This is a genomic window from Gillisia lutea, from assembly GCF_021568705.1.
In the GTDB taxonomy this organism is placed as follows: Bacteria; Bacteroidota; Bacteroidia; order Flavobacteriales; family Flavobacteriaceae; genus Gillisia; species Gillisia lutea.
In genome coordinates this window covers 173,014-230,684 of sequence record NZ_JAKGTH010000011.1, presented here as the reverse complement: position 1 = coordinate 230,684, position 57,671 = coordinate 173,014, and the positions used below count along the sequence as shown (strand labels likewise).

General features: G+C 31.6%; 49 protein-coding genes (2 of these 49 only partly in view). 3 read left to right on the top strand and 46 right to left on the bottom strand.

The window, feature by feature from the left end; all coding sequences use genetic code 11:
* Window positions 1-857, bottom strand: the 5' portion of a protein-coding gene (locus L1I30_RS13535) for a MoxR family ATPase (RefSeq protein ID WP_236134836.1). Its footprint begins 607 nt before the window's first position; only the first 857 of its 1,464 coding nucleotides appear in the window; its start codon is at window positions 855-857; its stop codon lies beyond the left edge, outside the window.
* Window positions 858-895: 38 nt separating this feature from the next.
* Window positions 896-2,026 carry a vWA domain-containing protein gene (locus L1I30_RS13530; RefSeq protein WP_236134835.1) on the bottom strand — a complete coding sequence of 377 codons (1,131 nt, stop codon included), beginning with the start codon at window positions 2,024-2,026 and terminating at the stop codon, window positions 896-898.
* Between the two features lie 206 nt (window positions 2,027-2,232).
* Here L1I30_RS13530 and L1I30_RS13525 point away from each other — a divergent pair, with 206 nt between their 5' ends.
* Window positions 2,233-3,063, top strand: a complete 831-nt coding sequence (locus L1I30_RS13525) for a phosphatase PAP2 family protein (protein ID WP_236134834.1) — start codon at window positions 2,233-2,235, stop codon at window positions 3,061-3,063.
* A gap of 39 nt (window positions 3,064-3,102) precedes the next feature.
* The gene (locus tag L1I30_RS13520; protein ID WP_236134833.1) at window positions 3,103-4,182 is read left to right on the top strand and encodes an endonuclease/exonuclease/phosphatase family protein; all 1,080 of its coding nucleotides are present in this window, start codon (window positions 3,103-3,105) and stop codon (window positions 4,180-4,182) included.
* Window positions 4,183-4,193: 11 nt separating this feature from the next.
* Here the strand turns inward: L1I30_RS13520 and L1I30_RS13515 are convergent, their stop codons facing one another.
* Genes L1I30_RS13515 through L1I30_RS13495 form a run of 5 tightly spaced genes read right to left on the bottom strand, consistent with a single transcriptional unit; the run spans window position 4,194 to window position 12,773 of the window.
* A complete protein-coding gene (locus tag L1I30_RS13515; RefSeq protein WP_236134832.1) occupies window positions 4,194-4,586 on the bottom strand; it encodes a response regulator in 393 nt (130 codons plus the stop codon).
* Entirely contained in the window at window positions 4,579-6,351 is a 1,773-nt protein-coding gene (locus L1I30_RS13510) for a PAS domain S-box protein (RefSeq protein WP_236134831.1), read from the bottom strand. Before L1I30_RS13510 ends, L1I30_RS13515 begins: the two co-directional genes overlap by 8 nt.
* Window positions 6,352-6,357: 6 nt before the next feature.
* Window positions 6,358-6,789: a response regulator gene (locus tag L1I30_RS13505; RefSeq protein WP_236134830.1), complete on the bottom strand. Its 432-nt coding sequence runs from the start codon at window positions 6,787-6,789 to the stop codon at window positions 6,358-6,360.
* A 30-nt stretch (window positions 6,790-6,819) separates the two neighbouring features.
* Window positions 6,820-11,394, bottom strand: a complete 4,575-nt coding sequence (locus tag L1I30_RS13500) for a PAS domain S-box protein (RefSeq protein ID WP_236134829.1) — start codon at window positions 11,392-11,394, stop codon at window positions 6,820-6,822.
* 44 nt (window positions 11,395-11,438) lie between these two features.
* Window positions 11,439-12,773: a capsule assembly Wzi family protein gene (locus tag L1I30_RS13495; protein ID WP_236134828.1), complete on the bottom strand. Its 1,335-nt coding sequence runs from the start codon at window positions 12,771-12,773 to the stop codon at window positions 11,439-11,441.
* A gap of 86 nt (window positions 12,774-12,859) precedes the next feature.
* On the opposite strand from L1I30_RS13495, the gene L1I30_RS13490 reads away from it, so the two are divergent.
* Window positions 12,860-13,603: a tyrosine-protein phosphatase gene (locus L1I30_RS13490; RefSeq protein WP_236134827.1), complete on the top strand. Its 744-nt coding sequence runs from the start codon at window positions 12,860-12,862 to the stop codon at window positions 13,601-13,603.
* 4 nt (window positions 13,604-13,607) lie between these two features.
* Here the strand turns inward: L1I30_RS13490 and L1I30_RS13485 are convergent, their stop codons facing one another.
* The 39 genes from L1I30_RS13485 to L1I30_RS13295 all read right to left on the bottom strand — a co-directional run.
* A complete protein-coding gene (locus tag L1I30_RS13485) occupies window positions 13,608-16,007 on the bottom strand; it encodes a GumC family protein (protein ID WP_236134826.1) in 2,400 nt (799 codons plus the stop codon).
* Between the two features lie 5 nt (window positions 16,008-16,012).
* Window positions 16,013-16,669 carry a polysaccharide biosynthesis/export family protein gene (locus L1I30_RS13480; protein WP_236134825.1) on the bottom strand — a complete coding sequence of 219 codons (657 nt, stop codon included), beginning with the start codon at window positions 16,667-16,669 and terminating at the stop codon, window positions 16,013-16,015.
* 187 nt (window positions 16,670-16,856) lie between these two features.
* Window positions 16,857-18,833 carry a polysaccharide biosynthesis protein gene (locus L1I30_RS13475; protein WP_236134824.1) on the bottom strand — a complete coding sequence of 659 codons (1,977 nt, stop codon included), beginning with the start codon at window positions 18,831-18,833 and terminating at the stop codon, window positions 16,857-16,859.
* 17 nt (window positions 18,834-18,850) lie between these two features.
* On the bottom strand, window positions 18,851-20,029 hold the full coding sequence (locus L1I30_RS13470) for a DegT/DnrJ/EryC1/StrS family aminotransferase (RefSeq protein ID WP_236134823.1): 1,179 nt from the start codon (window positions 20,027-20,029) through the stop codon (window positions 18,851-18,853).
* Window positions 20,030-20,032: 3 nt separating this feature from the next.
* Entirely contained in the window at window positions 20,033-20,632 is a 600-nt protein-coding gene (locus L1I30_RS13465; protein WP_236134822.1) for an acetyltransferase, read from the bottom strand.
* 2 nt (window positions 20,633-20,634) lie between these two features.
* A complete protein-coding gene (locus tag L1I30_RS13460; protein ID WP_262911066.1) occupies window positions 20,635-21,246 on the bottom strand; it encodes a sugar transferase in 612 nt (203 codons plus the stop codon).
* Between the two features lie 123 nt (window positions 21,247-21,369).
* Window positions 21,370-22,560, bottom strand: a complete 1,191-nt coding sequence (locus L1I30_RS13455; RefSeq protein WP_373314953.1) for a glycosyltransferase family 4 protein — start codon at window positions 22,558-22,560, stop codon at window positions 21,370-21,372.
* Window positions 22,561-22,629: 69 nt separating this feature from the next.
* Window positions 22,630-23,787: a glycosyltransferase family 4 protein gene (locus tag L1I30_RS13450; protein ID WP_236134820.1), complete on the bottom strand. Its 1,158-nt coding sequence runs from the start codon at window positions 23,785-23,787 to the stop codon at window positions 22,630-22,632.
* Window positions 23,784-24,521, bottom strand: coding sequence for a glycosyltransferase family 29 protein (locus L1I30_RS13445; RefSeq protein ID WP_236134819.1), 738 nt, complete (start codon window positions 24,519-24,521; stop codon window positions 23,784-23,786). Before L1I30_RS13445 ends, L1I30_RS13450 begins: the two co-directional genes overlap by 4 nt.
* Window positions 24,508-25,140, bottom strand: a complete 633-nt coding sequence (locus L1I30_RS13440; protein WP_236134818.1) for an HAD family hydrolase — start codon at window positions 25,138-25,140, stop codon at window positions 24,508-24,510. The genes L1I30_RS13445 and L1I30_RS13440 overlap by 14 nt, the downstream gene beginning before the upstream one ends.
* Window positions 25,127-25,807: an acylneuraminate cytidylyltransferase family protein gene (locus L1I30_RS13435; RefSeq protein WP_236134817.1), complete on the bottom strand. Its 681-nt coding sequence runs from the start codon at window positions 25,805-25,807 to the stop codon at window positions 25,127-25,129. The genes L1I30_RS13440 and L1I30_RS13435 overlap by 14 nt, the downstream gene beginning before the upstream one ends.
* A 1-nt stretch (window position 25,808) precedes the next feature.
* A complete protein-coding gene (locus tag L1I30_RS13430; protein WP_236134816.1) occupies window positions 25,809-27,338 on the bottom strand; it encodes an aldolase catalytic domain-containing protein in 1,530 nt (509 codons plus the stop codon).
* Entirely contained in the window at window positions 27,339-28,262 is a 924-nt protein-coding gene (locus L1I30_RS13425) for a glycosyltransferase (RefSeq protein ID WP_236134815.1), read from the bottom strand.
* Window positions 28,263-28,265: 3 nt separating this feature from the next.
* Window positions 28,266-29,729: a capsular polysaccharide export protein, LipB/KpsS family gene (locus tag L1I30_RS13420; RefSeq protein WP_236134814.1), complete on the bottom strand. Its 1,464-nt coding sequence runs from the start codon at window positions 29,727-29,729 to the stop codon at window positions 28,266-28,268.
* Between the two features lie 18 nt (window positions 29,730-29,747).
* A complete protein-coding gene (locus L1I30_RS13415) occupies window positions 29,748-31,544 on the bottom strand; it encodes an ABC transporter ATP-binding protein (protein WP_236134813.1) in 1,797 nt (598 codons plus the stop codon).
* A 72-nt stretch (window positions 31,545-31,616) separates the two neighbouring features.
* Complete coding sequence (locus L1I30_RS13410) at window positions 31,617-32,333, bottom strand: cytidylyltransferase domain-containing protein (protein WP_236134812.1); 717 nt, start codon at window positions 32,331-32,333, stop codon at window positions 31,617-31,619.
* On the bottom strand, window positions 32,326-32,835 hold the full coding sequence (locus tag L1I30_RS13405; RefSeq protein ID WP_236134811.1) for a KdsC family phosphatase: 510 nt from the start codon (window positions 32,833-32,835) through the stop codon (window positions 32,326-32,328). Before L1I30_RS13405 ends, L1I30_RS13410 begins: the two co-directional genes overlap by 8 nt.
* A gap of 31 nt (window positions 32,836-32,866) precedes the next feature.
* Window positions 32,867-33,910, bottom strand: coding sequence for an N-acetylneuraminate synthase family protein (locus L1I30_RS13400; RefSeq protein ID WP_236134810.1), 1,044 nt, complete (start codon window positions 33,908-33,910; stop codon window positions 32,867-32,869).
* A gap of 22 nt (window positions 33,911-33,932) precedes the next feature.
* Window positions 33,933-35,021 carry a hypothetical protein gene (locus L1I30_RS13395; protein WP_236134809.1) on the bottom strand — a complete coding sequence of 363 codons (1,089 nt, stop codon included), beginning with the start codon at window positions 35,019-35,021 and terminating at the stop codon, window positions 33,933-33,935.
* A gap of 355 nt (window positions 35,022-35,376) precedes the next feature.
* A complete protein-coding gene (locus tag L1I30_RS13390; protein WP_236134808.1) occupies window positions 35,377-36,345 on the bottom strand; it encodes a polysaccharide deacetylase family protein in 969 nt (322 codons plus the stop codon).
* 11 nt (window positions 36,346-36,356) lie between these two features.
* A complete protein-coding gene (locus L1I30_RS13385; protein ID WP_236134807.1) occupies window positions 36,357-37,307 on the bottom strand; it encodes a hypothetical protein in 951 nt (316 codons plus the stop codon).
* A gap of 301 nt (window positions 37,308-37,608) precedes the next feature.
* The gene (locus L1I30_RS13380) at window positions 37,609-38,544 is read right to left on the bottom strand and encodes a GNAT family N-acetyltransferase (protein ID WP_236134806.1); all 936 of its coding nucleotides are present in this window, start codon (window positions 38,542-38,544) and stop codon (window positions 37,609-37,611) included.
* A 44-nt stretch (window positions 38,545-38,588) separates the two neighbouring features.
* Window positions 38,589-39,710, bottom strand: coding sequence for a glycosyltransferase (locus L1I30_RS13375; protein WP_236134805.1), 1,122 nt, complete (start codon window positions 39,708-39,710; stop codon window positions 38,589-38,591).
* 95 nt (window positions 39,711-39,805) lie between these two features.
* Window positions 39,806-40,867 (bottom strand): glycosyltransferase, encoded by a 1,062-nt coding sequence (locus L1I30_RS13370; protein WP_236134804.1) that lies wholly within the window; start codon window positions 40,865-40,867, stop codon window positions 39,806-39,808.
* 28 nt (window positions 40,868-40,895) lie between these two features.
* Window positions 40,896-41,999, bottom strand: coding sequence for a glycosyltransferase family 4 protein (locus L1I30_RS13365; protein WP_236134803.1), 1,104 nt, complete (start codon window positions 41,997-41,999; stop codon window positions 40,896-40,898).
* 1 nt (window position 42,000) lies between these two features.
* Window positions 42,001-43,131 (bottom strand): glycosyltransferase family 4 protein, encoded by a 1,131-nt coding sequence (locus tag L1I30_RS13360; RefSeq protein WP_236134802.1) that lies wholly within the window; start codon window positions 43,129-43,131, stop codon window positions 42,001-42,003.
* A gap of 17 nt (window positions 43,132-43,148) precedes the next feature.
* Complete coding sequence (locus L1I30_RS13355) at window positions 43,149-44,024, bottom strand: GNAT family N-acetyltransferase (protein WP_236134801.1); 876 nt, start codon at window positions 44,022-44,024, stop codon at window positions 43,149-43,151.
* Window positions 44,021-44,893, bottom strand: a complete 873-nt coding sequence (locus L1I30_RS13350) for a polysaccharide deacetylase family protein (protein WP_236134800.1) — start codon at window positions 44,891-44,893, stop codon at window positions 44,021-44,023. Before L1I30_RS13350 ends, L1I30_RS13355 begins: the two co-directional genes overlap by 4 nt.
* Window positions 44,894-44,900: 7 nt before the next feature.
* Window positions 44,901-45,770, bottom strand: a complete 870-nt coding sequence (locus L1I30_RS13345; RefSeq protein ID WP_236134799.1) for a glycosyltransferase family 2 protein — start codon at window positions 45,768-45,770, stop codon at window positions 44,901-44,903.
* 39 nt (window positions 45,771-45,809) lie between these two features.
* Window positions 45,810-47,600 (bottom strand): ABC transporter ATP-binding protein, encoded by a 1,791-nt coding sequence (locus tag L1I30_RS13340; RefSeq protein WP_236134798.1) that lies wholly within the window; start codon window positions 47,598-47,600, stop codon window positions 45,810-45,812.
* Between the two features lie 3 nt (window positions 47,601-47,603).
* On the bottom strand, window positions 47,604-48,722 hold the full coding sequence (locus L1I30_RS13335; RefSeq protein ID WP_236134797.1) for a glycosyltransferase family protein: 1,119 nt from the start codon (window positions 48,720-48,722) through the stop codon (window positions 47,604-47,606).
* Window positions 48,723-48,730: 8 nt separating this feature from the next.
* Entirely contained in the window at window positions 48,731-49,588 is an 858-nt protein-coding gene (gene murB / locus L1I30_RS13330; RefSeq protein ID WP_236134796.1) for a UDP-N-acetylmuramate dehydrogenase, read from the bottom strand.
* Window positions 49,585-50,877, bottom strand: a complete 1,293-nt coding sequence (locus tag L1I30_RS13325; RefSeq protein WP_236134795.1) for a UDP-N-acetylglucosamine 1-carboxyvinyltransferase — start codon at window positions 50,875-50,877, stop codon at window positions 49,585-49,587. The genes murB and L1I30_RS13325 overlap by 4 nt, the downstream gene beginning before the upstream one ends.
* Before the next feature lie 48 nt (window positions 50,878-50,925).
* On the bottom strand, window positions 50,926-52,653 hold the full coding sequence (locus tag L1I30_RS13320; RefSeq protein WP_236134794.1) for an asparagine synthase-related protein: 1,728 nt from the start codon (window positions 52,651-52,653) through the stop codon (window positions 50,926-50,928).
* A 117-nt stretch (window positions 52,654-52,770) separates the two neighbouring features.
* Window positions 52,771-53,610, bottom strand: coding sequence for a hypothetical protein (locus L1I30_RS13315; protein WP_236134793.1), 840 nt, complete (start codon window positions 53,608-53,610; stop codon window positions 52,771-52,773).
* Between the two features lie 76 nt (window positions 53,611-53,686).
* Entirely contained in the window at window positions 53,687-55,141 is a 1,455-nt protein-coding gene (locus L1I30_RS13310) for an MBOAT family O-acyltransferase (protein ID WP_236134792.1), read from the bottom strand.
* 83 nt (window positions 55,142-55,224) lie between these two features.
* Window positions 55,225-56,148 (bottom strand): hypothetical protein, encoded by a 924-nt coding sequence (locus L1I30_RS13305; protein ID WP_236134791.1) that lies wholly within the window; start codon window positions 56,146-56,148, stop codon window positions 55,225-55,227.
* Between the two features lies 1 nt (window position 56,149).
* Window positions 56,150-57,586: an MBOAT family O-acyltransferase gene (locus L1I30_RS13300; RefSeq protein WP_236134790.1), complete on the bottom strand. Its 1,437-nt coding sequence runs from the start codon at window positions 57,584-57,586 to the stop codon at window positions 56,150-56,152.
* 13 nt (window positions 57,587-57,599) lie between these two features.
* Window positions 57,600-57,671, bottom strand: partial view of a nucleotide sugar dehydrogenase gene (locus tag L1I30_RS13295; RefSeq protein WP_236134789.1) — the 3' end only. It continues 1,323 nt past the right edge of the window; 72 of the gene's 1,395 nt are visible here — the last part of the coding sequence; the start codon falls outside the window, past its right edge; the stop codon is at window positions 57,600-57,602.

Here is a 57,671-nt window from a genome sequence, read left to right as displayed (position 1 = left end):
AGATCTTTTGCTAATTCGGGAACATGCACTAAATCGGCCTGTCTGGAATCGAGTTTTGCTTCTTGTTGTGTTATTGTTTTAGCAATCTCAATATTATGTGGATAATGGGTAAGAATTTGAGAACCTATCCTATCTTTTAACGGAGTTACTATACTTCCTCTATTGGTGTAATCCTCGGGGTTGGCGGTAAAAACGAATTGCATATCTAACGGTAATCTAAGCTTAAATCCTCGAATTTGAATATCACCTTCCTGTAAAATATTGAAGAGTGCTACCTGAATTCTAGCCTGTAGATCGGGAAGTTCGTTTATAACAAATATACTTCTATTCGCTCTGGGAATCATACCAAAATGAATTACTCGGTCGTCGGCATAACTTAGTTTTAGGTTTGCAGCTTTAATTGGATCTACATCGCCAATTAAATCGGCCACTGTAACATCAGGAGTGGCCAGTTTCTCGAAAAATCGCTCTTCTCTGTGTATCCATGTAATAGGGGTTTGATCCCCTTTCTCACTAATTAATTCCTTAGAATATCTGGAAATTGGCTGTAGCGGATCGTCATTTATTTCTGAACCTGCTACAATAGGAATCCATTCATCCAGCAAATTCACCATCATTCTTGCCAATCTGGTTTTGGCCTGCCCTCGTAATCCCAATAAATTAATATTATGTTTTGAGAGTATTGCACGTTCCAGTTCCGGGATTACTGTGTTTTCATATCCGTGAATTCCTTCAAATGAGGTTTCTTTATTCTTAATTTTAGAGAGCAAATTTTGTCTTAACTCTTCTTTTATACTTTTTGACTCATATCCGGAGGCTATAAGTTCTCCCAGCGTCTTTATATTTTCAATTTTCATCTTTTTCTTTTTACTATTAGTTTAATTCTGGCAGGTACTTACCCTTTTATCCTTTTTTTTCGATTCGCTTCGTAATCTTCAAAGATCATTTCGCCCAAACCTTTAAGTCCTGTAAAAAAGGCTTTTCCTTGATTGGCCTGCGTAAATTCTCGCACAAATCGCTCCAGATAAGGGTCTTGAGCAATCATAAAAGTTGTAATTGGAATATGTAATTTTCGAGCTTGTTGGGCTTTATTGTAGCACTTATCAATAATAAACGGATCCAGACCTACAGAGTTTTTGTAATACGAACCATCTCGTTCTCGAATGCAACTAGGTTTTCCATCGGTGATCATAAAAATCTGTTTATTGGTATTACGTTTTCTTCGTAGCAAATCCATAGCCAGCTCCAACCCCGCCACGGTATTAGTGTGATAAGGCCCTACTTTTAAATAAGGTAGATCTGCAATGGAAATAGCCCATGCATCATTCCCAAAAACCAGGATATCGAGAGTATCTTTAGGGTATCTTGTAGTTATCAATTCGGCTAAAGCCATAGCCACTTTCTTTGCCGGAGTTATCCTATCTTCACCATACAGAATCATACTATGACTTATATCAATCATTAGCACGGTACTCATTTGAGATTTATGATGAGTCTCTTCTATAACAAGGTCATCTTCCGTCATCTTAAAATCGCCGGTGCCATGATTTATCTGAGCATTTCGTAAACTCTCTGTCATTGAAATTTTATCTAAAGAGTCCCCGTATTGAAAGGTTTTGAATTCTCCGGTGTGCTCATCTCCTAAGCCCTGATGTTTCGTTGAATGATTTCCGGCACCGCTACGTTTTAATTTTCCGAAGATTTGATTTAGCGCCTGCTGGCGGATTGCTCGTTCCGTTTTTGCTGTAATGACCACTCCCCCATTCCCATCGGGATCTATTTCTTCGCGTATATATCCCTTTTTTTTAAGATCTTCAATAAAATCATCTATGGTATAACTATCATCAGTCAATTTATATTCCACGTCTAACTGACGTAACCACTCAATGGCCTCATCAAAATCTCCAGAGGTATGAGTGATTAATTCTTTAAATATTTCAAATAATTTATCGAATGGAGATTTATACGGTTCTTCATATTTATGAAAAACAAAACCCTTTCTAACATTTAAATCCTTCTTTTCCATAGTTTAAAGTTAATGCATTTTAAACTGAATTTAAAAGCTGATAGCAATGAACATGGGATAAAGTTTTGTTAAGTATTCTACTTTTCGCATGTTAGGGGCTCATAAGAATTTCTATAAATTATACAGGTAATTAATTCCTGTTATACTTTTCTTAAATGCTTCTTGAATTTCCTGAAGAAATTAGAGATTTGAATAAAAATATATTTATGAAGTTAAAGTCCCTTTTTTTGATTTTTCTAGGCCTGATATTATCACATAATTCTTTTGCTCAGGAGACAAACACTTCCCCCTATAAAACTGATTTCTTAAAAGATGGGATTTATATTACTACGGGATTAGGCCTTAATGTATTGGGAGTTAAACTTATTCAAAATAAAGATGACCTTACAATTAATGAATTGAATAACTTATCTAAAGATGATGTTTGGGGAATAGACCGATGGGCAGCAGGGTATGATTCAGAACAGGCTAATAAGGACAGTTATATTCCTATGTACGGTTCTTTCGCCCTTCCCTTATTGCTTATGTTGAACGAGAACGAACGCCAAAATGCAGGGCAAATTTCAGTTTTATTTGTAGAGACCATGGCTACCACTGGAGCATTATTTTCTATAACGGCTGGTTTAGTAGAAAAAAGCAGACCCCGAGTTTACAACACCTCTTTACCTGAAGAAGACAGGATAGCAAGTGACGAACAACGTGCTTTTTTTGCCGGGCATACTGCCGCTACCGCTGCAGCAAGTTTTTTTGCCGCAAAAATATATAACGATTTCAATCCTGATTCTTCACTAAAACCTTTGGTATGGGGAGTTGCTGCCGCCATACCTGCCACGACAGGATATCTTAGAATTAAAGCCGGTAAACACTTCTTAACCGATAATTTAATAGGATATGCAGTAGGAGCAGCTAGTGGGATCTTAATTCCCGAATTACATAAAGTTGGTAATAAGAATCTTCAAGTATATCCTGTAACTACATTTAACCAGGGAGAATTTAATACCACTTCACAAGGTTTAGGGATGACCTATCAGTTTTAAATAAGAAATTAATAAATTTAACAACACAAAAAACACGAAATGCCCTTTTCTGAGATTATAGTTACCATTTTTGGAATTCTTATGCTTATTCCCACATTGGCATCTCTTACAACATATGACCAATGGTGGATTAGAGGATTTGATTTTCCAAGGATACAAATTAGTGTTTTAATAATTGTTGTTATAATTGCTGCCATTTTCAGCTATTCGTTTAATGAATACTGGCATTACCTATTGGTGTTTCTATTGCTGGGGAGTTTTATTTATCAGGCCGTTAAAATATTTCCTTATACTCCATTTTCTAAAAAGCAAGTCCTGTCTTTTAGGGGTGATGATCCTGATACATCAATTTCTATTTTGGTTAGCAATGTACTTACTCCTAATAAACGATCAGACAAGCTTATTAAAGAGGTTCATAAAAACAAACCGGATTTACTTCTAACTTTAGAGACCGATGAACGCTGGCAGCGGGAATTAGAAGTAATAGAACAGGATTATCCGCACACCGTAAAAATTCCTAAAGATAATTTATATGGTATGCATCTCTACTCTAAACTAAAATTAGAGGATATAGAAATAAAGTATATCATTGAGGATGATATTCCTTCTATACACGGGTATGTTAGATTAAATAATGGTGCAAGAGTAAAAATACACTGTCTACATCCAAAACCACCAAGTCCCACAGAAAGTGATACCTCTACAAACAGAGATGCCGAACTCCTTTTAGTAGGAAGAGAAGTAAAAAAAGATGAAGAATCTGTTTTAGTAATTGGAGATCTAAATGATGTGGCCTGGTCCAGAACCACCAAGTTATTTCATAAATTAAGTGGGTTATTAGACCCTAGGATTGGAAGAGGTTTTTATAATACATTTCACACAGGCTATGCATTATTGAGATGGCCTCTGGATCATGTTTTCCATACCAACGATTTTACACTTATAGAATTAGCCCGTTTAAATAGCGTAGGATCAGACCATTTCCCTATGTTCATAAAGCTGAATTATGCTCCAAGAGCAGAAATTCTTCAACAGGAAACCGAAGAGGCTACCGAAGAAGAAAAAGAATGGGCAGATGAAAAAATAGAAAACGGTCATCCAAAGGAAACAGAAATCTAATCCTCCTTCTATTAAAAAAACTGCTTTAATTCGGGGTGGTTCTTCACCTTATAACAATTTTCAATTGTAATAGGTTTCTCTATAAAATCAAAAACATTGTTATACGCCTTTGCCTTTTCTTTATCAAAACTATCAATAGACGAAGTAACCATTAAAACATGGACAAAAGGCAAAATGGATAAGGTTTTTAAATTTTCTAAGAATTCCCATCCACTTATTCCTGGCATATTAATATCCAATAAGATTAAATAATGATGACCAGGTTCTTCCTGGGTTAAAAAATCGAGTGCTTCCTGCCCTACACTGTATAGCTTAGGAGAATCAGTAATTCCACTTTTCTGGAGCATTTTGCGCTGTATAAAAAGCACAATATCGTCATCATCTATTATTAGCACTTTAAGCATTAAGAGAGTTTTGTTTAACCAATTCGGTTTTATTTGAAATTTTTCTAATTATTATATCCAATTCCTGCGCAGATGTAATAATATGTTCCAGCATCTGACTGCTATCTTCAACATTATCATGATTTTGCAATAAATCGATTATCCCCATAATTCTCGCCAGAGGAGCTCTCACCACATGAGATTGTGTCCATGCAATTTCCTTTAGCCGTGCATTATGATTTTCTATGGTTTCAATATAATTATGAATATTGGTCATGTCCTGCATAGAGCCAATCATTCTTAAAGGTTTTCCAGAAGTATCTGAAACAAGATAACTTCTATCTAATACATATTTGTAGGTGCCATTTGAGCAGCAAAATCTATATTCTATTTGAATAGTTGGATGACCATTCTTGTATACCTCAGCCACTTTTGCAAGTACGCGCTCTTTATCTTCTGGGTGAATTCTAGACTGGAACCATTCTCGAGATCTTTCTACTGTATCTCTATTATACCCAAACATAGTTTCAATACCTTCATTGTAGTTCATGATGTTTTGTTCCACATCATAATCTGTTATGGTGTCGCTGGTGGCTTTTGCTACAATATCATAACGTTGAAGACTTTCAATAAGCTTTTTCTCCTGATTTACAAATTCTGTAATATCTCTAGAGTTAGCTACTATACCATTAACCGCCGGATCATCATTTAAATTAGTAACTATAGTCTCTATCCATCGCCACCGATTATTAGCAGTTTTAACTCTATATGTTGGAATTTGAATTCTTTTATTATCATGAAGTTTAAAAATATGCTCTTGTACATCTTTAATATCATCTTGATGAATTGAATAAAAGAAATTATGTTTTAAGAATTCTTCCGAAGGAATTCCCAAAATAGTATTGGATGCGGGACTTACATATTTTAAGGCTCCATCAAAATCCAAAATCATTACTAATTCTGAACCATCCTGAACCAAAGCTTTAAAACGTTGTTCCCTTAGCTTAAGCGTTCTTTCAGCTTCTAACTGGGCCGTTACATTGGTTACAAGTGTAACTCTTGCTTCCTTTCCATTAAATTCTATTGGATTGCTTTTAATTTGAACATGAATAATGCTGCCATTCTTTGTTTTATGAATAGCTTCTAATTCAAAAAGGTCATCAATATTATTACTCCATATTGTTTCTATTTTAAGCTTAACTTCTTCTATCCAAAGATCCCTTACAGTCATTTTTAAAAACTCTTCTCTCGAATATCCATATAATTCTATAGCAGCATCATTCACCTTTATGAATTCTAGAGAATGTTTATCTAATACCCACATGGGCATTGGACTGGAATCAAACAAGCTTTTATAAATTTTTTCAGACTCACTTAATTGATATTGGATCTTTTTTCGTTCAATACTATAAAAGATACTTTTAGAAAGCTTTGCAGCGTCCAGTTCGTCTTTTAAAAGATAATCGGAAATGCCCAGCGCAAGTGTTTTAACACCAAATTGTTTATTGGCGTATCCGGTTAGTACTATTACAGGAACGTTTTTAGTTAAGGCTACAATTTGTTTTACAAGAATTTCGCTATCGTCTACATCGGGTAAGGAAAGGTCTAGTAGAACAGCATCGAAACACGTAGGCGAGCTTAATTTAATCTTCGCTTCGCCAAATGTTGAAGCCCTAGAAAGCATTATTCCTAAATGTTCTTCGCTCAGGTAATCCTCTATTAGGACGTAATCTCCTAAATGATCTTCAATTACTAATATTTCTAATGCGCTTAAACGAGTATGCATAAAATTTTATTGTTCTTTAGGAAGTTGAACAATAGATACCCAAAAATTCTCAATAGAAGAAATCACTTTTAAAAAATCGTTCACCTCAACAGGTTTAGTGATATAACAATTAGCAAAATTCTTATAAGAACTTATTATATCTTGATCTGAAGATGAGGTGCTTAACATAATTACGGGTAGGTGTTTTAGATTTTCAGAAGATTTAATTTCTTGAAGTACTTCATGCCCATTTAATTTGGGTAAGTTTATATCTAATAAGATTAAATCCGGGGTTAGGGCATGCTCATGTTTTCCATTTTTATTCAAAAACTGAATTGCTTCCCAACCATCTCTTGCAACATCCACTCTATTTGCTATTTTCCCTTCAGAGAGCGCTTCTGTGGTTAACAGAATATCTCCTTCGTTATCCTCGACCAGTAATATGTTAATAGGATTCATAGCATTCGTTTTGTAGGTGGGGTAAAGATACTAAAATTGTTTTTTGATGGTGAAGTGAAAAGTACTACCTCTATCTACCTGAGATTCCACCCAGATAGTACCTTCATGATTTTCAACAATTTTTTTACAAATTGCAAGACCAATTCCTGTTCCTGTATATTGATCTTTAGAATGCAAGCGTTGAAAGATAACAAAAATTTTATCAAAAAACTGCTCGGTAATTCCGATTCCATTATCAATTACACTTATTTGCCAAAATTCAGGATCTTCTTTTACCTCAATTTGTATTACTGGATTTCTACCTATTTGATGATATTTTAAAGCATTGCTCAATAAATTTGATAGTAAGCGTTGTAAAGGTGTTCCTGCTGCTTGTATTGTTGGTAGATTTTCATATACCACTATTGCGTCATTTTCGATTATGAGATTTTTGTGAAGATGAATAATTTCATCTAACATTTTGTTCAAATCAATTTCTTCAAATTGATAATTCATCTTTCCTACTCTTGAATACTCTAAAAGGTCTAAAATAATTTGTCGCATTCTTACTGCACCATCTGTTGCAAAGTGAATATATTGCTGAGCTTTTTTATCTAACTGGTTATCATATTTCTTTTGAAGCTGGGTTAAAAAGCTAGTAACCATTCTTAGCGGTTCCTGCAAATCATGCGAAGCTATATATGCAAATTGCTCTAATTCTGCATTAGATACAGCCAGTTCATGCACCTTTTTTTCTAAATTCTCATTCAACAATTTCAGTTCAATTTCATTTCTCTTTAATTGGGTAATATCCTGTAACGCACCTATCATACGTTCGGCCCTACCATTCTTATCTCTAATTACAAAACCTTTGTCTCTAACTATCGCATTTTTTTTATTCGCCATAGTGATTCTATATTCGCACTCCCATTTATCCTGATTGAAATTTGTTAAAGCTGCACTTAGATCTTCTAGTACTCTATCTCTATCTTCTTCATAAATATTAAGTTCCCAATTTTCTATATTTTCTTGTTTGGAAACTCTTTCATAACCAAAAAGAGAGTAATAAGCCTCACTCCATTCTAATACATTATTATTGATATCCCAATCATATACTGCTTCGCGAGTAGCTTTAGAAACCAGATCATATCTCTCTTTGGCTATTCTAATCTCTTGATTTGCATATTTTTTTTGTGTTATATCCTTAAAATAAACAGATAATCCATCCTTACCAGGATAGGCATTAATTTCGAACCATATATTTAATGGCTCATAAAATCCTTCAAATGATACTTTTACCCCCGTATTAACTGCATGATTGTATTTTTCATAAAATATATCATCTTCAGCCTCTGGAAAAAGGTTCCAAATATTTTTATTTAATACATCTTCTTTCTTACACTGCAACAAGGTTTCTGCTTCAGAATTTAAATAGATAAAATTCCAATTACTATCTAACAAATAAAATCCATCGGTTATACTTTCTAATATATTTTGAACTCTGGTTGTGTATTCTGAAACAATTTTTTCTTGTGCTTTACGCTCACTAATATCATTATGAATTCCAAAAATGGCGATCAACTCTCCAGCTTCATTAATAATTGGTCCGCAGCTAAGGTGATAATCCAATATTTTACCACTTTTACTTTTCAATTGCATATCTCCATTCCAATATTCTCCTAATAAAAGGGTTTGAAAAAGATCAGTTGCAAAGCCATTATTCAGAAAAATCTCTTCTATTATAACATCTTTATTCAATTCAGACACTGAGTACTCTAAAGCATTCTTAAGTGCGGTATTTAAGTAGATTTCGTTTCTTTCTAATGAAATTAAACCTATACCATCTTTAGAACTTTCTATGATATTCTGATATTTCAGTAATTCAAGATTAGCCGTTTTAATTGGGGTAATATCTATACCATAAATGTGAAGGATCCTTTCCTCTTCAATAAAATCGGCCGGGGTCCATGATATCCATTTCCATTCTCCATTCTTGGCTAAACATCTTATTTGAAAGGGTTCCGGATTTCTTCCTAAGGAAACCTCTTTCAATTTTTTAAATGAAATCATCGTCTCATCTGGGTGCAAAAACTCTTTAAAAGGAATGCTAAGCAATTCTTTTGTAGTATACCCAAAAATTTTATGAAATGCAGGATTCACTTTTTTGATATAACCATCTAATCCTAATACAGCTATCAGGTTGGGTGAATATTCAAAAATATTGCTTAATTGATTTTCTGTAATCTTTCTCTGAATATTGGTTGAGATTTGGTAAGAAATACGCGGAAGGAGTTTTGCAATATCGAACTCCTTAAGAATTTTCTCATTGCCAAAAAAGGTGAGAACTGTAATAACTTCATCCTTAAAAATAACAGGAACACCAATGGCTAAAGAAATTTCTTCTTTATTTAATAATCCTTTTCTCAAAAACCTGGTATCTTCAAGCGGGTTTTTCCAAATTTGTATTTGCCCGGTACTCCAGGTAATTCCCGGTAGTCCTGCCTCTTTCTTAAAACTATATATCGGTTCTAAACTGCTTACATCTGATGTAAAATTATAGTCTGATATTTTTCTAATTACATTTTTATCGTAACCTACTTCCCAAGCCTCTCCTAATTTAAAATTGAAAAAATTTGAAATTATCTCAATTATGTGTGACAGCGCTTGTTTTAAAGATGGAACGTCGCTTAATGAATTGAGCAGCTTATTTAAAAGCTGCTGCTCAGCTTGTAAGCTATGGGATTCAGTAACATTTTTAGCTATTATTACTAAACCATCTACTTCATCATTTTCCAATATTATAGGAACTTTGGATAATAAGATTACTTCCCTGTTTTTTTTATAGTCATAAATAATATCTTCTCTATTTAAAACTGGAATCCTACTATCTATAATGCGCTGATTATCCTTGATAATTTCTAAACCTTCCTCTAAAGAAAATATATCAGTAGGCATTAGATTTAATGTTGACTCTTCATTTGACGCACCTAAATAGTCCGAATAAAAACTTTTATTACTTAAAATTGTTTTATGTTCATTGCTTACCACAAAAATATAGTCTGGAATATTGTCTATTATGGTTCTTAACATATTGCGTTCCTTAAGCAGCTTTTCTTCTGAAGCTTTTATATTTGAAGCATCTTTTGCCACGCAGTAGTTAATCTTGTTAATAGGGTCCCACTTAACCGACCACATTAAATGCACGATTGCACCATTTTTCTTGATATATCTATTCGAGAAATTTAAATGGTTTCTACCGTCCATTATTTCCTGTGCAACCTTCTTGGTAATCTCTATGTCTTCAGAGTGCATAAGATCTGTAAATTTACCTCCTATTAACTCTTCGGGGCTGTAGCCTAAAATTTGATAACTAGCCTTATTTACATCTCGAAAATACCCTTCACCATCAATACTACAAATCATATCCAAAGATTGATCTAAAATAGTTTTAAACCTTTCCTGACTTTCTTTAATAATGTCCTTGTTCTTTTCACTGGCAGTAATATCCTTAGCTATACCAAAGCAGCCGGTAATTTCATTGTCAACAATTATGGAAAAGTTGGTTACATTGATAATTCTCTTGGTACCATTAATACCAATAAACTCAGTTTTATAATTTTGAACTTCACCATTTAGGGCTTTTAAGAACAATTCCCTCACTCTCTCTTGTTCATGAGGTGGAATAAATTTAAAAACATTCAACCCTTCAATTTCATTATTAGGTAATTCTGCAAGCTTCAATGCACTTGCATTTGCAGTTTGTACCTTTCCTGTAAGATCAAATGAATAAACGGCATCCGGATGATTATGAAATAAAGATTGATATACTAGCGTAGTTTTTCTTAAAGCTATTTCCTGCTCTTTTTGCTTAGAAATATCAATTAAAATATTAGTTGTGTATTGTTGTTGTTTACTATCAATATATACTGATGAATAAACCTGGACAGGAAATTTTTCCCCATTTTTTCTAATCCCTGTCAAAACTCCCCGTACACTCCCTTTAACTTCCCTCTCCTGTAAAATATTGGAAAGATTTTTATCTTCTTTATCAAATAACTTGTCTCTTCTTAAGCCTTTCAATTCTATTGATGAATAATTGAACATTTGATTAGCGACTCTGTTACTATCCAAAATTTCCCCGGAAGGTTTGGCTAATAAAATAGCTATAGAAGCATTTTCAAAAATTCCTTGAATTCTTATATCAAAATTTTCTATTCGAATACCATTTCCCGTATTCATTAGTCTTAGAATAAGTCTCTTTACCTTATTTTCCTTGTTGAAAACAGGAAAAAATTCTATTTTGAGATTTTCTAGATTTTCTAGATTTTCTTCCTCTAAAGAGAATGCAGGAATGGAAATTCCTGAAAAACTTAATTTTATAGAGGTCGCAAATTCCTTTAATCTATTTGTAGGAATAAGTTCAAAAATGGAATTGATTGAGTCAAGCTTTCTCTCAAAATTTAATTGAGTAATGCGATTTGCCTCCTTTGTGAAAGAGCAAATTAAACCATCATTTTTTATTTGAATAAGGGCTATTTCATGGCTATTTCCAGTAAAATCTTGAGAATCATTTAAAACTTGCTGAATTATCTTTTCCCGAAGTGGAGCATCGTTAGTATTCAACATGTTATATGAAGTTTTTCAATGGCTGTAAATAATGAAATTGAGTTTTAGAATAACTGCTTTGTAACTTGGATACCAGCACCAAAATTAGGAGAAGAAATACCGCTAAAATCTGTACCTGCCTGGAAATTAATATCTATTATTCCATTCCAAACTCCCAAATCTAAATATGTAGACAATACATTATTTTTGCGATAAGCATTTCCTTTAGCTCCATAATTCTGTCTATAGCTTGTTAAGATTTTATAAGGCATTTTTTCAAAAGCAATTCCTGTAATTCCAACATGGTGAGCTACTACCTTATTATTGTTAACTCTAAATCTATTATCATTAAGAGTAATAAAAGGTAAGCCTAATACCTTAGAATCATAGGTCCAACCCGAACGATAGAGATTATTATTAAAATAATTATCTTCCCCATCGGTGGTAATATTTTTATCACTTTGATCTTTGGTATAATAAAATTCATACATAAAGGCATTCACCCATGAATCCTTTTCAGGACTTTCTATAAAGATACCATAACGTCCATCGGGCGTATTTCTTAATACTAACCCCGAACCATCTTCAAATAAATGATTATAAATAAATTGGACGTTGTAATTATTGATGGTAGTATTAATATACACCTCATAACTCCCTAACTGATTCCCCAGAGCGTTTACCTCTTCCCCGTCAACCGTATCACCTCCTTCATTTCCAGTGAACACATCCATATAATCATTAAAACTGCCAGGTAACTTGCCATAGATGGGAGAAGTGCCCGCCCATTGCGCAAAATGTTGCATTCCCACAGTAATTTCAAAATTCTTGATCTTACTGAAAATCAAATGAAAACTCTTATGATGTAAACGAGTATCTTCAACATACCTGTCATCATCCATGATAAATTCTTCAATACTGGCAGTAAATGCTAATCCACCTTCCCGCCATAAGGTTAATGGGTTTTTGGTAGCTAAACTAATCCCAGCCAAAGGTCGCGCATTCAACGACCATAATATATTCTCATTGGTTGCGCTTAATCCTTTATAAAGCTCTTCTCTTTGCTTTCTCCCCAAGCTTGCAACTAACCAGGAATTATCAAAACCTATGTAAGATTCATCCAACCGAAATTCATTATTATATCCATCATGATACAAAGCACCCAAACCTACTTCTAAGTTGGCATTTTCATTTAACTGATATCTTGCGTTTGCCGATATCCAGCTAGAGAAATTAGAACTCTCATCTAACCTTCCACGTTGATTGGTATACATCCAGAAAGGAAGTCCTTCCTGAGAGGACAAGACCCCTTTTGCGCTGGCGATTCCAGAAAAATGTATTTGTGCATTAATTTCACTCAAACTAAGTAAAACTATTATTGAAAGTAAAGTATATTTCATATAAATTTCTATAACATTGAGGTAATTATCTGTTTAGTAGATATTGGTATTAAAAATATATAATTTTACACGATAAAAAGTTTTTTATGTTATCCATTTTTCAAAAAAAGGAATTTCTCATTGATCATTTATCAGGTATTACTGATATCCATAATCATATTTTACCTGGAATCGATGACGGTGCAGCTAACGTTAATGAAACAATTGGTCTATTAGAAAAATTTAATAATCATGGAATTAATAAATTTATTGCTACACCTCATGTAATGAATGATTATTATCCCAATACACCAGATAGTATTAATGCAGCACTAGATACAGTAAAAGAAAGTTTACTTTCAAAATCTGACTTAGCAGACAGCCAAATTTCAGTTGGGGCAGAATATATGATGGATCAAAGTTTTTTAGATTTGTTAGAAAAAGGGGAATTACTAACACTTAAAGACAATCTAGTACTTGTGGAAATGTCTTATTTCCAGGCCCCAATCAATCTTAATGAAATATTATTCACACTTCAAACTAAAGGCTATAAGCCTGTTTTAGCACATCCAGAGCGATACGCTTATTTTCATAATAAAGATCTGAGGAAATATGAGGATCTTAAAAGTAGAGGCTGTCATTTTCAGGTAAATGCCCTTTCGCTTTCTTCTCATTATGGAACGAGTATGCAGCAAATTGCCTATAAATTAATAGAACAAGGCATGATAGATTTTATAGGAAGTGACACTCACAGAATCCAGCATATAGAAAAATTATCTTCTATTCAACTAAAGAAAAAGCAACTTCTTGCAATTTCAAAAATAGTTGAAAAAACAAAAGAAACTTTTTAAAATATTATTTATTAAATTTTCCTTTCATAATTCTTTTTAGTTTCGATTCTTTCTCCACTCCATATCCATATCCATATCCATAAGAATAACCATATTGTGCTCCGTAGGAAAATTTAGAATAATCCACGTCATTTAAAATAATAGCTAAACCTTTCAGCTTACCTTGTTGCTTTAAGTCCTTAGGGAAATCAAGCAACTTTTTATCAGTGTAACCAGCTCGAGTTACATAAAGTGTCGTATCTGCAAGAGGACTAATTAACAGCGTATCAGTAACAATCATTGTTGGAGCAGTATCAACAATAACAAAGTCATATATTTCTGAAAGTTTTTGAAGTAGGACTTCCATTCTGTTACTCATAAATAATTCAGCAGGATTCGGTGGAATAGATCCCGATAAAATCAAGTCCACAGCGATGTCCTCATTCTCTGAAGAAGTAATGATATCTAATGGTTTTAAATCTAAGTCATATAAATAATCAGACAAACCTTTAGTTTCCAAGTTTAAATCAGTATACCTGTGTAATTTTGGATTTCTAATATCAGCCCCTATTAGCAGCACTTTTTTTCTAGTTGAAGCCAAAGTACGAGACAAATTATATGAAACAAAAGTCTTTCCTTCTCCTTTGATCGTGGAGGTCACAAATATTATTTCACCTCTATTTTCCTTTTTGGCTTTCATTAAATAGGCCAAATTAGTACGCAGGATCCTAAAAGATTCGGCTAAGGGAGAGCGATCGTTTAATTGGATAACTTCCTCACTTCCGGGACTTATTTTAGGAACTTCACCTAAGAAAGGAATATTTTTAGTTAAATCGGCAAGATCACCCTTATGATGAATCTTTGTATCTAACATAAACTTAGCAAATATTATAATTAAGGGAAGAATAAGGCCAATTAAAAAGCCTCCTACTAATATAAGCCATGGTTTTGGATCGACTGGAGAACTAATCGTATAGGCAGGATCAATTATTTTAGCCACTGGAGAGGTAACTGCGAATGCGATAGCCGCTTCCTCACGACGCTGTAATAAGAATAAATATAGCTGTTCCTTTATTTGCTGTTGACGTTCAATCCCTCTCATTCCCTTTTCCATTCCTGGAAAAGCACTGAACTTTCCTTGTGAATTCCTCTCTAATTGATTCAGTTCGGACAACTGAATATTCAAAGAATTTATAGTACTGTTTATATTATCTGTTAAATTCTCTCTTAACGAATCCAATTGATTAGTAAGTGTTACAACAACCGGATTTTGTGGAGTAGATGTTCTTAAATAAGCGTTTCTTTCAAGAATAAGTGTATTATAAGAAGTTATTAATCCATTTATACTTCCTTCGGAAATACCCATATTGGAGGGCAACAGTTGATAATTCTTTTTTGAATTCAATACCTCCTGAACAGATCTGATAATCATGAGTTGAGTTTCAATTTCAAAGATTTGTTTCTCAGCAGCTGATGACTTAGCTAAATATTCCTGAGCACCACTAGAAACATCCATAAATTGATTTTCTCTTTTAAAACTAGCCATACCCCCTTCTACAGAATCCAGTTCGGATGTAATCAATTCCAATCTATTCTGTATAAATTCAGTAGTACTTAAAGCAACTTGTCTTTTATCGGCAACACCATCTTTATTAAATTGGAACATCAAATTATTAAGAAAATCTTCAGATTTTCTACTTTCTTCCTGAATAATTGAAAGAGACAATATGTCTTGGGCTTTCCCTTTAGGCCCGATACTCAATTTAGAAATATAATTTGCTGTAACCTGATCTATGGGAGTTACATTAATTTGAACCGTGTTCGAATTTCGAAGTGAGAAATTATTCATCCCTGCACGAGGAACGATAAAAAATTCTAAATTATCTAATTCAATTTTCTCTCCTATCTTGTGCTCCTTTTTATAACCAACAGACTCATCGATTAATTCGAATGTAGTATCAGATTTAGGTGTTACAAATAAGGTTTTGCTTACTCCATCTACAATAGAATCAGGAGTAATAAATTTTATAACTAAAGGACTGCTCTTATAAGCTTCTATAGTAATAACATTTCCCTCCAAAAAATAAGAGATATTGTGATGGAGTTCTTTCACAACTTTCTTCACCAAACGTTTTGACTTTAATGTAACTATTTGATTATCTAAGGTATTGCTTCCAATAGATAAAATAGACCCACCTCCAGACGGCAAAGCTCCAGCAATATTATTTTCAGCCTCATTCAAAATCATAATAGAAGCCTCAGAATGATATTGAGGAATAGTGTACCTGTTATATAAATAGGCAATCAATCCTCCAATTAAGAATCCAAACACCAACCATTTCCAATGTCTTAAATACTTATATATCTCAGCTTTTAAATCAAAATTTGATTCTTTCTCTTCAGTAAAATCTTGTAATTCTTCCATTCAGATTATCGCGTAAAAAGTATAATAAGACTAAGTATTGTTGTTCCTAATGATATCAAACCAGTGTAACTGGTGATAAAACCAGCTGATTTAACTTGTCTGTAAGTAGGCTCAACATACACTATATCATTTTGTTTTAAATAATAATAAGGATTTTTAAAAACATCGGCACTGGTAATATCTACTCTCCCAACAGATTTAACGCCATTTTCTTCTCTAATAACTAGAATATTTTTTCGCTTACCATTGTATGATATATCCCCTGATAATGCAATCAATTCAGGAAAAGAAATCACCTCATTTTCAACAGAAACGACACCAGGAGAACCAACCTCCCCCAATACGGTAATCCTGAAGTTTAAAAAGCGTACCGCAATTACTGCATCGGTAACGTAATCTCTAATTTTAGATGTTAAAAAAGATTCTAATTCACTACGCGTTTTACCTGCAACTTCAATTTTACCCAAAACCGGAAATTGAATATTTCCATCAATATCGACTAAATATCCTCTTAAAGCAGGATTCTGCTGAGAGCTACCTCCTCCTTCATTTCCTGACTCCATTTGAAAAGGAGCAGCTACTTCAGAATTCAAAGACGTAACCTTGATATGAAGAATATCATTTTTTTGCACCACTGGTTCAAAGTCGACTAGATTCTTCATATTATCCAATTTTTCCGCCTCCTGAAAATAAACAATTTCCTTTCGGGTAGAACAGCTGGATAAAATCAGTAAACTTAGTAAGAGGAAAATTTTATAGTTCATATAATAGGATTTACTAATAGTATAATTGGAATCCATGTTAATAAGTACAAATATAGAACTCTAACACAGATTAAAAATTTAAAAATTATTTTTCTCGGATTTCATTGACTTTATCTAACAATTGATAGGTAGAGTTATTACTGATAAATTCAGGAATAAGTTCCTTTAGCTTTGCCACAATTTTATCATTTTTAAGTTTATTTGCAGACTTTATTATTTTGATGATTTTTTCATTTATGACATCATAATTATGCACCGTATCTAGCCCTATCATAATTTTTTTATTATGCGTAGGTAAAGTTTTACATTCGTCATTTAGCAACTCTTCATATAATTTCTCTCCAGGTCGTAATCCGGTAATTTTCACTTTGATATTCTGATTTGGAACGTAACCTGCGAGTTTGATCATTTTAATTGCCAGATCCATAATTTTAACTGGCTCTCCCATATCAAAAACAAAAATCTCTCCTCCATTACCCATTGTTCCTGCTTCCAACACCAACTGACAAGCTTCAGGAATGGTCATAAAATACCTTATAATATCTGGGTGGGTAATAGTAACGGGGCCACCTTTCTGTATTTGTTTTTTAAATAGAGGAACCACAGATCCGTTTGAGCCTAATACATTTCCAAACCTTGTAGTGATAAACTTTGTTGAAAATTCTCCCTTATTTAGGTCACTGTGAAATAAGGATTGTACATACATTTCAGCAGCTCTTTTTGAAGCTCCCATGACATTACTGGGATTAACAGCTTTATCGGTGGAAACCATTACAAAGTGCCCCACATTATACTTCACCGAAAGGTCAGCTAAATTCTTAGTACCACTAATATTCACAAATACAGCTTCGTGTGGATTTGCCTCCATCAATGGTACATGCTTATAGGCAGCAGCATGATATATAACATTGATATTATTGTTTTGGAACATTAATTCCAATCGTTTCAAATTCCCAACATCACATATAATACATTTGTAATTTAAATCAGGGAATTTTGAACCTACCTCCAATTGAAGGTTATGAAGTGGCGTTTCCGCCTGATCCAAAATAATCAGCAATTTGGGGTTATAATGAGCTACCTGCCTTACTATTTCACTACCAATAGAGCCAGCTCCTCCTGTTACTAAGATAGTTTTACCTGTTAGCTGAGCTTCTTTGTTTTCTTTATCCAAAACAATTGGTTCCCTATCTAAAAGATCTTCTATTTGCAAGGTTTGGACCTTTTGGGCAATGGGTTTATCGTCATCTTCCCAATTGGAAACAATTGGAGCATTATATACTTTAATATTATTCTCCAAACAGTTTTCTACCAACGCAAATTTTTCTTCCGAGGTATAACTGTCATCTGACAAGATTACTGCTGCTGCACCTAAAGATTCGATTTCTTCGTGAACTGTGTCTTGATACTTCACAACAGGCTTATCTAATAACCTGATACTTCTATTATGTTTGGTTTTAGTCAAAAACCCTACAATCTTAAATCTTTTAGGGTGCTCCAAATCTAAAGCTCCAGCAATGGAAATCGCATTTTCATCTGCTCCTAAAATAACCGTTCTAATTAAACTCTCATTTCGTTGTGCTATTTTAAAATATTCATATACCTGTTTTACAGCCAATCGAAATAAGAAAAGAAGAGAAAAAGATATCCATAAATTAATAAGCAATCCTCCTATAAGATATATTTTCTGACCTATAACGAAATATGTTATATAATTGATGGTTATCAACGTAATGAAAGAGCAGGCGGTTGCTAATATTAGTTTTAATGCGTCGATATTGGAGGAATATCTTATAATACCGGCATACGTTTTAAAAATAAAGAAAAAGAAAATATTAATTAGAACACAAATCACCCCCTTACTGGCAAAATCCATAAAGGTGTAATAGTTTGGGGTAAGATCTACTATAATTAAAGTTGTAAGCAAAAATGATATCGAAACCAGACAAATATCAATAAGAAAAACAACCCATCTTGGTAGGTATTTTATATTGCGTAAATCTAATGCGTTGTCTTCACCAGATAAACTAAATTTAAGCGCATTTTTTAATCTGTTCGCCATTACTTGCGGAAAATTAATTAACTAAATTTAAAGCATTTTTTAATAGCATTCGCTATTCTCTCTCTATCTTCCTTAGTTAGATTAGATCCTGAAGGAAGGCATAAGCCTTGTTCAAATAGCATTTCGGCTATTCCGGCCCCATAGAATGGAACATTTTTAAATACTGGTTGTAAATGCATGGGTTTCCATAACGGACGGCTTTCAATGTTTTCAGACTCTAAACATGATCGTAAATCCTCACGTGTAAGCCCCCCAGCTTCAACAGGATCTATCGAAATCACACTCAACCAATTATTACAGAAATAATCTTCATTAGGCTCTAAATAAACATGTACTCCCGGAACTTCTTTAAAAATTTCCACGTAGAAATCATGCATGTCCCGCCTAAGCTGAACGTGCTTATCCAAAACTTCCATTTGTCCTCTCCCAATACCAGCACTAATATTACTTAAACGATAGTTGTAACCAATTTCACTATGCTGATAATGTGGGGCATTATCCCTTGCTTGTGTTGCCAGAAACACTGCTTTATTCTTAAACTCATCATTTCTGGTAACTAACGCACCACCTCCTGAGGTAGTAATAATTTTATTCCCATTAAAAGAAAGAATTCCGAAATCACCAAATGTACCGCACTTCTGCCCTTTATATGTGCTTCCTAAAGCTTCAGCACTATCCTCGATAACAGGAATATCATATTTCTTAGAAATTTTATTAATCTCTTTGATTTTGTATGGCATGCCATATAAATGCACTCCAATAATAGCTTTTGGCTTTTTACCTTTTTTGATCCTATCCTTTATTGCCTCTTCCAGATGAATTGGACAAAGGTTTAAAGTATCTTTTTCACTATCTACAAAAATTGGGACTGCCCCTAAATAGGCGATTGGATTAGCAGAAGCAGCAAATGTCATGGTTTGACACAATACCTCATCGCCGGGCTTAACTCCTAATATAATTAGAGCTAAGTGCAGTGCCGCAGTTCCGGAACTCAAAGCGGCTACTCCTCCTTTGTTGCTAGCGCCATAATCAGACTTTTCAATTCCGGTAAAAAGATAATCTTCGAGTGCTTTTTCGAAACCAATAACATTTGGCCCTAAAGGAGCAATCCAATTTCCATCAAATGCTTCCTTAACATAATTCCGTTCAGTTCCTCCCATATGGGGGGAAGAGAGCCATATCTTGCTCTTTTCCATATCTTATTCTATGTATTTTATAATTCTACCCGGATTGCCTACGACTACAGCATTATCAGGAATATCTTTAATGATTACAGCACCCGCACCTATTGTAACCCATTTGCCAATTGAAATGCCCTGAATTACGGATGCTCCTATTCCCACGTGGGTTCCCTCACCAATCTTAACACCCCCTGCCAATGATGAATTGGGGGAGATATGCACAAAATCTTCGAGAACACAATCATGTTCCACAATAGCTCCGGTATTAATAATGCAATGTTTTCCTATTTCTGCATTTGCATTTATGGAGGCATTAGGCATAATAACCGTGCCACAATCAATTATAGCGAAAGGGGACACTACTGCACTGTGGTGAAAAATAGCTTGATGGATCGCGCCTTTAAATAATTCTGAAACCCTTTTACGTATACTATTATTCCCTATTCCTAAAATTGTCTTAGAAGCTAACAGCTCTTCATCAACCTTATGTTTAACAGAATAGCCTAATATTTCATTTACAGATAAATCGTCATCTATAATGTTTTCTATTAGGATATTATTTGACTTTGCAATATCAATGATAACCTTTGAGTGCCCACTTGCTCCGTAAATGTTCATATTTAATTATTTCCATTAAAAGCCTCAGTAGTAGCCATGTTAGATGCATTTATACCTTCTGAAATTAGCACTTTCTTAATAGTTCTGAATATAATTTTTAAATCTAACAAGAGTGACAAATGCTCAACATACCATACATCATATTCAAATTTCTGTTTCCAGCTAATAGCATTCCTACCATTTACCTGAGCCCAACCGGTTATTCCGGGTTTTACCAAATGGCGTTTATCCTGGTCTTTATTATATAAAGAAAGGTATTCTGGAAGTAAAGGTCTTGGACCAATTAAACTCATATCCCCCATTAAAACATTCCACAACTGTGGAATTTCATCTACAGAAGTCTTTCTAACCAGAGCTCCAATTTTAGTTAACCGATGGGAATCGGGAAGAAGATTTCCGTTTTCATCCTTTTCATCAGTCATTGTTTTAAATTTTACAATTTTAAATAGACGGGCGTTTTTCCCAGGTCTGATTTGACGAAAAAAAGGATTTCCTTTATTTGCCAAAGCTAAAAGAATTGTAAAAACAAGTAATAACGGTGATAGAATTAATAATGCCGTAAACGAAACTATAAAATCTATAACCGGTTTAAATATTTCCCTATATACTTTCAAATCGTTTCGTTATATGTTACTTCTTCACAAGATCAGGAGTCAAATTCATTTATATGAATTTTCTAGAAAACCTTGTAAATGTTCGCGAAAATACAATTTTTTGAACTATTCAAGCTGCTTATCTCAATGTCTCTTTTCCAGCTCCCTATATTCCTCCAATAAAATTTTCCAAAATTCCTCTCTCTCATAGTTAGCAACTATTAATTTACGAGAATTACCTTTCATAATTTCCAGTAATTTACTATCCATTAACATATTATACATTGCTTCATATAGACTATTTTTATTTTTAACCGGTATGATTAATCCATTAAAATTATTAGTGATGATTTCATTGCATCCGTTAATATCGGTTACAATTGAAGGAAGATTCATGGCCCCTGCTTGCATTACGACATTTGGAAAACCCTCTCTGTAGCTGGGAAATGCAAGCGCATTAGAAATAGCGAAATAAGGTCTTACATCTGCCTGATATCCCACTGAAAATATTTCTGGATGTTGATCAATTAGCGAAAGTGTTTCCGGTTCAAGTGGATCAAGTTCATTTTCAAATGGACCTACCAGAAGTAAACTGAGGTTTGGTTCTTTTTCATTTAATTCATTAAATGCAGCAATTAATTCGTTGATACCCTTTTCAGAAACTAATCTACCAACATACACAAAAACGAAATTATTTGCATTTATACCTATAGACGATTTGAAATTCGATTTAAACGCTTCAGAATATAGTTGCGGATTAAAATATGAAGTGTCAATTCCGTTAGAACTTCCTCTTCCTAAAACTTTTAATTTGCTAATAGAGGCAAATTTCTCAGCAAGTATAATTTGCTCTAACCCCTTAGAGTTAGGATACACTTTGGTTGCCAGAGAATAAGTGATTGTTTCGACGGAATTTAAAATCCTCCTTTTGATACCTTTGGTTTCAAGTAAAGGCAAACCAGCTACAGTATGCAATCTAATAGGTACTCCGGCCAGTTTTGCTGCTAGCATTCCAATAATTCCGGCTTTTGGGGTATGAGTATGAACAATTAATGGAGTTTCTTTTTTTAGATATTTATAAAGTTTCCAAACTGCTTTAAGATCGACTAAAGGTGTAATTGCTCTTGTTAGTTCTACATGAAACGTAGCAACATTATTATCGATTCCATATTTTATAAGTCGATCCCTTTCAGCTGAAACAGCAACCACCTCATAATATTGATTCATAAAAGTTAGTTGTCCCTCTAATAGTTTTTCCAAGGACAATGGTATAGTAGTAATGCGAACTAGTTTGGACAAAATATTTTTCTTGCAAAAGTAAATAAATTTAAGCATCCCAAAAGTTTCAGAACTGGACTCTCAGCAATATTAACTTTAATTTATGTTGATTCTGGATATGTAGAGTTATTCTGTATTCTTGATGGCATCTATAACTTTTTGTGTATATCGTTCCCATGTGTAATTTCCTTCTAAGGCATGAATTAAATGCTGGTTTTCACTTAGTAATTCCCTAAATCCATTATTATTTATCAATTCCAATAGAGCAACTTTCAATTCTTCTTTAGACTCCCCTGTTATAAGCAAATCCTTTCGATCTTGAAAAGTTTCTCTTATCGATGGAATATCTGGTGCAATAACTGGTAAACCTGCAGATAAATATTCAAAAATTTTCAAGGGGTTCATATACGTATTGGCAAAATGGTGGACGGCTATATCAAAACAATTTAAATGTGAATTAACATATTCATGATTAACCCAACCGCGCAAGCTTACTCTGTTAGAAATGCCCAACTCATTAATATGATATGAAATTTTTGACATTGCAGGACCATCACCAATTATCACTAAAAAGAGTGTAGGGTAATTGGAGCATATTTCATTAAATGCATCTATCAATATTTCCAACTGTTTATGAAAATCCAATGTTCCTATGTAACCAAGAATAAAAGCATCATGGGGATAATTCCATTTTTCTCTTAGTTCGGTTTTATTTTTAATAGGATAGAATTTGGAAGGGTCTGTCCCATTATGAACTACTATATCTCTCTTTGTGTTTATAGCACCTTTCATAATTCGTCCTCGGGAAAAATCAGAAATAAAAATATTAACATCAGCAGTTTGATAGGACTTGATTTGCTCTTTCAAAAAATAGTTTTTAAAAGCGATATTTTTAAAAGGTTCATCGAAAGGGGATCCGTTAATCTGATTAACAATTTTTAATTCTGGAAATTGTTTTTTTAGCCGCTTTACTTGTAAAAAGTTAGAATCAATTTGAATTATAACCACATCAGGGTCTACATCCTTAATTCGATTAACCAAGGAGTTATAATTAAATTTGTTCCTTCTATAGAAAAATAACACCTGAAGTAATGGTATCCTCCGAAGTATATCACGAAAGCTGTATTTTCTATCGGTTTTATACTTTTTTGAGGACGGATGTTTAGGATGAATGAACTTTTTTGTTACGGCATTCATTTTGTCCAGCTGACTATAAAACTCGATAGATTGTATACTTCCACCATGATTGGCATAAAAAGAAGTGCTGTAATATAATATTTTCATAGTGTTGAATTTACAGCTAGTAAACGCTGTAGTTCTTTATCAAGTGTAACTTTTTTACAGGTAGAACTATAAACTTCTTTTTTAAATATTTCAAATTCCAGATCAGGATTATGAAGACCTTGTTTTTTAATATGTGCTTCATTCTTATCCATATCAACTAAATCATCTCTATAATTATCAATATAGCTACTTTTAAAAAAGGTAAAACCCGTTAGATAAATTTCCCTGCAGGGAGATTTTAAAGCTGATATGATTGCAGAAAATCCGACAGTTGGTATCCATCCTTCTAAATGTTCATTTATCTCGGAATAGGCTCTAGCTTTTAATATATAGGTTCTATAAAATTTTAAATGTCTTTTATAAAAATTCAAATGTGTAATTAAACCTTTAATACTATTATTGGGATTAATCACCTTTTTTATACCTAAGGCATTAAGATGGTCCCATTCTAACGGTCCGCCTCCACTAAATTCATTTTCATAGAAACTATGAAAAAGATGGGTACATTTCTCACCTGAGAATAATTTGTGAATTTTATAGTTAGTACAACCGGCCTTGTTAATTCTAATAACTATATCAAAATTATCAATATAATCACCTTTTTCTTCTTGCAGTATTGAACTTGCTGCTCCAATAATAGCCACGCGCTTGTTTCTAAATTGTTTCTTTGGATTAAACCTTCTTAAGGAAACCATCATTATGAACAATGCACTTATACTTCTAAACAATTTCATTAAAGGATTTTATGTATGGCAGGCCTTTTTTCAAAAGTAAGGTGTTATTGTAACCCAAAAAATCTATGCTATTCTGGATGGCTGCATCATGGTCATTAATACTATCACCAATTAAAACTACCGAGGAGTTATAATAGTGCTCTCTAGCCAAGATTTCACTTACAAGATCTGTTTTAGGCACCGGAGAGCCCTGAATGGATTTAAATAAATTAGTTATATCTAATGCATAACACAATTTCTTCAGTTCATTTTCATCCGACCCTGAAACGATATGCATTTCAAATTTTTCCTGATTATCAATTATAAAATTTAGTGAATCTGGTATTAAAAGCTTTTTATTAGGCAAAATTTCAAGCATGATTTCCGAAAACATATTTGAATATTTTTCAACATCATTAGAATTTACAGGGACTTTAATAATCTGTTCGAAAAAATATTTAAATTTAACATATCGCGACAACCCTCCATTCTTTAAATGAAAGTTAACAAGTTCCTGAACTTTTTTCTCCGGAAAAGAGCCAAGTACTGTTTTAAAGCCTTTAGTTCGAACCTCCATAGAGTCTAAAATTACTCCATCAAAATCCCATAGTATTACCGTCTTATTTTTAAAGTTTACCATAAAGAATCTCTGCCATTTTAAAATCACTCATATCATCTATATCTAAAGATGTTATTTTATCCATTGTCATTAAATATGGTTTAATACCAACCCTGTTGGATTTAAGGTATGCTTTACGATGAGCTACAAAAATGGCATTATTAATCTCAAATAATTCCATAAGATCTTGTGTTCTAGGCCATTCAAGATCGGTTCTATTATTTATTATTTTGTTTGATGCTGGATTCAGTAAAAAGTCACTATAATTTCGTCCTGTTATTAACGAGTCATATCCTTCCCTAAGTTTATTTTCAAAAATTGTTATCGCATTTTCATAGTGTAAAGTATTGCAGAAGGGGGAAGTAACATGAGTCCATAAAATATAGTCGGAACTAGTTAATGTGGGAACATAGGATATAAGATCGGTTAACAAGGTTTTGGATGATCCCAATTCAGTAGGCCTTTCAATTACCTTAAGAATTGGTATGGATGAGGTAAAATTCTGAGCTATACTTAGACATTCTTCATCGTTGGTCGAGACTATAATTTCATCTACACCTTTTATTGACTCCAATTGTTTTAGTTTAATATATAGTAAACCTCCTTTTATACCAGCAAAGATTCGGGTATTCTTTCGTTTTACTCTTTCGCTTCCTTTTCTTACAGGTATAAAAACAGATACAGACATTCTATAATAATTGGTAAATAGATTCAACCGGTACATCATACTCACTGGGGGTAATCATTTTTAAATTTCTCCCCATTTTGAGCTCTTTGTTAAAAAGAAGTTGATTTTCTTCAAAAAGTTCTCTTTGTAAACTATTAGCCCTTGCACCATAACCATCGTAACCGGTGATATAAACCTCTAAAGGGTTCATCATGTTAATCAATTTAAAAGCCATTTCTGTTGCAGATATTTCATTAGTTACACTCTCCAAAACTTGAGTACGTGAAATAAACTTATTAGGATACGATTTATTTATTAAGTTTAAATGAGGTATAATAAAAAATCTATTCTCTAATTGGCTATTAAAAATACTGTGCAATCGCCCAACCTCTCTTCCTGGCAAACAATGAAACTGCGGATTCGAAAAGTGCTGAAATATATTTACATTTCTAGAACTCACATAGACAACCCCCATGTCTTTATCTCCCTGGATGAATTGCTGCAGTACCTTTTTATGACTTTGTGTACTCCCTCCACCACCTACAAGAATTATTTTACTTATAGAAGGAACATCCACCTTGTTAATATAAGGTAATGGATTAAATACATCCAAATTTTGATTAGTTTTTGGAACTATATCATTTAATGAAAAGAACCGTTTTTTCACCTGAGAGTTTACATTATTTTGTGCTAATGAATGCGCCCCGGAAATCATATATGGAAGATTGCTTCCCCAATTATAGGTGTTATTCAATTTTATAAACAAATTACTAAGATGATGCAACTCATCGAAATTAATATTATATTCATATTTTTTATGTAGAATGGTTAATAACAGTTCCATTTTTAAATTACCAGCTCCCCTCCCCATGCCAAATACTGTTGCATCTACTATACTGGCTCCAGCAGAAATTGAAGCCAAGGTATTAGCGAAAGCCAATTCTAAGTTATTATGTCCATGAAATCCAAGAGGTATTATTAAATACTGCTGAAGCTTTATAAATAAAGTTTCTACTTCTTCGGGCAACATCCCTCCAAAAGAATCTACTACATAAAAATAATCGACCACCTCGTTTAGAATCTCAATATCTGCATCAATTTCAAATAAATTCTTCCAATTACTTGCATACATTAAATTGAAAGCAGTTTTAAATCCTAAATCCTTAATGGTCTTTGCCAAATGTACTGCTCTATTAAAGTTTTTGGGATCAACTGCTATACGCACTAAATCAATAATTCCAACGCATGGTTGAAGTAAATTTGCTACATCCCTAGATGAAATTTCTTTTTCATTTAGAATAATAGCTAATTTTTTAGAGGATTTTCCTCTACATTCCTTTAATAAGAATTCGGGCAAATAATAATAAGCTCCAGCATATTTTTTTGAGGGTAAGGAACGATAACCAATTTCTATATAATCAATAGGCAAATTATTAAGGGTTGCAAAATATGTATCAACAATTTCCTGTTTAAAATCCCAATTCGTATAGTACCCACCATCCCTAAGAGTACAATCCAAAATCATTAATCTATTTTGATCCTTATCTTTCATTTAAAGTCTATTAATATGCTTTTTCATGCCAAAATTACCCTTAAAAAAATCAGTTATTGCATGAGACTGAATTAAAAACATGTTTCTACCATAATGTGTTCCATATTTGAAGCCTAAAAGCATTTTCCCAAAACTTTTGATTAAAAGAATTACAAAAGGTATATAATAATGATGTTTATAAAAAATATCAAGTAAATTTCTTGTGCTGTAATATTCTCGTTGTAACTGATCGGATTTACCAAAAGAATTTCCCCTCCATCTATATTCTTTATTGCTAAGATTATTTTCCTCTCTTACCTTAAGCCAAGGTGCAGTCGTGATCATTAACTTAAAAGAAGATTTTTTTATGTTCAAACAAAAGTCAAACTCTTCGAAACCAAAAAAAAGATCAGAATTAGGAAAAATTTTATTTTTAATAACTTCGGTATTCACAATCATACTATGTCCTCCCGGTATAGAATCAACTTCTAAATATTCCCCTTGTTTCAATTCAAAATTTGAAAGTGATTTAATCCGACCCGAAAAACTATTAAATTTCCCACCCTTTTCCCCTAAGAGACCGAGCTTTATCCCTTGAGAAGTTAGCTTCTCCATTGCACCCATTAAATTTGCAAAAACTGTTGTATCTCTAGGTGGATTATCATCGTCTCCCCAATATATCCATTCGAATCCGAGGTTGGTTAAATGCTTTAACGCTAAGTAAGCTGCTCCTGCCGGGCCACTATTATATCCTACTCTTAAGTACTCTATACCGATTAAATTTTCTTTCTGTAAACGTTCCTGTGTAGTGTAATTGTTACTATTATCTACTATTAAAACTACTGCTGGAGGAAAACTTTGAGATTGAATTTTTTTAATTGTCTCAACAAGAACATCGGGTCGTTCAAATGTCATTACAAAAGCAGCAAATCTAGTTTTTAACATACATTATAGTCTAATGCGCATCTTAAAAAATTGATACATTAATTTAATGAACTGATTCTTAATTCGCTGTTTTAAAGTAAAAAAATGAATTCTTTTAGTTTTAAAAAACACTCCTTTTCCTTTATTATCTTCAAAGTAATATTGTGTCTTACTCCCCCCTCGTAAGTAATAAAAACCAAATTTTAACGCATCTATTCTTGGTTTTAACTGAAGATCTTGTGAAAGTAAGTCCTCTAGGTCTTCCTTCTTAGTGGGAATATAGGCCACGTTTGCATAGAAATAAAAACTTTTACCTAATAAAATTACAGGTATATTTCTATAATTGGCCTCCAAGCCAGTGGTCGATCCAAAACTGATAACCTTATCTGCAGTATCCATTAATGCATATGTATCTATTTTGCTTTCTGGAGGAACTACATAAATATTTGGATACAGTTGATGCAATTCTTTTATTTGTTCAACAAATTTATGAGTAACCCCAGATAAATTGGGATGCATCCTAATTATAAGATTATATCCCTGTAATTTCGAGCCCACCAAATGAACCAAATAATCTAGACCTTCATTCTGATTTTTAAAAAATGGGTTCTGAAATTCTTCACCCATTGCTGCAAACTCATCATCTGAACTATTAAAAAGCACTAGGTTTTTTTTATTACCTAAAATATACGGTGGCAAGCTTCCCTTTTCCATATTGGAGGTGTACGATTGGAAAATTATACTTTCCCCCTTTCCCTGTCTATCATAAAAACTCGATCCAATTATTTCTTTCTCCTTTACACTTAAGCGGCTCTCACTCCAACAATCTTGAACAAGTTTCCATTTTGTTGATATATTATGAGGTAAAACATTTTTATAAGTCTCAATAAAACCTCCCATTCTCGCCCGCTCTACATTATAACAATCAATATTTGCTTTTAAGGAGGCATTTAAAACAGCTCTAACATATTCTTGCCTAGCGTTAAAGTTATAGACTACATCAATTTCATTACTTTTAAAAAAACGATATAAACCCAAGTATAAACTTAAAGCGTTAATGGCCAGTTCTTTAACAAAGGATGCGTCAGCATTAAATAAATCTCGGTCACGAGTTATAGAAATATAGGTGGATAACGTAGATGCCCCAACTTCAAACTCGTCATAAACATCATTAAAACTTACCCTACTTTTATCTCTGTAAAAGTTAATGGCTGTATTTTTGTCTTCATTCGTAACTATATCATTAATACTTAGATCTGTAAATTCTCCATTAACCAATCTTAAAGTATTTTTAGCGCCAGTTTTACACCTATAACAGATATCAGGTTTTTTATCAGGATTAAAGTAACAAACATCAAACGAATTGTAACAACTTAAGTAATAAATAGTTGCATTAGAATATTTGTTAATGCTGTCTTGCAAAACATCGGGCATTATTCCGCGAGAATAACTATCAATATTATATATGGACGCTATAAATATCTTCATGAAAATTGTTTAATGGAATTACAAGTTTTGAATACTCACCATTTTTCTGAATTTGGATGAGCATTGCAATAATTCTTCGAATGAACCAATTGCACTAATCACCCCCTTATCCATTAATATTATTCGATCGGCATTTTTTATAGTTGCTAGTCTATGCGCTATTATAATTATAGTGTACTCACCTTTAAGTTTATAAATATTATTTCGTATTATAGCTTCGGTTTCAGTATCTAAAGCGGAGGTTGCTTCATCCAACAGTAAAAAATCTACTTCTTTAAATAACTCCCTTGCTATAGAAAGCCTTTGCTTTTGCCCGCCGCTAATATTAATACCATTACTACCTAACAAGGTGTCCTCCTTATTAGGCAAGTTCAAAATAAAATCATCGATAGCAGATTTTTTAATTGCATACAAGAATCGCTTATAATTCTCAGGGGTTTTTGGTGCCCAAAAACTTATATTATTATATATTGTATCATTAAAAATTGTGGCATCCTGCACTATATACCCAATACGCTTTTTAAAACTTTGAGCTTCAAACTCATGAATAGGAATGTTGTCTACGTAATACATCCCGGAAGTAGGAAGGAGTAACCCGGAAAGAACATTGAGCATTGTAGATTTACCTGCCCCACTTTCCCCAACTATAGCAAGAGTTTCATTTTTATGAACTGTAAAACTTATATGACTTAAAATATTCTTTTTTGAAGTAAAGCTAAATGTTACATCCTTAAACACTAATTTTTCCTTAAACGTATCAAATATAATTTTACCGTTTTTTTCTTTTCCCCTTTCCAATTCTTTGGTAAAATCACGCATATTTTCCAAGCTTCCCGAAACACCCAGAAAACTATTCCATTGTTCCTGCATGGTCATAAAGAATGTAATAGCCCTATATAGTAATAGCAAACTCAACATTACATTTGCTAAACTTTCATCAAAAAACTGAATATTTAAAAATACTGCTAAAAATACGATTACTATACTCAATGGCTCCCGTAATGCTCCTAATAAAGCATCCACTAATCCTACTTTTTTCTGTATGCCTTCCATATCATGAATACTACTTTTCAGTTTTTCTCCATATACGGCATTTAATCCTGTGGCTTTTAAATATTTAAATAGATATACTTTTTGAACCAATAAATTTTGAAAGAAATGGGTTTTTAAGGTGAACATCCTAGAAAAGTAAACTGTTCGTTTATAGAGATATTTAAAGATGAAGTTTACAGCTACACCTCCAAAGACTGTTAATAATGTAAATTTCCAGTCTACTCCTAAGGCAAATATAATATAGGTAAGAACTAGGACTCCTAATTGAAAAGATTTAAAATAATGAATGTAAGCTGAGTTTAGCCTATTTATCTCTCCGCTAAGAGTATTTTGAATTCTACCTGCGTCTGACTTAAGGAATTTCTGAAAATCATAACTATTTAGTAAATCTATATTTGCAAGACGTACTTTTCTCATAAAAACTTGCTGAAATACCACTCTTAAATAAGACTCGAAGAATTTAGCTATTCCTTTAAAACAAAAGAATATAAATATCAGCATAAATACATTTAATAAATTAGGGGTAATGTTAAAAGTATCTAATACCAATTCACTGATAAAATTTTCCTTACCACTTAATGATGCACCCATTGGGGAACCAGTTATCATTCTTATTAAAGGTATAAACAATGCTAAACCAACTCCATCCAGAATACCAACTAATACGCTACTGATCAATGCTATGAAAATCCTATAACCTAAATAGTTATGGAAGTATGTAAAGAAGTGAAAGTATTTTTTCAAAAAATCTTTATAATTCATACAAGTTTTATAGAATTACCCAAAACTACTAATATTATTGTTATAAAAGAGAGATTAACGGGGTTTGCGGATTTATTGATGATAATGCAGATTTTTAAGAAAAGGTGCTGGATGCCTTCTAAACAAATCAATAATTTCCTCGATTCTTATGTTTGTATTATAATTAAAATGTTCAAAAACATATTGTAAGGTTTGTAAATCTTGAGGATAATCACAAGTCAATACAATATTATTATAAGATCTTTGATAAGAAGGAATGGCTAATTTTTTATAGTATGGCTTTTTCGAAATATCCTCTCGTAAAGCTAAAGTTACATGTTCCTTATGCAAAGGTTCATGGGAATTGATATTTTTCAATTCTGATAATTTCACAAGTTCAAAACCAGTACCTTTAATCCAGCCATTCGGGTAAATAGCATCTATATAAGAATAATCCTTTAACATTGGGAGAGCCATTTCTAAAGCTTTAATGTCGACTAAAGGATTATCTCCTGTAATTCTAATGATATTCTTAATATTATAATATTCAGCTGCGGAGATATATCTTTCTAAAACATTAAAGAGAGATCCTCGATATACCAAAATTTCTTGAGCTTGTAAATACTCAACTAAATCATTATCACTATCATGAGTACTGGTACATATAATTATAGGTATATTCAGTGATTTTAACCTTTGAATTACATAATATATGAGAGGTTTTTCACCTATTAATTGAAGACTTTTACCCGGTAAACGAGTGCTTGACATTCGAGCTTGAATTATTACAGCTGTTTTAATATCAGTCATTTATTTTTATATACCTGTCATAAGCAACTTCTAATACCCCTTCCTTTTCCAAAACGTATTCCACAAACTCACGGAAAGCACCTTCTCCTCCCTTTTTTTCCAGAGTTACATGAGCGTTCTGTTTAATCCTTAAATTTGCATCTACAGGACACACAAACAAACCTACCTTATTCAATAGGGCATGATCATTCATATCATCTCCTATATAAGCTACTTCAGAAAGAGAGATGGCATATAAAGTACAAAAATCAAGAAGGGCATTAAGTTTGTTTTTAACACCTAGCTGATAATTTGTTATATTCAATTTTTTAAGTCGGGAAATAACCATTTCATTTTGTTCTCCAGAAAGTATCAAGATGGGTAAATCCATGATATTAGCAAGACTTACACCAAAACTATCCTTGGTAGAAAATTTGCGAAGCGCATCTCCCTTTTCACTATAATAGAAAGAACCATCAGTCCATACCCCATCTATATCAGAAACCAATAACTTAATTCTCATAGGTTTTTAATGCTATAATTACAAATACCGTTTACTCCAAGTAATTAGAATAAATAATTTCATTAGCTACTATATCAATCACTAACTTTTTTCCTATAATTTTTGACTTTTCTGTATATTTAAAGCCGTCTCCAGGCGATAATAAATGCAAATCTTCGTCTTTAATTATCGACCCAGCCAACAATATTTTATTAGTAGCTAAAGATCGCTCCAATTTAATCTTTCCTAATTCCACTGAGGGATCTATAAAAAGATCTTTCTTACCAAAAGATAATTCTAATAATCGTATATCTCTTACCATCCGTTGAGCTCCATCTATTCCTAAAGATCCGGCTTGGTCTGTTCCTTTCATTTTTCTATCTAGGGTAAGATGTTTCTCAATAATATTTGCTCCCATGGATACAGCAGCTAACGGCGTAGCTATTCCAATGGTATGATCGGAATATCCAACAGTATATTGAGGGTAGTTTTCTTTTAAATAGAGGATAGTATTTAAATTAACATTTAAGGGGTTAGTAGGATACTCTGATACGCAATGCAAAATGGAAATATCATTGTGATACCTATTTATTTCATTTAAAGCGTTATCCAATTCCTCCTTTCCTGCCATTCCTGTAGACAAAATAATAGGAAGACCAGTTTCAGCTAATGCACTTAAAAGGGGAATGTTAGTAAGATCTCGAGAGGCTATCTTTAATTTGTCTGGTGTAAAATGTTTTAATACCGACAAGCATGAAGGGGCGCAAAGTGTCTCAATGAAATCAAGACCTTTCTCTTTAGCGTAAAGATAAATCTCATAATGTTCAATATCACTAAGCTCTAAAGCAGCCCTATGTTCCCCATAAGTATGTCCAAACGAATGTGGTGAATTATAAATACGATTTGCCGAAGTAACCGATAACTCATAGTTTAAATCCCTCTTGGTAAGTTTAACAGCATCCATCCCTTTCAATTTATGCTGAAAGAGAGGGTCTATTATAGACCTGGCGGCTACATCAACAATTAATTTAGCTAATTCGGGCGATCCATTATGATTCTGACCAATTTCCCCAATTAGATAAGTAGTTTGATTCATTCACTATTAGTTTAACTGCATATTACGCAGCAGTCAAAGATAGTTCTTTGTCTTTAATTTGCGAAATGAGACCTTTCTGATGAGCAAGATAATAATAGATTACAAAAAACAAGAAGTACATGACCATAGACTTCTGTCTAATAATTATCCCAAGATTAGACATAACAAAAGTCATGGCAAAAGATGTAAGCATAAACAGCACTAAACTCATTCTCACATTAACCGGTGCATTCTTTAAAAACTTCAGGAAATCTAATTTCAATATTTTCAAAAATAGCAGCAAGTAAATAAAATTCTCTAAAGACACTATTATACCTAGTATACCCGGAGCATCAAAAAATAAAGGACGGAACCAGAATGTAAAGAATTTTTCTGGCAGTGAGTACCCGGCCATATTAACACCAGAGCTTGCTGTATTAAGATCTTGAGATCTTTGCGCTGTGAAAGCTATAAAATCGGATATTAGATCTTTAGAATTATTAAGATGAACTACTGCCAAAATTTTTTCATGAATAAGAAACAGGCCTAATAACATACTTAACCCTATTATTAATTTCTTCTTCCATGAAATGGCATCCTTACCTAAGAAGAATCCACCTAAGCCACCAACAGTTAATAAGAGAAAAACATGAGGTCTTATATAAAAAACGAGAAGAGCACCTATTAATAAACCCACCACTCTAACTTTAGGCTTTTTGATAGAGTAAGCAAAAAGCATCAGACCAAGAAAAATGATTGATCCTTTTCCTAGAGAAGCCGTCCAAAAGTGCATGTTCGGTAAAAAGAGTATTAAAGTAAGTAGATCTATATGTTTAAACACTTTAACTTCTAAAGATATATTCTCTTTAAAAAATAAATACGCATACACGAAACCTAAAAATCCAAACCAGGTGAATAATAGCATCATCATCTCATAGCTAAACCCGAGTCCATTGATAAAAGGATATGAAATAAAATTTACAAACGTAGTTTCTGTTCCGAAAAAATCAAGCCAACCTTTATGGATATTCTGTGGCCAAATAAAGTATTTATGGGAATCAGATGCATTGAAAAAGGCATAAATATAATACACCATTCCAAACCCCATATGATAAATAAACAACCTATTCATAAGGGTTCTATTAAAAAAAGAATGTTTTTTTTGTAAGCTTTTGAATATAAATTGAGTCACCAAATAAAGAAAGGGCAGCATGAATATAGCGCCAATTATATCTAATACGAGTCCGGTTTCTAATTGCATAATTATTATTTCTGCTAATAGACATGCAACTTAAAAGCCAAATAAAATTAGTGAACGTTATCTTAATTAAAATAGAATCAATTGACTGAAAATCAATTAGTTAAGCCTATAAAAAAGGGTTTTAATAATAAAGTAAAATAAAATCAACCAATACCTAAGCTTAATAAAATAGAAAATCCACACTCAAGTGTGGATTTTCTACATAATAAAATTAATATTTTATCTTCTAACTACCGTATAATTCATTTATTTCTGTCATCGTAGAAGATTTAAAGTCATACTTCATCTGACAGTATTTATAATATTCTAATATCTCTATTAATTCCATTAAATTTTTTTCAGGATTATTTCCGAAGTTATGAGGATGCCACCAGAGATGATAAATTTCTCCGTTGATAGCAGCCTTTTTCATTTCTCTTTTAATTCGAGATAATTTTAAACTGTTTAATATCTTATATTTAGAATAGGGTCTTAATAACCTACTTGCCTTTTGAGACAAAGGGGTATCTTCCTCCCTATCCTTTTTCTCAATATTATAAGATTTATCATTTAATCCAAAATACGCATCACCTGTCCTATATAGTTTATTCCTAAATGAACTTTTATCAACTTCCTTCCAATACCAGTTTGATGGGTTTGCCCTAACATTCTGAATTCCCATTTCTGAACATATCTTTAAATATTCTTTGTTAAATTGATTCCGAGGGAAAACCAAGGATTTTAATTCAATATTTAAACTTTTTGCCAATTTTATACATTGCTCCAAATCAGCCTTAAATGAATTTATAGTTTGACCCTCCTCTAAACAATAATAATGTGAATATGTATGTGTAGCTATTTCTTGATTAGGTTGGTCTTTAATTTTTAGAATTAGTTCTTTCGCAAAACATAATTCTTCAAAACCCTTGATGGAAATTTTATTTCCAAACTTATATGCAGAGAGAGAGTCATTACTGTAATTAGGCAAAACATTGGGAGTATTTATTTGCCATTCCTTCCAATCAGTATTAAATAGCATGCCAACTATAGCCCAAGTTGCATGAATTTCGTATTGTTTAAAAATAGCTAATATCTCTGGAATTAATTTTCTTGTATTCCTAAAATAAATTATTTTTTCATCGATCGAAACTTTATCAAATACACCCCATAATAATTCAAAATCCAAAGAAATAATAAAATTGCCGCCTTTATTCATATATTTTGTTTCTAAATGGAATGAATTGTCGTGTTTCTTATAGTACTTAAATTCAACTCAGATTGTTTTTGATTATTATTGTTGATTGAATTTTTATTTTTTTTCATTTTAATAATTTTATCGTATTTCTTTTGAGCTAAATAGTAGTAAATAACAAAAAACAAAAAGTACATAACCATTGATTTTTGTCGCATAATAATTCCAAGGTTAGACATAATGAAGGTCATAGCAAATGAGGAAAGTAAAAACACCACTAAGCTCATTTTCACTACCACCTTAGAATTCTTAATAAAGGTTATAAAATCTCTCTTCAGAATTTTAATAAATAAAAGTAGATACAAAAGATTCTCTACTGAGGTAATTAATCCCAATATACCGGGTGCATCAAAAAATAATGGTCTAAACCAAAAGGTAAATAGCTTCAAAGGTAAAGGATAGGAAGACATATCCACACCGGAACCTGATTTACTAAGAGATTGCGATCTGTCGTCTGAAAAATCTTCGAAGCCTTCCACGAGATCATCTCCCCCTTCCAGTCCAACTATACCTAAAATTTGATCTTGTGCGAAATAAAGACCTCCTACTAGAACTATGTATATCAATAATTTCTTACTAAATGATATTTTTTCTTTACCGCTCATATAACCTAAAACAGTTCCTACTGCAACAAATAGAAATACATGTGGTCTTATATAATATATTAATAAAGATGATAAAATAAGTAAATAAATACGGGACTTCGGGCTATTAATCGCATAAGCAAACATCATTAACCCTAAAAAAATAGGGGCTCCTTTTCCTAAAGAAGCCGTCCAAAAATGCATATTAGGAAAGAATAAAATTAACATTAAGAGATCAACTCTTTTAAAGACCTTAATCTTAATCGGAATATTTTCTCGAAAAAAAAGATAAGCGTATAAAAATCCAAGATAGCCTAACCAAGCATAAAACACCATCATCATTTCATAATTGAAATTTAGAATATTAATAAACGGCCAGGAAAGAAAATCTATAAATGTAGTACTAGTACCTAAAAAGTCAAACCAACTTAAAAAAGGATTCTGCGGTCTATCATAATATGCTCGAGAGTCAGATGGGTTGAAAAAAGCATATAGATAATATACCATCCAAAAAAAGAAATGATATAGAAACAAAATATTCATTACTTTTTTAGAAAAGAACTTATGCTTATTCTGAAAAGAGTTAAAAATTCCTTGATTAATAAAAAATAAAACAATAATAAAGAATAAGGCTCCTAGCATATTAAAAAAGTTCTAAATCTCCTAAGGTATAATTCCAATTATCAATATTTAATAGCTGATTATCAATATCCAAATTTAAATTTCGTACTGTTAGCATCGGACCCATCGCCCCAGAAAACCCAATTAAACCTCCTAAATTTTCAGAGCATGAGATTATATGAACTTTCATATACTTAGTGAGGTTTTCTAAGGCCCTATTTAACTTTTTCAAACCTTTATCTCCCTTGTATATTTGTTCAACTACCCTAAGTTCATTAAAATACTTATGCTGCTTTATATAAGTAGCTAAATAAAAATCGTGATCACATTTCACATCATATTTTTGCAATGGATTATTTTCATATCTCCATTTTAAATATTCTATCGATTTTATAGTGAATAAGTTAGACGTTCTGCTATTTCCAATATTATGAGTTTCTATTAAATTTTCCAATACGTTTTCATCTCCCATTTTTTGAATAGAATATTTATAGTTCGTATCTGAAATGAACATTTTCAAGGGGCTAATTAAATTGAGGTGAATTTTTAATTTGCTAACCTTTTTCCAATCCATCTTCATATACCCCGGAAGACTCTGTGAATTAGGAGTATTAAAAATAAAATGATCGCCTACTTTCGTGGAAATATTAATAGCTTCAAGCGTCAATTTTTTAAAAACCCCTTTACCTTGATGATCTGGATGAGTAGCAGTATCTACTGCTCTATAGGCTGAATACACCTTCTCACCCAACTTCCATTTCCATTTCATAAATGCTCTTACTCCTATTATCTTATTATCCTCTTCTGCTAAGAGAATTAGAGATTTCCCAAATGGATTTTGATAATGTTTAAAGTTCCAAATTTCCTCCGATTTAGGAAGTTTAGCTTCTCCAAGACTTGCTTTTAATACAGATATAATTGCACCCGTATCTTTATATGTGCCTTCTCTAATAATCATATATATTATTTAAATTGAAAGAACCAAATTTTTAAAACAAGATTTTATTTAGAGTCCAGTAACAATTCTTCGTATAAAGATTCTAAGGATTTTACCATTTGATTCAAACTAAATCCTTCTACAACCCTTTTTCTAGCCGCTATCTTAAACTTTTTTAGCTTCATTGGATTTTCAATTAGCAATAAGCACAAATCAGACAATTTTTCCCATTCATTAATATCACAAATTAGACCATCCTTGTCTTGACTTATTACTTCCTTAATTCCACCAGCGTTTGTGGAAACTATAGCACATTCCATACTCATTGCTTCCAGAAGAGCTATTGGTAAACCTTCAAAAGAGCTACTCATCATGAAAATATCCATAGCAGAAAAATAAGGTTTTACATTAGTCTGCAGTCCTGCAAACTTAACTCTTCCTTCTAAGTTTAATTTTCTGCTTTCCTCTTTAATCTCTTCTTCCAATGGGCCAGCCCCCACAATTATTCCATATACGTTAGAATTTACATCGATAATTTTCTTCAGAACTTGCAGCCATTCAACAATTCTTTTTTGAAATCTAAAAACTGCAACATTACCAATCACAAAGGCATCTTTCGGAATGCCTAAATCCCTCTTAATAGTATTCCCTAATTCTAAATCTCTTCTAAATGTTTCCGTATTAGCTCCATTTAACAGAGTTCTTACTGGTATTTTTGGATTTATATTGTGGTTTATAGAATTTGTAACATCTTCTGAAACTCCAAGTCCTAAGCTTTGAGAATTAAAAGTATAATGGTTGATCTTCTTTGTTATAACATGGTACCTTTCCTGCATATTATGCTCCGTATACACGGTAGGAATCTTTGTTTTTTTAAAAACAAGTCTACTTAAAAAACCAGCCCATGGTAAATGACTATGAATTAAATCAATGTTATTGATATTACAATATTCTATGACTTTAGAGTATTGCTGTAATAATTTGATATTATTTTTGGCAGATAAACATGTTACCTTACCCCCAGCATGCTCTATGCTTGAGACCATTTGATCTTTCCAGGGTAAAAAGTAAATATAATGAAATTCAAATTTTGAGGTGTCATGAATCTTTAGGGTTTCAGGCAACAACATTTCTGCCCCCCCTCTTCCTAAGGATTTTATGATGTGTAGAATTTTTATCTTTTGCATCTAATTAAAAAGTCAAGCGACAAATTTAAGGGATTAAAAAAAGAGGACAAGCTTTTCTTTGATTTTAATATTCAAAAAAGCAACTTAAACTTGATCTATATGCTTTTATAAGCTATTGCGAATTTTTGAGCAATATTGTAATTCATGAACTCTAATTTCACCATTCTTTCTGCATTTTTAATCCTATTTAAATCTGGATTATTTAATACATCCAGTATCTCAATACAAAAGCTATTAATATTATCTTTTTCTACTAAACATCCAGTTGAATTAGATATTATTTCTGAAATACCACCAACATTATAAGCAACAACAGGAGTTTTACAATACATCGCCTCTAAAAGTACCGCAGGTAAACCTTCTATTTTACTTGGGAGCACTAAAACATCTGCTCCTGATATATATGGTAATGGATTTCTTACTCCTTCATAAAAACTAACATTTTTTCCAAGCTTAAATTCTTGAACCCTTTTTTCTATTTCTTCTCTTAGAGGCCCTTCTCCGAATAAATGTAAATGAGCATCCGTATCCTTAGCACTTAATTGCTTAAAAATTTTCAGCAATCCCTGATGATTTTTTTCACGCGTAAAAGATCCAACATGAATAATATTCTTTCTAGCTTTCCCTAAAACTACAGGCCGCTCTGTATTAGCTTCAATTCCTATTGGAATTACAATAGTCTTTTCTTTTGTAGATGGAAATAATGAATTAAGATCTGCTTTCGATGAATGAGAGACTGAAATTATTTTATCTACATTATTAAGAAAAAATGAATTAATTAATTTGGAGAAAAAGGATTTAATATAATAGCTAGAAGTACTTGCATTTCTATAAAAGATGGGTTGTTTCCATCTGTGGATTTTTTTTGATATAACCGCATATTTTAAAGTATCTGCGGCATTCGCTTGAATAACATCCGGAGAAAAATCTACAATTATATTATTCAATTTTTTCCAACCTTCGAAATCTAAGTACCTATTAGATTCTTCCGTAGACAAGCTCATTATCCTTTCTTTAAAAGGTAAGATAGCATCCCCATCATATATACTAACCATTTCAACAATATGTCCTTGATTTATCAAGTGATTAGACAATTGGCTTGCAAAGATTTCTGCGCCCCTATATTGTTTCTTTTGAATGATTTGTAATATCCTCATTTATATAACTCTGAATACTATAGCTACCTTAAATTAAGGATAAATATAATTTTTCAAATTTTTGAGCATTGCTTAATGGATTGAATTCCTCCACTACCAATTTATATGCATTAGAGCCCAATTCAGTTTTTAATTCTTTATCATTTATTATTTTTAATAAGGTATGCTTGAAATCTTTCTTATTAAAATTATCTATAATATAACCTGTTTTACCGTTCATAAGAACTTCGCAAACTCCACCTACATTAGTTGCCACTGAAGGGACATATTGACTTCCCGCCTCTAAGATCACTCCTGGAACCCCTTCTACTTTACTTACCAAAACAAAACAATCAGAAGAGGCTAAAAGCTCTGGTATATCTTTTCTGAAGCCTAGTAGAAAAACAGTATCACGTAATTTACGTTTTGTAATTTCATTATTAATGTGATCGAACAAAACACCATCACCAACACATACTAATTTTATTGTGGAATCTAAAATTTTTAGATCTTCAAAAATATCCAGAAGGAATTCATGGTTCTTTTCAGGACTGAAATTCCCAATATGAATCACAATATTATCTTTTGTAGATAAATGTAATTGCTTTTTTAGTTTATGAGACTCTTGTTGTTTATTTACTTCCTTTATAGGGATTCCCCTTCGAATAACAGTAGTTTTATCTTTAGGGTAATTAAACGTTTTGATAAAATCGCTAATTGCTTCTTCACCTACAGATGTAACATGATCAACTTTTCTGAAAATTTGTTTATAAATTTTTTTCTTAAATCCTACAGACACCCATTCACTAATCATACTAATATTTCTATAAACTATTGGGGTTTTAGGAAGAATAAAAGAGGCTGCCACCATATATTTTAACGTGTCAGATCCATTACATTGTATTACATCTGGTTTGGTTTGCTTTACTAATTTTATTAATTTCCTTACTAATTCTACAGAAAAACTTCCCGTCTTAGAATTTATAAGATCATAATGAGCTGCGTTCTCAACACTTAAGATATTCTCAGAATTCTTATAAAGACCTACAAATATTATTTCATGCCCAAGCTTAATTAATTCGGAACTGAGGTTTGCAGCAAACACCTCTGCTCCACGATATTGACGCTTAGTAACTAATTGAAGAATTTTCATTTTAAACTTTAGATTGATAAACGTCTCTATACATTTGAAGCATTTCCAAGTTAATGGTATCTAAATTAAAAGTATCCCTAAATCTTTTATACGAATAATCCCCTAATTTTTTTCTTAGCATTTTATCATTATATAGTGTTAAGATATTCATTGCTAAACTTTTATAATCCCCTGGGTGAGAAAACAGGGCTCCTTTCTCTGATCCAACTACCTCCTTCAACACTGGAATATTCGAACAAATACAAGGAAGCTTAGCTGAGAATGCCTCTAATAAAGCACCCCCTAATCCTTCATAATAAGAAGGAAATATAAAAGCATCCGCATTTGCCAATCTTTTTTCCACATCACTTACAAAACCATGAATTTTTACTTGATCTTGAAGATTATTAGCAGCAATGTAATCCACTATTTTTTTGGTATATTGACCTTCTCTTCCTAAAATTTGTAAATTAATATCTGTAATATTATATTCCTGTTTAATAAAATTTAAGGCAAATAAAATATCAATCTGCCCCTTTGCAAATTCCTGTCTCCCAGTATTTATCAGTAAAAAATCTTTGGATATAGAAGAAGATTTTTTATTTAAATTTTCTTTTCGACCTCTATAGATAATTCGATAATTATCTCTTATTTTAAATAAAGGTAAATAGTGTTGATACACCTCTTGTGTAATGGCATGATAAAAAATATTCGAAGTTAATCTTGCAGACCATTGATCAATCTTTTTGGCAAGTTGAAATTTTTGCCAAGATAATTGACTATCTTTTTTCCTTTCTAATGAATAAGGAGTGTTTACTAAACTTTGGATGACCTTACCATGGTGAGTTAATAATCTTGATAATCTTAAAACAAGATTAGATTCAGCTAAAACAGAATGTATAATATCCGGTTTTTCTTTTTTGATTATATCTACAACGAAATTTATTTTGGATTTTAAATTACTACTTCCTTCATAGTAAATAGTGTTTATTCCAAAATTCTCAACTTCTTCTTCAAGTCCTATTTTTTTATGTTTTAAACAAACGATATTTAACTTAACATCATTCCTTAAATATAAAAATTTTGCAAATTCCACCATAGAACGTTCAGCTCCACCAGCTCCAAGAGAATTTATTAAGATAATTATTTTCATAAGTACTTGGGAAAAAATTAAAGGCGACCTTCTAGGTCACCGGAAGAAAATTGTATATCTTCCATTATTTTAAAATTATCATCACGATAAACTACAACAGATTTTCCTCTCCGTTTAAAAAGCATTAACTTTATATTTTGATTATCTAAATAATGAAACAAAAACACTTTCTCCATTTTAGCCAATTTTCTAAGAGAAGGAGTAATTACGCTATTGTCTCCTATATAATCAATTAAAATTAAAGTCTTTAAACCTTTTAGCAGTTCAATTCTATAGATAACTATAACTGATATCTCATTAATATTAATCAATACTATCTTATAATTTGAATCTCTATAACGCCAGTTCAAAAAGTCTTTAGAAATATGAGTTCTAAAAGAGTCATATTCTAAATTTACATCTCTTAAATTGAAAGAATTATTTTCAATTTTCCGAATAGAAATATTTCTATTTAATGAAGGCAATACGATTCCTAAGTTAAAATATAGTTCTTTAGAATAATGTTGCCACCCCATTTTAATGTAACCAGGTAAGCTATTATTGTTAGGAGTATTGAAGACCAAACTATACTTAGAGATAAACTTTTTTAATCCTGCCAAAGTAAGATCCTTAAATAAACCTTGGCCCCTATAATCCGGGTGTATGATGGTATCTACAGGACGAACTGCTTTAACAACTTTATCTCCTTTTTTGAATTCCCAAAACATAAACATTCTAACACCAACTATTTTTGTTTTATCACATGCCAATAGCCCCAAAGATTTCCCAAAGGGATTCTCAAAGTGTTTCCATAAAAACGAAGCTTCTGTGTTTTTTTCACTAAGACCCAAATGAATTAAATCAATGATCTCGGAAACATCTTCTGCATAATCTATTTCTCTAATTAGGATCATGTAATATTTTCTTTGAATTTCATTAACTTAGAATGTAAACCGGAAACTTTTACTTTAAATTCATGTAATTTAGTATCAGAATTCACTCTAATTCTTGAAATCCTCATAGGGTTAACATCTTTTTTATTTAATTGATGGTCAAACAAAAATGCCATTTTTATTTCATTATCAATAAGAATTTTTTCAGATTTAGCATCCCAATTTCCATTGGGATAAGCAAAAATTTGATAACCTGGAAGACCCCAATTTTTAAAAGAGTCTTTTGAAGTTTTAAGTTCACCCTGCAATTCTTCACTTGTGCATTTGTCTACCATTGGATGCGTATGAGTATGATTACCTACAAACATCTTTTCAGAGTGCATTTTTAAAATATCATTTCTAGTAAGTTGTTTAGAAACTATAGGTTCCAATTTATTTAAATAGGCAACACGCTCTTCATTGTCCATTTTTTTCAATCTATTAACAACTACTCTTGCTTCAGCGTAAGATTTTCCCTGATTCTGTATTGCTAATTCAACCCACCTGCACCAAAAGGTTTTCTTAGAATCTATCAAACCAGTAATTACGAACATTACAGAAGGCATATTATATTTTTTTAGTAGAGGCAAACCAAAATCTAATACCGAAAGATCCCCATCGTCGAAAGTTATTAATACAGCATTCTTAGGTAGATCTGCCCCATCAAATAGAAACTGTTCCAATTCAAAAATTCCTATTACCTTATATGAAGATTTTAAATATTTTAGTTGCTTTTCAAATAAATATGGATCATCTATCGTGTGATAAGCTAAAACTCTTAACTTAGAAGAAGAAAAAGCAGCTACTCTATTAGAAAAAGGTATTAATAAATTGTAAAAAAGATCCTTCATTAAATATTTAATTTTTTATTATATTTTTAAGGAAGTACACAGGAATTCGGACTAACCTCTTTATAGAAGGCTTACTTAGGAATGATTTAGTGAAATATTTAATCGATTCTAGCTTCCTGTTGGTTAAATAAGCATTCATCCCAACTGTTCCTTCATAATCTGCTCTTAATAGATTTCTGTTTTCAAAAAAAGATGAGTGCTTTTTTAAACAATAAGTGGTTCCCTGAAACTTCATTTCCGGATTACCTCTAATTCTCTCCCCCTTATGAATATGTATCTTTATAAGCGATTCTTGTAGATTATGAATTTCAATTTTATTCTCTTTCAAGTATGGAATTAACCTAAAAGATAATTCAGTATGTTGTCCAGATTTCAAACAATTATCAAATCCACCTATTTCATTGAAAATGGTTTTGGTAAGTGTAAAAACACCACCATTAGTCATCTTATAGATAGTATCAGGAAAAATTTTTGTTTTGGAAGGTAGATTTATTTTAATTAGATCTCCATTCTCGTCAATAGTTTCACAACCACAACAAATAACGGATGCCATTTTTGAAGTTATTTCATTATAAATTTTATCTAACCAATCCGGTTTAGCTTCATCATCACTATCTAGAAATGTAATGAAATCTCCTGTTGAATATTCCACTCCAACATTGCGTGAATGGGCTGCACCAGAATTTTCCTTTTTAAGATAATTAATCCGTTCATCTTCTAAAAATGGTAAAATTACATCCTCAGTATTATCTGTCGATCCATCATCTACAATTATTAACTGCCAATTTTCAAATGTCTGCTTTTTCACACTATTTATAGCACGCGATATTAAATGAGCTCTATTGTGTGTAGGTATAGTAATGGAAATTTTAGACATATATATTATAATTAGTAAAAAAGATAAACTTTAAAATATTTATGAAAGCTCCTGTAGTGATACAAGTTTCTTAAAATATGGTGAATTCTCATAAAGCTTTTGAAAACTTCCGTCATCTTCAATTTTTCCTTTATTCATTATGACAATTTTATCGGCATTTTTAATTGTAGAAATACGATGAGCAACAATTAATATCGTATAATCCCCTTGAAGACTATCCATGTTCTTCTGTATCTCTTTCTCTGTTTCAGAATCTAATGCACTAGTAGCTTCATCAAGTATAAGTATTTCAACATCCTTATATAATTCTCTTGCAATAGAAATTCTCTGTTTTTGGCCTCCACTCAAATTACTTCCAAAACTTCCCAACAACGTATCTTCACGCTCGGATTGCTCAAGAACAAAATCAAAAATAGCCGCTTTCTGAATTGCAGAGTTAAATTTTTTGATATTAGAATCAGACTTTTCATCCCAAAATGTAATATTATTAAAAATAGTGTCGTTAAATATTACAGGGTCCTGAGTAATATACCCAATTTTAGATTGATATGTATTTAAATTTATATCGGCTATATTATTGTTATTTATTAATAATTCTCCTCGGTCTATAGGCAAAAGTCCTGCTATAAGATTTACTAATGTTGTCTTTCCACTACCACTCTCTCCAACAAAGGCAATTGTTTTATGACGAGGAATATCTAAGCTGACCCCATTAATAATTACATTGGAGCCGTAATTAAAGTATACTTCATTTAATTCTATTTTGGTTACTCTATCTTTGATTGCTACTGATCCATTCTCTTCTTTATTAAGTTTCAATTCATCACTAAAACGAGTCATATTTTCCATAGAGCCAGAAACTGCTAGAAACTTATTCCATTGATTTTGCATTTGCATTAAAAAATTCAATGCTCTATAAAAAAACAACAGACTTATCAAAATAGGGCCTAAGGAAGATCCTAAAAGAGAAGTTTGAATATAAATTACTGAGACTACAACTAACACTACTATAGGTTCCCTCGACGCTGTTAAGAACGCTGCCAATTTTCCTATTTTAACATTGCTTATCTCAATCTTATCAATAGAACTTTTTAATTTATTAGAATATTTGGAAATACTTCCAGTGGCTTTTAAGTATTTAAAGTTGGAAACATGCTGAATAACCAAGCTTTGAAATATATTATTTTCACCAGTCAATTTCCTTGATGCTCCCTTTGTGTTTTTGTAAATCTTTTTATATATAAAATTTGTTATAACGCCTCCAATAGAAACTAATATTGCAAATTTAGTATCTATAGTAAAAGCAAAATACATATAGACTACAACCATAATTCCAGCTTGAAAAGCCGTAAAATAAGTCAAAAATGCTCGTGCCACACGATCTACTTCCCCAGTCATTGTATTCTGAATTCTACCCGGGTCTGAGCTTATAAAGTATTTAAAAGCTAGATTATTTAACCTGTTAAGATTCTTAAATCTTATTTTAGTTATAAATTGCTGTTGCACATTAACTTTATATACCTCATATAAATAAACTACAATACTCTTAGCTATAAAAAAACATGCCATTAGAATAAGTATTCTAATTAGAGTAAGATCTATGTTTAAATCGGTTATAAACTTCAACAAAAAATTTAGATTTTCTGTGTCGCCATTTTGTCCACTTCCTGTATCACTAACCATGGTTAACAACGGTAAAAACATAGTTAAACCTAATCCATCAAGAAAACCAATTAAAACACTTAGTAATAGTATTATAAAGACCTTATATTTTAGAGCTCTATAAAAATAAACAAGACTCTCAAAATATTTTTCAATTATTTTTTTCAAACTCTAAAATTTATTAAAGAAAATTCGTCCCCAAATTATCCAATTTTTAATGCTCATTTTGTCATAAGAACTATTTTGGTAAAACATAGTAACTCCGTCTACAATTGAATTTGCGTTGAAGTTGTCATGAAATATTTCCATAGGGAAATTTTCATCATACACTTCTGAAATTAATAATTTTTCAGACAATTCTACTCTTTCTGAGAAGTTATAGTGAAGCATCTCCTGCCAGTTATCTTTAGACAATCGTACCAAGCCGTGTTTCTTTGTAGGTATAGCAATATTACCTCCAGTGTAACAAGCCTCCATGGTAGTTCTTCCATTGGTTATTTTAATATCAGCAATTGATAAAATAGTTTTAGGATTTTTAGTAAACTCTGGTGTGTCTATAATAAAAACATTTTTGATGCCTTCGTATTTAGTTAAATCTAAACTTTCATCTCTGTGGCCCACGAGCAATAATTTAACATTGCTATTATTGTCATAATTATTTTTAAAAAAATTAATGCTAGCGATAATACCTTCTTGATAATAGGAGTTAAGCCGGCCAATTCTTAAAATAATAAAGTCATTCGGATGATAATTTATTAAAGTCTTCAATGAGTGAATTAAATATTTATCTTGATCGAAAGGCAAGATTCGGTTGGGAAAATATCCTAAGTTCTTAATAGGATAGGAAAACTTTGATTTATTCTGATCTAAATAATCAAAATTCTCATAAGATATCGTTATTATATTATGAAAGTGATTTGCACTAAAACCTGAGTTCCCTTTTCCGCATTTCGTAAAAATAGTTCTACTTTTTGTTATTACCTGTGCTAAATAAGTAAGAAAGAGTACATTGTTTCCAAAGACATGGGTTATAGAAGGTTTGTATTTAAATAAATACTTAATATATAAGTATAAAGCTTCGATTTTTCCTAAAAATCCTGAAGTGTCTAAGTAAATATAATTGTTATTTAAAATATGAGCTACCGCTTCAGAGTCAAAATCACCAATTACAAAGAAAAAAACCTCATGTTTATTAGACATTGCTTTGGCAATAGTCGCAGCACTATGAAAACTCCCTCCCTTACCCGTATTACGTTTTTTTAGATTCGCTATTATATAAAATATGGTCATTTTTTATACTATATAATACGCTGTTCAACTTCTAGGTTAACATTATATGCCTTATAAACTCTATTCTGTATCTCTTCAATAAGATTTAAAATATCGTCTCCTGTAGCATTATTATAGTTAATAATGAAACCTGCATGCTTTCTAGAGACCTGTGCTCCTCCTACAGAAAAACCCTTTAAACCTAATTCTTCAATCATAGTCCCTACATAAAACCCATCAGGGCGTTTAAAAACACTTCCTGCATTTGGATAATCTTTTGGTTGTTTAGCCCATCTTGAAGTTTTTATTTCATCCATTTTACTTTTAATTAAAACAGGATCACCAGCAGCTAATTTTAACCATACTTTTAATACAATTTTGTTCGTGTTTTTTTGAAAAAAAGAATTTCTATATTCAAAACTAGCTTCCTCTTTAGATATTTCCTTAATTTTTAAATCATCTAGATCTAAGTATCTGGCTTTTAAAAAATGATCTTTGATCTCGGAACCGCTAGCCCCTGCATTCATAACAATAGCACCACCCAGTGAGCTTGGAATGTCGTAAAAAACCTCTAAACCAGAAAGATTATGAGCTAAAGCTATTTCACTCATTTTTTTCATTTCTATTCCTGCTTGAGCTTCAATAATATTATCAACAACATTGTATTTAGAAAAAGTTTCTCCTATGAGTAAGAAATCTTCATTGTATGTTTGTTTAGAGAGAATAACATTATAACCACCACCTAAAATTATTTTTTTGGTATTTATATTTTCTTTGTACAAATCAATAAAATCCTCTTCATTTTGGGGAAAAAATGCTCTCTTACATACAGATTTCACTCTATAATTATTATAAAGCGTTAGATCTTGGTTTAATTTTAATATCATTTTTGGTCACTAATTTCAATTTCTACCCCTAATTCAGAAAGCTTTTTCTGAAGGTTATTATATCCTCTCAAAGCCATGTCTACATTATTAATTATAGATACGCCATCCCCAATTAATGCAGCAATAACTAAAGCCATACTTCCTCTTAGATCAGTAGAAGTTACCTCTGCTGCAGATGGGACAAGATTATTATTTCCTTCCGTTGTGATCTTTCCACTTTCAAAAATCAATCTTCCAGCATAGAATTTTGAAAGTTCTTCACAATATTTTATTCTTTCTGGATATCTATAATCGAATATCCTACTAAATCCATCCGCATGTAAACCCAACAAAGTGTAAAATGGCTGCATATCAGAAATAATTCCAGGATGTGTCCCTGTTGCGAGTTCAAATGGTTGAATAATACCATTGACTAAACAATCATTAGAAATCCTTATATTTTTACTATTATGGTAAAAATCTATACCAGCTTCCTCTAAATGTTTTAAAGGTATATCCATTGTGTTGAAAGGAACATCTAAAATAGTAATATCTCCTTTTGAAAGAATTCCGTAAACAATCCAGGTTAACGCTTCTATTCTATCTGGCATAATAGAATAAATTGAGCCTTGAATGTACTCCTGACCTTCTATTTCAATAAAGCTATTTCCTACAACTTTGATATTCACTCCTGAGGCTCTTAAAAAAATTATTAGATCTTCAACTTCTGGAGAAATGTAGGCATTTCTAATTGTGGTTTTGCCTTTAGCTATAGCACCGCAAATAAGTGCAGATTCTGTACCACCAATAGTAGAAATTGGAAAATTAATTTCTGTTCCTACAAATCCGTTTTCAGAAATCACCTCAATATGATCTTCATATTCTTTTACACTAGCTCCTAATTTCTCCCATACCATCATGTGCAGATCATAACCTCGCTGACCTATTTTACACCCCCCAGGATAAGGTATTTTAGCTTTTCCATCCTTTTTAATTAAACCAGGTACTAGCAAATAAGTTGTTCTAAAAGCATAATTAAAATGAGTTAGATTTTCACTTGATAATTTAGAAGAGTCTATACAAACCTGATCTTTATCTCTATCAATCTGCAGAATACCACCTATGTCTTGAATATATTCAAATTTATAATTAGCATCTACTAATTCTGTAGGGAAGTTATTTAATATCACTTCCTTATCACAAATTAAAGAAGCAGCTAACAACTTAGTTGCTGAATTTTTTGCTCCACTTACTCTAACCTGTCCTGTAGGAATTTGACCCCCAGTTATACTTGCCTGTTTAATATTCATTTCTCATTTTTCTTTAGTTTCATTAGAAATAATTACATTGATATCTAATTATTTCAAATCTAATTCATTTATAAGACTGTCAACAGATTCATTGTTGATAAATAGCCTTTTCCAAATAGCATAATTCAAAAAATTCCAAAATAAAAAACCTTTAGAAGTCTCTTGTAATTCTTTTAAAACCTCAATATCTATTACTTTTCCAGCTAATGGTATTAGAGAGTTCATTATACCATGACTAAGCCAATCTGTTGGTGAAACAAAAAAACCTTTCTTTTTTCTATTAATTATGAAATCTGGCACATCATTTTGTCTTGCAACGTAATGTAATAACCCTTTCATAGTTTTTAATTTCAAGTTCCACGGAAGAGACATATTGTATTTTATCAACTCTTCATTATTAAAAGGATAATATATAATATTTTTATGTGCTTCAGCAATTTTTGACCAAATACCCTCTGTTGCCGATTTATCGCCTATAAAATCTAAACTTGTCATTATTTCATACATAGATTTATCCGATAGACTTTCAACGAGTTGAAGTCTATTAGAATTAATCTCCTCCTCTGATACTTTGAAATATTTAGCAACCCATTTCTTATCCCCTTGATTTCCTATAGACCAAATAAAATGGTTCTTGTCCTTCAAAGGAAGATATCTGGTATTCCTGTAACGTTTAGCAATATTTAACTCTTTTGAAAGATTATAGTTACCAAATTTCCATATTATTTTGGGCAATGGAGAAAAAGATAATAATCTATATTTTAATTTGTTTGAATTATATAAACGGTTGTGACTAGGTGAGCCGAAAAATCCATCGGCCCCCTGTCCAGAAATAACAATTTTATTATTTGGCATATTTTTAAACAGTAGATTGAACATTACGGTTTGTAAATGGAACAGCGGTTCTTCTGCCAAATATATAGATTCTATAACTCCCCGAACATAGTCGTTATTGGAGAAGTCTTTGTGTTGGTGATCTGCTTTAAAATAATCTGCAGCAGTTTTAGCATACTGAGCTTCGCCAATTTTTTTATTGTCAAATGGATAGCATGTAGAAAAAGATGTAGAAATATTAAATTTGTGATATAATATTTTATAAAGTATAGAAGAATCTAAACCTCCACTTAACATACTCGTCACTCTATCTTTTACAGGACTTAAATTAGTTAAACTCTTTTCTAATAATTTTTTAATTTTCTCTTGATAGTTATCACCATGAGAATAAACCAATTCCTTGTTGCTGCTTTTTTTAAAAGGTGAATAATCTACATCCTTCACTAAATCAAGTGTACGGTTTGAAAATTTAATAACTATTGTTTCACTTGGTTTTAACTGATAAATATTTTTATAAAATGTATTAGGTGCCGTAACAAACCGATGTACAAAAAACTCTGGTAAGATTTCCGAATTTTCAATAAGTTCCACTCCAGCTTTTCTTAACAAATTGATATGACTGGAAAAAATGATTTGATTTTCCGAGTAATGATAATAAACTTTTCTTCCAGATAATATTTTCTTTTCAATCTCTAAGTTTCCTGTAACCTTATTCAATAACATCTTTACAAAATCCAATTCAGAATTGTCTTGTGCTCTTAGGGAAGATTTCCCAGTTGGAGTTTCTACAAAACTTACTTCAGTCGTACTTTCTTTATAATTATTTAAAAAATCATCATAATTAATATTTATTATAAAGTTTTCAAAGTAGATGATTTTTTCATTCTCCAGTTCTGGAAAACAAAAGTCTTTTTTTTTATTTGATATTTTGATGATATACATTATAACAATTTTAATTTGTAATACAGATATTCCTAATCAAAATATAAATAATGATTAGAGTTATAATAAAACTCTAGTTCGACCTCAAATATTATACAAGTAATTATTAATTAAAAATTAATAATTTGTCTGTGTCATTTTTTTCACCAAAACCGGCGCAATAGTAGTTGTTAAGATAGCTGCTCCAGCATGGTTTAAATGATGATAATCTTTAAAATATATATTTTCATCCAATTTTATTAATTTATTATAATTATAAAACTCACCCTTATCATTTAAATATTTATCTATTTCATCTCGATTAAGATAATTATAAGTGTAAGGTGCTTCTACTAAAATATAAGGAATATTTCTAGCCTTAATAAGCTCCAAATTCTCTTCGAAAGCATTTAATTGTTCTTGCCTAGGCTTCCAATACTTATCTTTAACTTTACTGAAATTGGTAATGCCCACGGTTTCTACATAACCTCCATTAATATATTTTTCTTCTGTAGGATAATTTTCTTTTACTTTTCTGCCAGTTATTTTATAAGAAATAATATTGATAAATGAATTATATACTGTAAGGTCACCAGTAGCTATTGACATCTTAGCTAGAGAAAAATCCATATCGTGCGAAGATAACAAATTCAGAGTGGACTCCACTCCGTCGCTCATGAAAGTATTAGGATATACTTCGTAAACTATTAATTTAGGGTTTAACTCATTTAGATATTCATTTAAAATATAATTGGTCTGAACATGAGTTTGAGAGCTAGTTCCTAAATTAAAAGTTCTAAGTTTGTACTGATTTAAAATTCTTGGATCAAAACTTCGATAAGAATGAGAAGAACCTATAAAGAGCACGTCTAATTCTTCAATTTCATTTGCTTCAGAAAATCTAATAGCATTAAAACCACTCTCTGGCTCGTACATAATATTTGCATTAGTTCTTCTCATCAAAATATCGCCTACCATTAATATACCTATGAAATAGGTTATGACAACGAAGACAATAAATAGTAATAAATTTAATAGAAAAGACCTCATAATATTAAAATTGAAAATATATAAAATTGGTTTTTTCTGTATACATAAACATACCTATCAAAAAAACAATAAAACTATAAAAGCCCCATCTCACCAATTTTGATTTTAAGAAAATTATATTATCCAACGCATAATCTCCTTTTCTTCCAAACCATTCTATCATAAAAAATAGTACAATTAAAAATATTAAAATCTTTTTCAACCCTATAACGTCTAAAGAAGATGGGGGATTAAACAAAGACCAAGATAAAATTTCACCAATATAACTTATTGCATGATTTAAACTCTCAGCTCGAAAAAAGATCCAAGCAAAAATTGTCAAAAGGAATGTCCCTAGCATTTGAAATAATTCCTTTAAACTTGGCATGTTGTTATTTTCAGCAACTATACCAAGATTATTTCGATTTTTATTAGACAGCAGTAGAGGGAGAAAGTAAATAGCGTTTAAGGTTCCCCAAACAATAAAGGTCCAATTTGCACCATGCCAAAAACCACTAACAATAAAAATTATAAAAGTATTTCTTATTTTTATTAGTACACCACCTTTACTTCCTCCTAAGGGGATATAAAGGTAATCTCTAAACCATGTAGATAGTGAAATATGCCATCTCCTCCAGAATTCAGCGATATCCCTAGAAAAATAGGGGAACGCGAAATTCTTCATAAGATTAAATCCAAATAATCTAGAGGTACCAATTGCTATATCAGAGTATCCACTAAAATCACAATATATCTGTATTGTAAAAAGAAGTGCCCCAATAAAAAGTGTGCTTCCAGGTAATTCTAAAGAATTCTCAAAAATATAATTAGCATACACCGCACAATTATCTGCTATTACTACCTTTTTAAACAAGCCCCATAAAATTTGTCTAAGACCATTGACTGAATTTTCATAAGAAAATCTTCGTCTCTTATAAAATTGGGGCAGTAGATTAGTTGCTCTTTCAATAGGCCCGGCGACTAATTGAGGAAAGAAGCTTACAAAAGCAGCAAACTTAATAAAATCATTAGTGGGCTTCAGGTTACCTTTATATACATCAATACTGTAACTTAAAGTTTGAAAAGTGTAAAAACTAATTCCAACCGGTAATATAATATTGAGTGAATTGGTATTTATTTCATACCCAAGAAAAGAAAAGGCACTTCTGAAATTATCTATAAAAAAATTATAATATTTAAAAATTCCAAGAAAACCAAGATTAATTATTATACTAATCCAGAGTAATATTTTCTTCTGTTTTGGGAGAGATGTATGAACAATTCCTCTACCAATCCAGTAGTCTAATATCGTACTAAATATAATTAACGATAGAAACCTATAATCCCACCAACCATAAAATACATAACTAGAAACAGCTACTAATAAGTTCTGATGCTTTAAATTTCTATTAAAAACAAACCAATAAAGAATAAACACCACTGGCAAAAATATAGCAAAATCTAGAGAATTAAATAACATTTATTATGAGAGTAAAAGTGATAAAATCTTCTTTATGATCGAATATTAGCATAAGCCATCAATTAGAACATAATGAAAATCTCTTATTTAAAATTTTTATGATTAAAAATCCATTTTGCAATTAGGGTACTAACTTCGACTCCTGATGTTTTATACAAGTGATTACCATCAGTATATTCATACTCTTTATCATCTTTAGTCATATCCAAGTATGGAACATTAAACTTAGAAGAAGTAGAGGTAATTTTATTATCAAATTCCTTATAGACACTATTTTCCATTTCTAAAAAAGGAGTTGAAACAGGAAGACGAACTATATAAACATCACCGTAATCTTTTAAAAAGGAAATTGTTTTTTCAAAATATTCATAACGTTTGTCTGAAAATTTGTAAACTTTTAATAGTTTTTTGTAAGATTTTATTTTTGATTTGTTTCTTACCTCAAAATCCTTTTGTTTCATAGATATATTAACCTCATTCCAACCATCAGGATGTAGAAAATCATCATCTATATAATCACACTTTTTAGTAAGTATATAAATGTACGGATAAGAATATTCTTGATATAGATATTCAAAATTAGGATTAGATGTAACACTGCTAACCGTTGCTAAAAATTTATCATTTTCTCTGAATAATCCTACATCATTGGCATCTTTATGTCTACCAGAAACACTATAAGGGTCTACTGTAACGATAAAAATTCCATCCTTAGTATTTGTGTCAATTTTCTTCTTAATTGCCTTCAAATAAACTGGACCATAAGGACTGTGGGCTACGGTAAATGCAAAATTATTCACATCTGATCTATTTAGAACTCCATTTATTACCGCTGGTTGGAGTCCTTGAGCAGCCTTTGAAGTACCTAATATAAGCGAACTCTGTTTAGAAGAGGTGAAGTTTGTATAGTATGAATCAGAATTCCCATCAGCTAATAGAAATATTCCTATAGCTATTAAGCTTAGAAACATCAAAAACATCGATATTTTAATTAAAAAACTTTTCATATTAAAATTGGAAATAAATAAATGCCTGTTCCTTTCCATCAAAAAGAAAGATCAATGTTGCAATGAACATATAGAAGCCCCATCTAGCATATCGTGAAGTTTTAAACCCTAATTTCTCGATAGCGTATTCATCTCTCCTTCCTAACCACTCAACAATTATGAAGAAAATCGTTAATAGAATAATCATAAATGGAAGCACGGTCGGAATCTTTAAAAAAGAATTAGAAAATATTTCTTTTAGAATATTAAATGCATGCCCAACATTTTCTGCCCTAAAAAATATCCATGCAAAGGTGGTCAGCGCGAAAGTTAAAACTATATTAAAAAACTCTTTTAAACTTGGAAGACTCGAATTATATGCAACCACCTCTAAATTCATTCTATTTCTTTTTGCTAAAAGCACTGGAAGAAAATAAAGTGCATTTAGGAAACCCCAAATTAGAAAAGTCCAATTGGCTCCATGCCAAAAACCACTTACTATAAAAATTATAAATGTATTTCTAACCTTCATCCACGTTCCTCCCCTGCTACCACCAAGTGGAATATATAAATAATCCCTAAACCAAGTAGAAAGCGAAATATGCCATCGTCTCCAAAACTCAGCAATATCTCTGGAGAAGTAGGGAAATGCAAAATTTCTCATAAGATTAAAACCAAATAAACGAGATGTTCCAATAGCAATATCTGAATAACCAGAAAAATCCCCATAAATTTGAAATGCGAAAAATATGGCTCCAATAAAAAGGGTACTCCCTGAATAGTCATCAGAATGATTGAATATCATATTTGCATACTCTGCACAATTATCTGCAATAACTATCTTTTTAAATAGCCCCCATAAAATTTGCCTTAATCCATCCACAGCTTGGGAATATTCAAATTTTCTCTTTCTATAAAACTGAGGTAATAGGTTCGTTGCCCTTTCGATAGGTCCAGCTACTAATTGAGGAAAAAAACTAACGAAAGCTGCGAATGAAATAAAATTTGTAGTGGGTTTTAATTTCCCTCTATAGATGTCTATTGTATAACTTAGTGTTTGAAAAGTATAAAAACTTATGCCTACTGGTAATATAATATCTAAAGAATTAGAATTTATTTCATTACCAAAAAAGCTAAATGCAGACTTGAAATTGTCTAAGAAAAAATTATAGTACTTAAAAAACCCTAAAAAACCCAAGTTTATCGAAATACTGACCCACAATAAAATTTTCTTTTTTGACAAAGAATATTCTTTTGATAACGCAATACCTATTAAATAATCGATTATCGTGCTAAATAATATTAGACTTAAAAATCTCCAATCCCACCAACCATAAAATATATAACTAGATACAGCAATAAGAGCATTTTGCCATTTTAAGTTGTTATTAAATACAAACCAATACAATATAAATACAATAGGTAAAAATATTGCAAAATCTAGAGAATTAAATAGCATAAATCAAAATCAACTAATTACCGATTGCATAAAACTCGAAACCTATATCTTCCATTGCTTTACGCTCTAATAATCTTCTTCCATC

What these genes read in the sequence shown, in the direction of transcription:
- L1I30_RS13530 (WP_236134835.1), bottom strand. Translation starts at nt 2,026, where the DNA reads ATGGAAAAGAAGGATTTAAATGTTAGAAAGGGTTTTGTTTTTCATAAA.
- L1I30_RS13525 (WP_236134834.1), top strand. Translation starts at nt 2,233, where the DNA reads ATGAAGTTAAAGTCCCTTTTTTTGATTTTTCTAGGCCTGATATTATCA.
- L1I30_RS13520 (WP_236134833.1), top strand. Translation starts at nt 3,103, where the DNA reads ATGCCCTTTTCTGAGATTATAGTTACCATTTTTGGAATTCTTATGCTT.
- L1I30_RS13515 (WP_236134832.1), bottom strand. Translation starts at nt 4,586, where the DNA reads ATGCTTAAAGTGCTAATAATAGATGATGACGATATTGTGCTTTTTATA.
- L1I30_RS13510 (WP_236134831.1), bottom strand. Translation starts at nt 6,351, where the DNA reads ATGCATACTCGTTTAAGCGCATTAGAAATATTAGTAATTGAAGATCAT.
- L1I30_RS13505 (WP_236134830.1), bottom strand. Translation starts at nt 6,789, where the DNA reads ATGAATCCTATTAACATATTACTGGTCGAGGATAACGAAGGAGATATT.
- L1I30_RS13500 (WP_236134829.1), bottom strand. Translation starts at nt 11,394, where the DNA reads ATGTTGAATACTAACGATGCTCCACTTCGGGAAAAGATAATTCAGCAA.
- L1I30_RS13495 (WP_236134828.1), bottom strand. Translation starts at nt 12,773, where the DNA reads ATGAAATATACTTTACTTTCAATAATAGTTTTACTTAGTTTGAGTGAA.
- L1I30_RS13490 (WP_236134827.1), top strand. Translation starts at nt 12,860, where the DNA reads ATGTTATCCATTTTTCAAAAAAAGGAATTTCTCATTGATCATTTATCA.
- L1I30_RS13485 (WP_236134826.1), bottom strand. Translation starts at nt 16,007, where the DNA reads ATGGAAGAATTACAAGATTTTACTGAAGAGAAAGAATCAAATTTTGAT.
- L1I30_RS13480 (WP_236134825.1), bottom strand. Translation starts at nt 16,669, where the DNA reads ATGAAGAATCTAGTCGACTTTGAACCAGTGGTGCAAAAAAATGATATT.
- L1I30_RS13475 (WP_236134824.1), bottom strand. Translation starts at nt 18,833, where the DNA reads ATGGCGAACAGATTAAAAAATGCGCTTAAATTTAGTTTATCTGGTGAA.
- L1I30_RS13470 (WP_236134823.1), bottom strand. Translation starts at nt 20,029, where the DNA reads ATGGAAAAGAGCAAGATATGGCTCTCTTCCCCCCATATGGGAGGAACT.
- L1I30_RS13465 (WP_236134822.1), bottom strand. Translation starts at nt 20,632, where the DNA reads ATGAACATTTACGGAGCAAGTGGGCACTCAAAGGTTATCATTGATATT.
- L1I30_RS13455 (WP_373314953.1), bottom strand. Translation starts at nt 22,560, where the DNA reads ATGCTTAAATTTATTTACTTTTGCAAGAAAAATATTTTGTCCAAACTA.
- L1I30_RS13450 (WP_236134820.1), bottom strand. Translation starts at nt 23,787, where the DNA reads ATGAAAATATTATATTACAGCACTTCTTTTTATGCCAATCATGGTGGA.
- L1I30_RS13445 (WP_236134819.1), bottom strand. Translation starts at nt 24,521, where the DNA reads ATGAAATTGTTTAGAAGTATAAGTGCATTGTTCATAATGATGGTTTCC.
- L1I30_RS13440 (WP_236134818.1), bottom strand. Translation starts at nt 25,140, where the DNA reads ATGGTAAACTTTAAAAATAAGACGGTAATACTATGGGATTTTGATGGA.
- L1I30_RS13435 (WP_236134817.1), bottom strand. Translation starts at nt 25,807, where the DNA reads ATGTCTGTATCTGTTTTTATACCTGTAAGAAAAGGAAGCGAAAGAGTA.
- L1I30_RS13430 (WP_236134816.1), bottom strand. Translation starts at nt 27,338, where the DNA reads ATGAAAGATAAGGATCAAAATAGATTAATGATTTTGGATTGTACTCTT.
- L1I30_RS13425 (WP_236134815.1), bottom strand. Translation starts at nt 28,262, where the DNA reads ATGTTAAAAACTAGATTTGCTGCTTTTGTAATGACATTTGAACGACCC.
- L1I30_RS13420 (WP_236134814.1), bottom strand. Translation starts at nt 29,729, where the DNA reads ATGAAGATATTTATAGCGTCCATATATAATATTGATAGTTATTCTCGC.
- L1I30_RS13415 (WP_236134813.1), bottom strand. Translation starts at nt 31,544, where the DNA reads ATGAATTATAAAGATTTTTTGAAAAAATACTTTCACTTCTTTACATAC.
- L1I30_RS13410 (WP_236134812.1), bottom strand. Translation starts at nt 32,333, where the DNA reads ATGACTGATATTAAAACAGCTGTAATAATTCAAGCTCGAATGTCAAGC.
- L1I30_RS13405 (WP_236134811.1), bottom strand. Translation starts at nt 32,835, where the DNA reads ATGAGAATTAAGTTATTGGTTTCTGATATAGATGGGGTATGGACTGAT.
- L1I30_RS13400 (WP_236134810.1), bottom strand. Translation starts at nt 33,910, where the DNA reads ATGAATCAAACTACTTATCTAATTGGGGAAATTGGTCAGAATCATAAT.
- L1I30_RS13395 (WP_236134809.1), bottom strand. Translation starts at nt 35,021, where the DNA reads ATGAATAGGTTGTTTATTTATCATATGGGGTTTGGAATGGTGTATTAT.
- L1I30_RS13390 (WP_236134808.1), bottom strand. Translation starts at nt 36,345, where the DNA reads ATGAATAAAGGCGGCAATTTTATTATTTCTTTGGATTTTGAATTATTA.
- L1I30_RS13385 (WP_236134807.1), bottom strand. Translation starts at nt 37,307, where the DNA reads ATGATGATGGTGTTTTATGCTTGGTTAGGCTATCTTGGATTTTTATAC.
- L1I30_RS13380 (WP_236134806.1), bottom strand. Translation starts at nt 38,544, where the DNA reads ATGATTATTAGAGAAGGCACATATAAAGATACGGGTGCAATTATATCT.
- L1I30_RS13375 (WP_236134805.1), bottom strand. Translation starts at nt 39,710, where the DNA reads ATGCAAAAGATAAAAATTCTACACATCATAAAATCCTTAGGAAGAGGG.
- L1I30_RS13370 (WP_236134804.1), bottom strand. Translation starts at nt 40,867, where the DNA reads ATGAGGATATTACAAATCATTCAAAAGAAACAATATAGGGGCGCAGAA.
- L1I30_RS13365 (WP_236134803.1), bottom strand. Translation starts at nt 41,999, where the DNA reads ATGAAAATTCTTCAATTAGTTACTAAGCGTCAATATCGTGGAGCAGAG.
- L1I30_RS13360 (WP_236134802.1), bottom strand. Translation starts at nt 43,131, where the DNA reads ATGAAAATAATTATCTTAATAAATTCTCTTGGAGCTGGTGGAGCTGAA.
- L1I30_RS13355 (WP_236134801.1), bottom strand. Translation starts at nt 44,024, where the DNA reads ATGATCCTAATTAGAGAAATAGATTATGCAGAAGATGTTTCCGAGATC.
- L1I30_RS13350 (WP_236134800.1), bottom strand. Translation starts at nt 44,893, where the DNA reads ATGAAGGATCTTTTTTACAATTTATTAATACCTTTTTCTAATAGAGTA.
- L1I30_RS13345 (WP_236134799.1), bottom strand. Translation starts at nt 45,770, where the DNA reads ATGTCTAAAATTTCCATTACTATACCTACACACAATAGAGCTCATTTA.
- L1I30_RS13335 (WP_236134797.1), bottom strand. Translation starts at nt 48,722, where the DNA reads ATGACCATATTTTATATAATAGCGAATCTAAAAAAACGTAATACGGGT.
- murB (WP_236134796.1), bottom strand. Translation starts at nt 49,588, where the DNA reads ATGATATTAAAATTAAACCAAGATCTAACGCTTTATAATAATTATAGA.
- L1I30_RS13325 (WP_236134795.1), bottom strand. Translation starts at nt 50,877, where the DNA reads ATGAATATTAAACAGGCAAGTATAACTGGGGGTCAAATTCCTACAGGA.
- L1I30_RS13320 (WP_236134794.1), bottom strand. Translation starts at nt 52,653, where the DNA reads ATGTATATCATCAAAATATCAAATAAAAAAAAAGACTTTTGTTTTCCA.
- L1I30_RS13315 (WP_236134793.1), bottom strand. Translation starts at nt 53,610, where the DNA reads ATGGTAGGCGATATTTTGATGAGAAGAACTAATGCAAATATTATGTAC.
- L1I30_RS13310 (WP_236134792.1), bottom strand. Translation starts at nt 55,141, where the DNA reads ATGTTATTTAATTCTCTAGATTTTGCTATATTTTTGCCAGTGGTGTTT.
- L1I30_RS13305 (WP_236134791.1), bottom strand. Translation starts at nt 56,148, where the DNA reads ATGAAAAGTTTTTTAATTAAAATATCGATGTTTTTGATGTTTCTAAGC.
- L1I30_RS13300 (WP_236134790.1), bottom strand. Translation starts at nt 57,586, where the DNA reads ATGCTATTTAATTCTCTAGATTTTGCAATATTTTTACCTATTGTATTT.